This window comes from Billgrantia bachuensis (assembly GCF_011742165.1).
GTDB lineage: Bacteria > Pseudomonadota > Gammaproteobacteria > Pseudomonadales > Halomonadaceae > Halomonas > Halomonas bachuensis.
Window position 1 is genome coordinate 57,672 of sequence record NZ_JAAQTO010000054.1, and the last position, 48,543, is coordinate 106,214.

General features: G+C 63.7%; 44 protein-coding genes and 1 other RNA gene (1 of these 45 cut by a window edge). 31 read left to right on the forward strand and 14 right to left on the reverse strand.

Features of this window, described 5'->3' with window-relative positions:
* On the reverse strand, positions 1 to 551 hold the start of the coding sequence (locus tag HBJ55_RS19260; RefSeq protein ID WP_167118904.1) for an ATP-grasp domain-containing protein. It extends 673 nt beyond the left edge of the window; only the first 551 of its 1,224 coding nucleotides appear in the window; its start codon is at positions 549 to 551; its stop codon lies off the left edge, out of view.
* A gap of 213 nt (positions 552 to 764) precedes the next feature.
* On the opposite strand from HBJ55_RS19260, the gene ffs reads away from it, so the two are divergent.
* Together ffs and HBJ55_RS19270 are read left to right on the forward strand one after the other, a co-directional pair.
* Positions 765 to 861, forward strand: an RNA gene (gene ffs, locus HBJ55_RS19265) — signal recognition particle sRNA small type.
* A 247-nt stretch (positions 862 to 1,108) separates the two neighbouring features.
* Entirely contained in the window at positions 1,109 to 1,414 is a 306-nt protein-coding gene (locus HBJ55_RS19270; protein WP_167118907.1) for a hypothetical protein, read from the forward strand.
* Positions 1,415 to 1,532: 118 nt separating this feature from the next.
* Here HBJ55_RS19270 and HBJ55_RS19275 read toward each other — a convergent pair whose 3' ends face one another.
* From HBJ55_RS19275 to HBJ55_RS19315, 9 genes are all read right to left on the reverse strand, one after another.
* Positions 1,533 to 2,330 (reverse strand): amino acid ABC transporter ATP-binding protein, encoded by a 798-nt coding sequence (locus HBJ55_RS19275; RefSeq protein ID WP_479688615.1) that lies wholly within the window; start codon positions 2,328 to 2,330, stop codon positions 1,533 to 1,535.
* Positions 2,331 to 2,342: 12 nt separating this feature from the next.
* Positions 2,343 to 2,996 (reverse strand): amino acid ABC transporter permease, encoded by a 654-nt coding sequence (locus tag HBJ55_RS19280; RefSeq protein ID WP_167118910.1) that lies wholly within the window; start codon positions 2,994 to 2,996, stop codon positions 2,343 to 2,345.
* A gap of 44 nt (positions 2,997 to 3,040) precedes the next feature.
* A complete protein-coding gene (locus tag HBJ55_RS19285; RefSeq protein WP_167118913.1) occupies positions 3,041 to 3,697 on the reverse strand; it encodes an amino acid ABC transporter permease in 657 nt (218 codons plus the stop codon).
* A 72-nt stretch (positions 3,698 to 3,769) separates the two neighbouring features.
* Positions 3,770 to 4,573, reverse strand: coding sequence for a transporter substrate-binding domain-containing protein (locus tag HBJ55_RS19290; RefSeq protein WP_167118915.1), 804 nt, complete (start codon positions 4,571 to 4,573; stop codon positions 3,770 to 3,772).
* Between the two features lie 165 nt (positions 4,574 to 4,738).
* The gene (locus tag HBJ55_RS19295; RefSeq protein WP_167118918.1) at positions 4,739 to 5,929 is read right to left on the reverse strand and encodes an acetyl-CoA C-acyltransferase; all 1,191 of its coding nucleotides are present in this window, start codon (positions 5,927 to 5,929) and stop codon (positions 4,739 to 4,741) included.
* Positions 5,926 to 7,209 carry an ArgE/DapE family deacylase gene (locus HBJ55_RS19300; protein WP_167118921.1) on the reverse strand — a complete coding sequence of 428 codons (1,284 nt, stop codon included), beginning with the start codon at positions 7,207 to 7,209 and terminating at the stop codon, positions 5,926 to 5,928. The genes HBJ55_RS19295 and HBJ55_RS19300 overlap by 4 nt, the downstream gene beginning before the upstream one ends.
* Entirely contained in the window at positions 7,209 to 7,862 is a 654-nt protein-coding gene (locus tag HBJ55_RS19305; RefSeq protein WP_167118924.1) for a 3-oxoacid CoA-transferase subunit B, read from the reverse strand. Before HBJ55_RS19305 ends, HBJ55_RS19300 begins: the two co-directional genes overlap by 1 nt.
* Positions 7,852 to 8,553, reverse strand: coding sequence for a CoA transferase subunit A (locus HBJ55_RS19310; RefSeq protein WP_167118927.1), 702 nt, complete (start codon positions 8,551 to 8,553; stop codon positions 7,852 to 7,854). Before HBJ55_RS19310 ends, HBJ55_RS19305 begins: the two co-directional genes overlap by 11 nt.
* 67 nt (positions 8,554 to 8,620) lie before the next feature.
* Positions 8,621 to 9,949, reverse strand: a complete 1,329-nt coding sequence (locus HBJ55_RS19315; RefSeq protein ID WP_167118929.1) for an aminotransferase family protein — start codon at positions 9,947 to 9,949, stop codon at positions 8,621 to 8,623.
* A 111-nt stretch (positions 9,950 to 10,060) separates the two neighbouring features.
* Here HBJ55_RS19315 and HBJ55_RS19320 point away from each other — a divergent pair, with 111 nt between their 5' ends.
* A complete protein-coding gene (locus HBJ55_RS19320) occupies positions 10,061 to 10,996 on the forward strand; it encodes a LysR family transcriptional regulator (RefSeq protein WP_167118933.1) in 936 nt (311 codons plus the stop codon).
* Between the two features lie 46 nt (positions 10,997 to 11,042).
* Here the strand turns inward: HBJ55_RS19320 and HBJ55_RS19325 are convergent, their stop codons facing one another.
* Positions 11,043 to 12,329 carry an NAD(P)/FAD-dependent oxidoreductase gene (locus HBJ55_RS19325; protein WP_167118936.1) on the reverse strand — a complete coding sequence of 429 codons (1,287 nt, stop codon included), beginning with the start codon at positions 12,327 to 12,329 and terminating at the stop codon, positions 11,043 to 11,045.
* Between the two features lie 248 nt (positions 12,330 to 12,577).
* Here HBJ55_RS19325 and dnaX point away from each other — a divergent pair, with 248 nt between their 5' ends.
* The 6 genes from dnaX to HBJ55_RS19355 are packed head-to-tail and all read left to right on the forward strand — an operon-like array spanning position 12,578 to position 17,609.
* Complete coding sequence (dnaX, locus tag HBJ55_RS19330) at positions 12,578 to 14,653, forward strand: DNA polymerase III subunit gamma/tau (protein ID WP_167118940.1); 2,076 nt, start codon at positions 12,578 to 12,580, stop codon at positions 14,651 to 14,653.
* A 38-nt stretch (positions 14,654 to 14,691) separates the two neighbouring features.
* Positions 14,692 to 15,018 carry a YbaB/EbfC family nucleoid-associated protein gene (locus HBJ55_RS19335; protein ID WP_167118942.1) on the forward strand — a complete coding sequence of 109 codons (327 nt, stop codon included), beginning with the start codon at positions 14,692 to 14,694 and terminating at the stop codon, positions 15,016 to 15,018.
* A 59-nt stretch (positions 15,019 to 15,077) separates the two neighbouring features.
* Positions 15,078 to 15,683, forward strand: a complete 606-nt coding sequence (recR, locus tag HBJ55_RS19340) for a recombination mediator RecR (protein WP_167118945.1) — start codon at positions 15,078 to 15,080, stop codon at positions 15,681 to 15,683.
* 35 nt (positions 15,684 to 15,718) lie between these two features.
* On the forward strand, positions 15,719 to 16,849 hold the full coding sequence (rnd, locus tag HBJ55_RS19345) for a ribonuclease D (RefSeq protein WP_167118948.1): 1,131 nt from the start codon (positions 15,719 to 15,721) through the stop codon (positions 16,847 to 16,849).
* Positions 16,850 to 16,860: 11 nt separating this feature from the next.
* A complete protein-coding gene (locus tag HBJ55_RS19350; RefSeq protein ID WP_240936201.1) occupies positions 16,861 to 17,157 on the forward strand; it encodes a YcgL domain-containing protein in 297 nt (98 codons plus the stop codon).
* 2 nt (positions 17,158 to 17,159) lie between these two features.
* Complete coding sequence (locus tag HBJ55_RS19355) at positions 17,160 to 17,609, forward strand: YcgN family cysteine cluster protein (RefSeq protein WP_167118954.1); 450 nt, start codon at positions 17,160 to 17,162, stop codon at positions 17,607 to 17,609.
* A 69-nt stretch (positions 17,610 to 17,678) separates the two neighbouring features.
* On the opposite strand, the gene HBJ55_RS19360 is transcribed toward HBJ55_RS19355, so the two are convergent.
* On the reverse strand, positions 17,679 to 19,769 hold the full coding sequence (locus HBJ55_RS19360; RefSeq protein WP_167118957.1) for a S9 family peptidase: 2,091 nt from the start codon (positions 19,767 to 19,769) through the stop codon (positions 17,679 to 17,681).
* An 85-nt stretch (positions 19,770 to 19,854) separates the two neighbouring features.
* Here HBJ55_RS19360 and HBJ55_RS19365 point away from each other — a divergent pair, with 85 nt between their 5' ends.
* The 9 genes from HBJ55_RS19365 (at position 19,855) to HBJ55_RS19405 (ending at position 32,761) form a co-directional block, all read left to right on the forward strand.
* Positions 19,855 to 20,328, forward strand: a complete 474-nt coding sequence (locus tag HBJ55_RS19365; protein ID WP_167118960.1) for a hypothetical protein — start codon at positions 19,855 to 19,857, stop codon at positions 20,326 to 20,328.
* Between the two features lie 9 nt (positions 20,329 to 20,337).
* Complete coding sequence (locus HBJ55_RS19370; RefSeq protein WP_167118963.1) at positions 20,338 to 22,179, forward strand: vWA domain-containing protein; 1,842 nt, start codon at positions 20,338 to 20,340, stop codon at positions 22,177 to 22,179.
* Entirely contained in the window at positions 22,172 to 23,005 is an 834-nt protein-coding gene (locus tag HBJ55_RS19375; protein WP_167118966.1) for a class II glutamine amidotransferase, read from the forward strand. The genes HBJ55_RS19370 and HBJ55_RS19375 overlap by 8 nt, the downstream gene beginning before the upstream one ends.
* 216 nt (positions 23,006 to 23,221) lie before the next feature.
* Complete coding sequence (locus HBJ55_RS19380; protein ID WP_167118969.1) at positions 23,222 to 24,889, forward strand: AMP-binding protein; 1,668 nt, start codon at positions 23,222 to 23,224, stop codon at positions 24,887 to 24,889.
* Between the two features lie 127 nt (positions 24,890 to 25,016).
* A complete protein-coding gene (gene hrpA / locus HBJ55_RS19385) occupies positions 25,017 to 29,036 on the forward strand; it encodes an ATP-dependent RNA helicase HrpA (RefSeq protein ID WP_167118972.1) in 4,020 nt (1,339 codons plus the stop codon).
* Between the two features lie 85 nt (positions 29,037 to 29,121).
* Positions 29,122 to 30,243, forward strand: a complete 1,122-nt coding sequence (locus tag HBJ55_RS19390) for a beta-ketoacyl-ACP synthase III (RefSeq protein WP_167118974.1) — start codon at positions 29,122 to 29,124, stop codon at positions 30,241 to 30,243.
* A 37-nt stretch (positions 30,244 to 30,280) separates the two neighbouring features.
* On the forward strand, positions 30,281 to 31,045 hold the full coding sequence (locus HBJ55_RS19395; protein ID WP_167118977.1) for an MlaA family lipoprotein: 765 nt from the start codon (positions 30,281 to 30,283) through the stop codon (positions 31,043 to 31,045).
* An 11-nt stretch (positions 31,046 to 31,056) separates the two neighbouring features.
* Positions 31,057 to 32,262, forward strand: coding sequence for a PP2C family protein-serine/threonine phosphatase (locus HBJ55_RS19400; RefSeq protein ID WP_167118980.1), 1,206 nt, complete (start codon positions 31,057 to 31,059; stop codon positions 32,260 to 32,262).
* Positions 32,249 to 32,761 carry an STAS domain-containing protein gene (locus HBJ55_RS19405; protein ID WP_167118982.1) on the forward strand — a complete coding sequence of 171 codons (513 nt, stop codon included), beginning with the start codon at positions 32,249 to 32,251 and terminating at the stop codon, positions 32,759 to 32,761. Before HBJ55_RS19400 ends, HBJ55_RS19405 begins: the two co-directional genes overlap by 14 nt.
* A 69-nt stretch (positions 32,762 to 32,830) precedes the next feature.
* Here HBJ55_RS19405 and tal read toward each other — a convergent pair whose 3' ends face one another.
* Positions 32,831 to 33,766 carry a transaldolase gene (gene tal, locus HBJ55_RS19410; protein ID WP_167118985.1) on the reverse strand — a complete coding sequence of 312 codons (936 nt, stop codon included), beginning with the start codon at positions 33,764 to 33,766 and terminating at the stop codon, positions 32,831 to 32,833.
* A gap of 144 nt (positions 33,767 to 33,910) precedes the next feature.
* Here tal and HBJ55_RS19415 point away from each other — a divergent pair, with 144 nt between their 5' ends.
* The 8 genes from HBJ55_RS19415 to HBJ55_RS19450 all read left to right on the forward strand — a co-directional run bounded on the left by HBJ55_RS19415 (position 33,911) and on the right by HBJ55_RS19450 (position 42,592).
* On the forward strand, positions 33,911 to 35,095 hold the full coding sequence (locus tag HBJ55_RS19415) for a Bcr/CflA family multidrug efflux MFS transporter (RefSeq protein WP_167118988.1): 1,185 nt from the start codon (positions 33,911 to 33,913) through the stop codon (positions 35,093 to 35,095).
* Positions 35,088 to 35,822: a sulfite exporter TauE/SafE family protein gene (locus HBJ55_RS19420; RefSeq protein ID WP_167118990.1), complete on the forward strand. Its 735-nt coding sequence runs from the start codon at positions 35,088 to 35,090 to the stop codon at positions 35,820 to 35,822. The genes HBJ55_RS19415 and HBJ55_RS19420 overlap by 8 nt, the downstream gene beginning before the upstream one ends.
* 105 nt (positions 35,823 to 35,927) lie before the next feature.
* Complete coding sequence (locus tag HBJ55_RS19425) at positions 35,928 to 36,956, forward strand: substrate-binding domain-containing protein (RefSeq protein WP_167118993.1); 1,029 nt, start codon at positions 35,928 to 35,930, stop codon at positions 36,954 to 36,956.
* 106 nt (positions 36,957 to 37,062) lie between these two features.
* Positions 37,063 to 38,319: a phosphate ABC transporter permease subunit PstC gene (gene pstC, locus HBJ55_RS19430; RefSeq protein ID WP_167118996.1), complete on the forward strand. Its 1,257-nt coding sequence runs from the start codon at positions 37,063 to 37,065 to the stop codon at positions 38,317 to 38,319.
* A gap of 19 nt (positions 38,320 to 38,338) precedes the next feature.
* Positions 38,339 to 39,505 carry a phosphate ABC transporter permease PstA gene (gene pstA / locus HBJ55_RS19435; protein WP_167118998.1) on the forward strand — a complete coding sequence of 389 codons (1,167 nt, stop codon included), beginning with the start codon at positions 38,339 to 38,341 and terminating at the stop codon, positions 39,503 to 39,505.
* A 57-nt stretch (positions 39,506 to 39,562) separates the two neighbouring features.
* Positions 39,563 to 40,372, forward strand: a complete 810-nt coding sequence (gene pstB / locus HBJ55_RS19440) for a phosphate ABC transporter ATP-binding protein PstB (RefSeq protein ID WP_167119000.1) — start codon at positions 39,563 to 39,565, stop codon at positions 40,370 to 40,372.
* Positions 40,373 to 40,397: 25 nt separating this feature from the next.
* Complete coding sequence (locus tag HBJ55_RS19445; RefSeq protein ID WP_167119002.1) at positions 40,398 to 40,784, forward strand: metalloregulator ArsR/SmtB family transcription factor; 387 nt, start codon at positions 40,398 to 40,400, stop codon at positions 40,782 to 40,784.
* A 122-nt stretch (positions 40,785 to 40,906) separates the two neighbouring features.
* A complete protein-coding gene (locus HBJ55_RS19450) occupies positions 40,907 to 42,592 on the forward strand; it encodes a methyl-accepting chemotaxis protein (protein WP_167119005.1) in 1,686 nt (561 codons plus the stop codon).
* A gap of 4 nt (positions 42,593 to 42,596) precedes the next feature.
* Here the strand turns inward: HBJ55_RS19450 and HBJ55_RS19455 are convergent, their stop codons facing one another.
* Positions 42,597 to 43,805, reverse strand: coding sequence for an MFS transporter (locus tag HBJ55_RS19455; RefSeq protein WP_167119008.1), 1,209 nt, complete (start codon positions 43,803 to 43,805; stop codon positions 42,597 to 42,599).
* Between the two features lie 164 nt (positions 43,806 to 43,969).
* Here HBJ55_RS19455 and HBJ55_RS19460 point away from each other — a divergent pair, with 164 nt between their 5' ends.
* The 5 genes from HBJ55_RS19460 (at position 43,970) to chrA (ending at position 48,447) form a co-directional block, all read left to right on the forward strand.
* Positions 43,970 to 44,398, forward strand: a complete 429-nt coding sequence (locus tag HBJ55_RS19460; protein ID WP_167119011.1) for an arsenate reductase ArsC — start codon at positions 43,970 to 43,972, stop codon at positions 44,396 to 44,398.
* 47 nt (positions 44,399 to 44,445) lie between these two features.
* Positions 44,446 to 45,477: an ArsJ-associated glyceraldehyde-3-phosphate dehydrogenase gene (locus HBJ55_RS19465; protein ID WP_167119014.1), complete on the forward strand. Its 1,032-nt coding sequence runs from the start codon at positions 44,446 to 44,448 to the stop codon at positions 45,475 to 45,477.
* On the forward strand, positions 45,470 to 46,738 hold the full coding sequence (gene arsJ / locus HBJ55_RS19470) for an organoarsenical effux MFS transporter ArsJ (protein WP_167119017.1): 1,269 nt from the start codon (positions 45,470 to 45,472) through the stop codon (positions 46,736 to 46,738). The genes HBJ55_RS19465 and arsJ overlap by 8 nt, the downstream gene beginning before the upstream one ends.
* 13 nt (positions 46,739 to 46,751) lie before the next feature.
* Positions 46,752 to 47,096, forward strand: a complete 345-nt coding sequence (locus HBJ55_RS19475; protein ID WP_206022771.1) for a metalloregulator ArsR/SmtB family transcription factor — start codon at positions 46,752 to 46,754, stop codon at positions 47,094 to 47,096.
* A gap of 127 nt (positions 47,097 to 47,223) precedes the next feature.
* Positions 47,224 to 48,447, forward strand: a complete 1,224-nt coding sequence (gene chrA / locus HBJ55_RS19480; protein ID WP_167119020.1) for a chromate efflux transporter — start codon at positions 47,224 to 47,226, stop codon at positions 48,445 to 48,447.
* The last annotated feature ends 96 nt before the right edge of the window (positions 48,448 to 48,543 follow it).

Below are 48,543 nucleotides of genomic sequence, written 5' to 3' on the forward strand. Positions count from 1 at the left end.
GGGATGGTATCGACCTCGTCCGGGGTACGGATCACCCGGTGTCCCAGGCAGCCGGCCTTGTCGAAGGCCTTGAGGTGAATGGGGTCGTTGGGGTCGCCGTCGAGCTTGAGCAGGGTCTGGTTGACGCGCTTTAGAAAGCGGATCACGTCGCCCTTGTCATGCGCTTCCTCAAAGATGCCCACGCGGATCCCACCTAGCTGGGCACGCCGCTTCATCAGGGCCTTGTCGCGTAGCAACAGCGACTGGCCGTAGAGGCGAGGATTGTCGAGCAGCACCGAGTTGATGGCACCTGCCCACTCCACGGTTTCTTCGAACAGAGGAATCGCTACGTCCACGCCGCGCTCCTGCAGCGTTTCGGCGATCTCCATGGAGCGGTCGTTCAGTCTCTCGAAATTCCACGGTACGTAGGGAATGTCGTGCTTCTGGCAGTACTCTTCTGCCCATTCAGGGGCGACTACCAGGTAGCGACGATCAAAATTTTCGGCGGCCTCGATGGCGTTCAGGCTCCAGCCGAGCAGTGCGATATAGCCCTTGTCGGGATTCTTTTCCATGGGGCAGCTCCTCAGATGCAGTGTCTTTCTCCTCGTGTTCCCCTGCTCTTTCTACCCTAGCCGATTTGAGGTGACCCTCACAGGGCGGGAGCTATCCGAGTCACGCTCCTTGCCCGCCCCCGGCACCGCTGGTATAGTGCACGCGCACTCGGCAAGCCATTGATGCAAACCGAGTTCGAGGCCTGCCAGGCAGGCGTCGTATTGTGGTGGCCCCGTCGGTCCTCCCGCAACGCTAAACCGCAAACCCCGCCAGGCCCGGAAGGGAGCAACGGTAGTGGTGGCCGCGTGTGCCGGGATGTGGCTGTCGGGGCCGCCTCCATTTCGGCCCTTGCTTTTCGACTCCGTCTTTCCCTCCCCTTTGGTCGCACCCACGCTGCTTTCAGAATTCTCAAAACGTTTCGTTGCGTTTTGTCGCCCGGCCGTGCTTCCGAAGCGTCATTGCACATGTCTATACAAGCGGTGGGCTCGGGCTGGTGCGGCTGGTTTGTTAGACCTTGGTCGCGTTAGACTTTGGTGTTAATATGCAGCGCAGCAAAACCCTTGGAGGAGATGCACGCATGCCGCTCGACACCACGCCCAACGTCCCTGTTCAGCGCAGTTTGCGCCAGTGTCTGTCGAACGCTGCCTTCCTGCTCTATCAGCACGGTCATGTGCTGGAAACCATCACCATTCCCTTCCGCGGTCTCGATAGCCGTGCCCTTCGCCAGTTGCGTGAGGCCTCTCGGGAGTGGCCTGCTTGCCAGCGCGTGCTGGAGAGCAGCGAAGCCGCCATTTACAACGAGCAGGGCCGCTTCGTATTGAGCGCCATGGGCCGGGAACTGCTGTTCGACATGTTTGGCGAGGGGGCGGCGGACTGCGCCTGAGCCCAAGCGGCCAAGGGACAAGCAAGCTGGGAGGCCTTTGGGCCTCCCCGCTGCGTTTCTGTCTTCCCTCGCTAAAAGACTCTACGCGGTGGTCGGAGGCGACGCTCTGGTTTCCGGATCAAAGATATTCTTGCGTCTGTTCCTGGCGGCCCAGGTGCTTGCGCAGAAAATTGCGGGTGCGCTCCTGGTCGGGGTGGGAAAACAAGTGGTCAGGAGTATTTTCCTCGATCACCACGCCACCGTCCATGAACATGGCCCAGTCGGACACATCGCGCGCGAAAGCCATCTCGTGGGTAACGATGAGCATGGTCATGTGCTCCTCGGCGAGGCTCTTCATGACCCGGTTCACTTCCTCCACCAGCTCGGGGTCAAGTGCCGAGGTCGCTTCGTCGAAGAGCATGACCTTAGGCTGCATGGCCAGGGCACGAGCGATGGCGACGCGCTGTTTCTGACCCCCCGACAGGGAACTGGGATAGGTCGAGGCCTTGTCTGCAAGCCCGACTCGCTCCAGAAGTTCCATGCCTAGCTCCCTGGCGTCTTTCGCCGCCATGCCCTTGAGCTTTCTCGGCGCCAGCGTCACGTTCTCCAGCGTCGAAAGGTGAGGAAACAGATTGAAGTGCTGAAACACCATGCCCATGTTCTGGCGTATATGATTGATATGCCGCTCGAAGGCAAGACCCTTCAGGTCCGGTCGATTGACCTGGGTACCATCCAGCAGGATGCAGCCCTCGTCGATCACCTCCAGGTTGTTGATCGAACGTAGCAGGGTGCTCTTTCCCGAACCCGATGGGCCGATGATTGAAATGATCTTGCCGCGGTCGACCTTGAGATCGATCCCCTTGAGGACTTCAAGGTCGCCGAATCTTTTCTTGACTCCCTTCAGCTCTACCATTGGAGTTTCTGTCCCTTGTGTCATGTGAGGTCCTCTTTAGCGGCGTTGGGCGGCACGGCGCTCTACCCAGGATTGTCCGGATTCCATCGCAATGTTGATCAGGTAATAAATGACAGCGATCGTGATATAGAACTCGAAGGGGCGAAAGGTCACGCTGATCGCATACTGCGACATGTAGACCAGCTCGGCGATGCCGATGGCAGAGAGCACCGAAATGTCCTTGACCATGATGATCATGTTGTTGCCGAGTTGGGGGAGGGCGCGATAGAACGCCTGTGGAAGGATGATATGGAAGATGGTGGCGAGATGGCCGAAGCCCAGCGATCTCGAAGCTTCATATTGTCCGCTCGAGACCGACTTGATAGTGGCAATGAAGATATCGGCGTTGTAGGCCATGTAGTGAAAGCCGAGACCGAGAACGCCGACCACGATGGCAGGAATCAATATCCACTGTCCCATGCCGAAGTACAGAAAGTAGAGCTGGAGTAGCAGCGGTGTGGTCATGAATAGCCAGATGAAGAAGCGCAGCGGCCAGTTCACGGCTTTCCTGGTGTAGAGAGTTATCACGGCGACGACCTGGCCGCCGATGATCGACATGATGGCAACCACCAAGCCAATCAGCAGTGTGGCTCCCACCCCTTTCAGAAGAGTCGGAAAGTAGGTGATGACGGGGCTGAAGTCGAATTCCATGAAGCTTACCCTGTTGTTCTATTGTCTGTTGGGTTCTATCGGTTCTATAAAAAGGTGTATCGCGTGGCGCGCCGATAGAGAAACTCAACGATGCCCATGACCGCATAGATGATGACGATGTACATCAGGGCACTCAGCGTAAAGACTTCCAAGGGCTTGTAAGTGGAGCCGATCAGGCGCTGAGCCTGGTAGGTCAGCTCGACCACCGAGATGATGGAAACCAGCGATGAGTTCTTGACCAGGATGATGGCCAGTACACCGATGGAGCGAATCATCAAGCCGGACGCCTGCGGCAGAACGATATGCTGGAGCGTCGCGAAACGTCCGAATCCCAGCGAGCGCGACGCCTCGTTCTGCCCGCTGTCGACCGATTCGATGGCGCCTCGAATCGCCTCGCTCATGTAGGCGCCGATATTGAAAGCGCCGACCACCACGCCGCAGGTGAAAGGATCCAGGCGCAAACCGATGGCGGGCCCGCCGTAGAAGACCAGCAGCAGCTGTACGAAATAGGGGGTACCGCGAACGACGCTGATGTAGGCGCGAGCCAGCCAACGAACGGGGGGAGTTCGTGAGGTTCGCAGCGTTACCAGCGCGGAAGCGATGAAGAAGCCGAAGAACAGGGCACGAGCCGATATATCGATGGTCACCCAGGCCGCTTTTACCAGCAACGGCGTTAATTCGATCATCAGGTTGATGTCCATGAGCTCCTTTGCCCTGCTGTTGTGTTGTGATGATGATTGGTTCAGCAGGGCTCGCGCCCTGCTGCTTCAGGATCACGAGTCGAATTCGACCCCTTCGCCGATCCACTTGTCGACGATCTCCTGGTAGGTGCCATCCGCCTTTATCTCGGCCAGTGCCGAGTTGAGGGCCTCACGAAGCTGTGGCTTGTTCTTCTGGATGGCAACGGCGGCAGGCCAGCTTGGCAGTTCGCCGACATCGACCTGCTTGATGGCGAGTTCCTGCTCGTTGAGCGCCACGTAGACGGGAATGTCATCGGCAATCATGACGTCGATTCGTCCCGTGGTGAGCGCATTGAGCATGTCGGGCAAGCCCTGGAAGGTCTGGTTGCGCCATTTCCCTTCGCCGTTCTCGGTGGCCCATTGATTGCCTGTTTCGCCGAGGGTGGAGCCGACAGCCTTGCCTTCGAAATCATCGATGCGGGCGACGTCGTCAGTGCCCTCCTGAACCCATATCGAGAGTCCCGAACTGTAATAGCTGTCGGTGAAATCGACCGCCCGTTCACGCTCTTCAGTCACGCTCATGCTGCAGATGCAGGCATCGAAGCGTCCCCCGGCCAGGGCGGCGACGATGCCATTCCATGGGGAGGTCTGGACATTGACCTCGACGCCCATCCTGTCTGCCAGGGCATTGGCGATGTCCACATCGAAGCCGACCAGATTGCCGGACGTATCGACGTAGCTGAAAGGAGGATATGCGCCCGAATTGGCGACCTGAAAGACGTCGTTCTGAATTTCGGGTAAGTCTCGTGCCTGGGCCGAAAAGCTCGCCAGGGTAATGGCGCCGAGCGTCATGACGGCGACAAGAGGGTATTGGAAAAGCTTTTTATGATTTGTCATGTCGATTCCTGTTCATTGTGAGGATTACTGTTAATTTGCGACCAGCGTCGCGACTTGCCTCATTGCTATTCTCGCTATCGAAGCGGAGCCGGGCCTTGCTGTCTTATCACCTCCAGTTATATTTATAAAAATTCATATTGACACTACCAAGCATTTCTTGCGGCGTCACATGAGTTCGATGATCATGGCAATCCCTTGGCCACCGCCCACACAGGCCGTGGCGCAGCCATAGCGGCCGCCGCGATGGGCCAGGATGCGTGCCAGGGTGCCGGCCAGACGCACTCCGGTGGCACCCAGAGGGTGGCCCAGCGCCAGAGCACCGCCCCACACATTGACCCGGGACGAATCGAGCCCGAGCTTGCCGATCGCATGCAGCGGCACGGCGGCGAAGGCCTCGTTGATCTCCCAGGCATCGATCTGATCTGCATGCAATCCGGCGCGAGCCAGCGCCTGCTCGGCCGCCGCCGCGGCACCGGCGCCCATGTGCTCGGGCGCCACGCCCACGTCGGCGAAGGCGACGATGCGTGCCAGTGGCGTGGCTGCATGATGCTCGACGGCCGCGGACGACATGAGCAGTGCCGCGGCAGCCCCCGACGTCAGCGGCGAGCTGTTGCCGGCCGTGACATTGCCTCCATCGAGGAATACCGGGTCGAGCCCAGCCAGGCGTTCAAGGCTGGTATCCGGGCGAATATTGGCGTCGCGCGCGATGACTTTCCCGGCGGGGTTGGCGAGTGAGAGTCTTTCGCCATCGAAGTGATTGTCGGCGTCGGCTCGGGCGGCACGGCGGTGAGACTCCAGCGCGAACGCGTCCATTTCATCGCGCTCGATGCCGGTCGCCTGGGCCAGGCGCTCGGCGGTGAGCCCCATGTTCAGCGCCACGTCGAGTTCGAGCCAGGGAGCTTGCTGTAAGGTGCCGGGGGTGGTCAGTACGCCCTCCTTGAACAGCGCAGGGCCTATCGGCACCCGGGTCATGTTTTCATAGCCGCCGGCCAGGGCCACATCGACGGCGCCAGCCTGGATCTCGCGCGCGGCGCTGCGCAGGGCGGCAAGCCCCGAGCCGCACTGCTGGTCGATCTGGCGGGTGGCGCAATCGCGACCCTGCGGCCCCAGGTGCTGCGACAGCCACAGCGGATAGCGTCCCCCGAAGCTCCACTGCTCCTTGACCGGCAGCGCACAGCCGATACTGAGGTCCTCTACGGCTTGCGGGTCGAGGTCGGCGCGCGCTAGAAGCTCGTCGATAACTCGTGCCAGCAGGGCGTCGCCGCGGATGTCGGCCCAGGCGTCCACCTCGGGCTTGCGCGGGTGGGCTCGGGTGAAGGCGCTGCGTGCGTAGTCGACGAGATAGGCGTCCCTCATGCCGCTCCTCCGTTGGCGTTGGCCAGTTCTGCCCAGCGATGGATGAACAGCGCATAGGTGGTCAGCACGTGGCGTATCGAGTCGATTTCGACGCACTCGTCGACACCGTGAATGCGCTGGGCCACCGGGCCGTAGCAGGTGCCGTTGATCTCGCCGCTGACATGGAAGGCGCGCAAATCAGTGGTGCAGGTCGAGAGATAGGCCTTCGGCGGCTCGCCGAGCAGGTCCTCATGGCAGCGCGAGAGCAGCGCGATGCCCGGCGCCTCGAGATCGACCAGATGACCTTCGGAGCGAAAGCCATGGAACTCCACGCGTGGCGCAGGACTGCCGTTGCCGAGCTTGGCATGGCGCGTTTCGATGCATTGACGCACGCGATCCATGACCTCGTCGGTTGTCATGCCCGGCGGGAAGCCGACGCGACCCTCGAGAATGGCATGGGCCGGTACGCTGGAAGCCCAGTTGCCACCTTCGATCCTGCCGATGCTCAGGTTGAAGGGGTGGTCGATATCGTCGTAGGGAGCCTGGCGCGTGAGACCGTTGATCTCGGCTTCCAGCGCCTTGAAGGCCGGCAGGTAGGCGAGGATCGCCTCGATGGCATTGCTGCCGGCGCGGGTATCGAGCACGTGGGCGGGTACCCCGTCGAGGCGCATGCGGAACCACAGCACGCCCACCTGGCCGGCGTAGATCTGCGCGCCGAAGGGTTCTGGAATCAGCACGAAATCGCCGCGATAGCCTTGGTGCAGGCAGGCCAGGGCGCCGTTGCCGGTGCACTCTTCCTCGATGACCGTCTGCAGGGTCAGCGGGAAGTCGATCGCCACGCCGGCCTCGCGCACGGCGTGCACGGCCAGGGTCATGGCGGCAATGCCGGCCTTCATGTCACCGGCGCCGCGGCCGTAGAGCCAGCCGTCCTTTTCCCACGGCTCCCAGGGCGGGCGAGTCCACATGTCTATGGGCTCGGCGGGTACCACGTCGAGGTGGCCGTTGAAGACTAGATGCGGGCCTGACGCCCCGGGATTGAGCTGGGCTACCAGGTTGTAGCGGCCCGTGTTGTCCCATTCGGTCGGGGCGCGGTGGGGGTGGTCGGCGAAGCCGGGGGCATCCAGCGGCACCCGGGTGCTGGGCAGGTCGAGGCGCTCGAACCAGCGCTCCATGGCTTCCAGCGCAGCGTGCTCCCGGCCCAGCACGCTGTAGCCGCGCACCAGGTCGCGGGTCAGCGCCAGGGTCTCGTCCAGCAGGGCATTACATCTTTCGACGATTCGCTTCTCGGTGCTGGTAAGCATCAGAACCTCCCCAGTCGAGCTTCGTCGACGATCAGTTCGGCTTCGGTGGCCTCGCGCAGTTCGGCAACGCTCAGCCCCTCGGCGATATCCACCACGACCAGTCCTTGCGGTGTCACGTCCATGACCGCCTTGTCGGTGATGATGCGCGACACGCAGCGCTCGGCGGTCAGCGGCAGGCGGCAGCGGTGCAGAATCTTGGAGTTGCCGTGCTTGTCGTTGTGCGAGCACAGGATCACCAGGCGCTTGACCTTCTGCGCCAGCTCCATGGCCCCGCCGATACCCGGCGAGAACTTGCCGGGAATCTTCCAGTTGGCGAGGTTGCCCAGCGCGTCGACCTCGAAGGCGCCCATGAAGGTGAGGTCCACGCGGCTGCGCCGGATCATGGCGAACGACATGGCGCTGTCGAACACGCTGGCGCCGGGTCGAGTGGCAATGTAGGCGCCGCCGGAGTCGATCATGTCCCAGTCCGGTTCTTCGCCTTCGGTGCGTGGACGACAACCCAGTACGCCATTCTCGGAATGCACCAGTACCTCCATGTCCTCCGGCAGGTAATGGAACAGCTTCGTAGGCAGGCCGATCCCCAGGTTGACGATCTGTCCTGGAATCACCTCGCGGGCGGCACGGGCGAGGATTCGCTGCTGGTCAGCCGACATGGGCGCACCTCCCCTGTTCGCCGGTGACGGGGGCGACCGCGACCACCAGGCTGACGAAGGCGCAGGGGGTGTGGATCGCCTCGATTGCCAGGCTGCCGGGCTCGTCGACCCGGTAGGCCTGGGCGATGACGGTGTCGGCGGCCATCGCCATCAAGGGATTGAAGTTGCTGGCGGTGGCGCGGTAGATCAGGTTGCCGTAGCGGTCGGCGCGCTCGGCATGGACCAGGGCGAAGTCGGCGTAGAGCGCCGGCTCGATCCCCCAGGTACGCCCATCCATCTCGATCTCGCGGCGGCCGGCGGCGATCTCGGTACCCTGGCCGATGTCAGTGATAAAGCCCCGGTGTCCTGCGCCGGCGCTGCGGATCTTCTCGGCCAGTATCCCCTGCGGAAAAAGGGTGACCTCGAGCTGGCCACGGTTCATTGCTGCGATAGCGTCGCGGTTGAGGCCGATGTGCGATGTGATCAGGCGGCGCACGCGACCGGCCTCGATCAGCTTGCCGACACCGATACCCGGCTCGTTGGCATCGTTCTTGATCAGGGTGAGCTCGCTTTGTCCTTGGGCCAGCAGTTCGTCGATCAGCGCGAAAGGCGTGCCCGGTGAACCGAAGCCGCCGACCATGATCGAGGCGCCGTCGGGAATCGCGGCGATGGCCTCGCCGATGGCGCGATATTTGCGATTGAGTAGCGTCATGCAGGGAGCCTTTTGTCGTGGGTCGGGAGCACGTTCAAGGAGCGTCACTCATGGCATCCGTACGCGCCTATTCTCGTTTGAGCTCGAGGTCGAAGCGGTACATGGCACGTTCGAGCCGGGCCAACAGCTCGGCGATATCGTCAGCGCGGATAGTCAGCGGAGGAGTGACCAGGAAGTGATCGCCGGCCACGCCGTTGAGGGTGCGTCGCGGGTAGATCAACAGTCCCTCTTCCTTGGCCAGCGCCGTGATGCGAGCGAAGCGGTTCTGTTCGGCGGGGAAGGGGATCTTGGTCGTTGCATCGGTGACCAGTTCCACACCCCACAGCAGCCCCAGGCCGCGCACGTCGCCCACCCAGGGGAAACGGGCCTTGAGTGCCTGCAAGCCATCCTTCAACTCATGGCCGCGTGCGGCTACGTTGTCGAGTACGTTCTCGCGCTGCATGACTTCGATCACGGCCAGCCCCGTGGCGCAGGCCAGGGGGTTCCCGGCGTAAGTATGGCCATGCTGGAAACCGCCGGAGGCCATCACCGTGTCGACGATATCGGCCCGGGAAAGCACCGCTCCCACGGGGTAGTAGCCAGCGCCAAGCCCCTTGGCGGTGGCGAGCAGGTCCGGCATCACGCCGTAGTGTTGGTAGGCGAACCAGGCGCCGGTGCGGCCGATGCCTGTCAGCACCTCGTCCAAGATCAGCAGGCAGCCGAACTCGTCGCACAATGCCCTTATGCCATCCAGGTAGTGGCGGTCGAGCATGCGCGCGCCGGTACTGGCGCCACCCACCGGTTCGAGCACGAAGGCGATGATCGTCTCGGGGCCGGCGGTCTCGATGGCGGCGCGAGTGTCGCTCAGCACGTGCTCGACGTGATGGGCATCGCCGGCGCCGGCATGTCGGTAGAAGTCGGGGCCAGGCACCTTGAGCGACGCGTTGACGATGTCGGCAAAAGGCGCTTCGAGCGGTTCGTAGCCGGTCACACCCAGCGCACCCAGGGTGCTGCCGTGGTAGGAGGGACGCAGCGAGACGAAGTGCCGACGCTGGGGCTCGCCTTTGGCGACGAAGTACTGGCGCGCCAGCTTGAGCGCCGACTCCACTGCCTCCGAGCCGCTGGAGACGAAGAACACCTTCTCCAGTTCACCCTCGGTGAGGTCGACCAGTGCCTGGCCCAGGGCCACCGCGGGGGCATTCTCGAACTGGGTGCGGTAGGTGAAGGCGACGCGGTCGAGCTGGGCGAGCATGGCCTCGCGAATATCGTCGCGGCCGTGGCCGAGGTTGCAGGCAATGGCCCCGGAACAGCCATCGAGGTACTGCTTGCCGGTCTCGTCCCACAGATAGACGCCCTTGGCGTGGCTGACTTCGGGCAGGGCGGGGCCGGCCTGGTAGAAGAGCGGAGATGGGCTCATGTCAACGTCCGGTTGTCGTTATGTATTAGTGAACGGTTGTCAGCAGTCTAAGTAGCGAACGGTGGCTATTTCAATATATGATCTTTTTAACGATTTCGATGAGTTATGCTCATGGCTGATGTCAATATCCACTCGCTCAAGGCCCTGGCGATCTTCAAGACACTGTTTGAGGCCGGTAGCGCTTCCCAGGCAGCACGTATCCTGGGCATCACCCAGTCCGGAGTGAGCCGCTCGCTGGCACAGCTCGAGGAGAATCTGGGTATTCAACTGTTCCTGCGCGAGAAGAACCGCCTGGTAGCCATGCCCGAGGCGCGCGAACTCTACGAAGAGATCCTGCGCCTGATGGGTAACATCGAGGAGTTGCGCCACAGCGTGCTGGCGCTCAAGGAGTTCGGCACCTCGCGGCTGCGTATCGCCGCGGTGCCGGGGCTATCGTTCGGCTTCGTGCCACGGCTGGTGGCGGCATTGCTGGAGGAGAATCGGCGGTTCAGCGTCAGCCTCGACATGATGTCGAGCCATGAGGTGCAGCTGGCGGTGGAGTCGAGCCATGCCGACATCGGTTTCGTCACCCTACCCATCACTTCGCGGGTTCTGCGTGTCGAGCCCTGGTTCACCAGCAAGGCGCTGTGCCTGATGCCGCAGTCGCATCCACTCGCCACGCAGGAGCGCATCGACGTGCAGGATCTGGGTGACCAGCATCTGGTGATCAGCAACCAGCCCAGTATCAGCACCAATCCGCTGCTCGAGCTGGTGGCCCGTCACCGCGTCCAGATCGCCGGCAAGACTGAGGCCAACATCGGTACCATCACCGCACTGGTGGCCAACAATGTCGGAATCACAGTGATGAACCCGATCACCGCCCAGGATCAGCTTGCCCCGCGCGATGGCGTGGAGATGCGGCCCTTCTCGCCGGCCATGGAGTTCAGCTTCGGCCTGACTTATCGCGACGATTGGAAACAGGCCAGGGTGCTCGATTTCCTGCGTGAGCGGGGCAGGTCGCTGCTCGCGACCTATCCGGGAACGATGCTGGATGAGTCCTTGGGCTAGAGGAAGCTTGCAGCCGGCCTGGGAGCGGCTTCCGGCTCGAAGCCGTCTAGCGCCAGCGTTCGAGCATCTGGTAGTACCACATGCCGGCGGCCAGCAGTGGGTTGCCCAGCGCATCGCCAAACGGCACCCTGACGTGGCGGCAGGCGGCGAAGGTGTCGAACTCCTCCATATGGCCGGCAATCGCCTTGGCCATGATCTCTGCGACAATGTGCGAGGTGGCCACCCCATGCCCCGAATAGCCTTGGGCATAGTAGACGTTGTCGGATAGCCGCCCCAACATCGGGATGCGGTTGACCACGATGCCGGCCATGCCCTGCCAGGCGTAATCGATCGATGTCCCTCTGAGCTGGGGGAAAGTGGCCTCCAGGCGCGGTTGCAGCTCGGCGGCGATGTCCGGGGAGGCCTTGCCTGAATAGTTGGCCCCGCCGCCGAACAGCAGCCGGCCATCGGCGGTGAGGCGGTAGTAGTCGAGTACGAAGCGGCAGTCGTAGACGGCAAGATCATGGGGGTTGATGGCCTCGGCCAGCCCGCCCAGCGGCGCGGTGGTGACGATGCCCAGCGAAGCCGGGAACAGCCTGCCGCCGAGCCGACGCCGCTCCAGCCGGTGGTAGGCATTGCCTGCCAGGAGTACCCGTTCGGCGCGGACCGTGCCGTGCTCGGTGATCACGGCCGGGGAGGCCCCATGCTCGATGCGAACGACAGGCGAATGCTCGAAGAGCATCGCGCCCAGCGACTCGGCGACGCGAGCCTCTCCCAGGCACAGGTTGAGCGGGTGCAGGTGCAGGTTGCAGCGGTTGAGCAGCCCGCCGTGATAAAGCTCGGTGCGCACCACCTCGCGAACCTGGCGGGCATCGAGCAGTTCGACATGCTCGCCCATGCCGTGGGCCTGGCAGGCCTCGAAGTCGGCCCTGAGAGCCAGCATGTGCGAGGGCTGCCAGGCCGCCTGCAGGTGGCCGTGCTTGAGATCGCAGGAAATGCCGTATTTTTCCACTCGCTCGCGGATGATGCGCTGGCCGCGCCAGCGCAGGTTCCAGAGGAAATCGTCGGCGGCCTCGCCCAAGGTGCGGCGCATCTGCTTGCGCATGGCCGCCTCGCCGGAGAGGCTGCCGGTCACCTGGCCGCCGTTACGCCCGCTGGCGCCCCAGCCGATCTTGTTGGCCTCGACGATGGCCACCCGGTAGCCGCGCTCGGCCAGCTCTACCGCCGTGGCCACTCCGGTGAAGCCGCCGCCGACGATGACGACATCGACCTTCATTTCGCCCTGCAGCCGGGAGTAGTCCGACTCCTGATGGATCGATGCGGTGTAGTAGGAGGCGCAGCGAGGCTCGGCCATGTTGACTCCGCAAATCGTCGAAAATACTCAACGCATGCTAGCACAGCATGAGGATAGGACACGTTCGGCATGGTGGTCGCCCCGTGCTGCCGGCGCTCTGCGTGAGGGGCGAGCTTTGCGCCTTCGGCCTCAGCCGGTAGAATGGGGATTTTCACGTTCGGCTCGTCGACCGGACTTCTCGCCGGGGCGAAGCAGGCCCTGCTCCGACCGGCTGCCCGCCAGCCCCGCTGCAAGGAATACGTGCTGCAATGAGCTATCAGGTTCTGGCCCGCAAGTGGCGGCCGCGTACGTTCCACGAACTGGTCGGCCAGGAGCACGTCCAGCGTGCGCTGGTCAACGCCCTCGACCAGGGGCGTCTGCACCATGCCTACCTGTTCACCGGCACGCGAGGCGTCGGCAAGACGACCCTGGCAAGAATACTTGCCAAATGCCTCAACTGTACCGCCAAGGGGTATGGCGATGACGGCGTTACCTCCACGCCCTGCGGCGAGTGCGACAGCTGTCGTGCCATCGACGAGGGGCGCTTCGTCGACCTGATCGAGGTCGATGCCGCCTCGCGCACCAAGGTCGAAGACACGCGTGAACTGCTCGACAACGTGCAGTACGCCCCCACCCAGGGTCGTTACAAGGTGTACCTCATCGACGAGGTGCACATGCTCTCCACCAGCAGCTTCAATGCGCTGCTCAAGACGCTGGAAGAGCCGCCGCCCCACGTCAAGTTCCTGCTCGCCACTACCGATCCGCAGAAGCTGCCCGCCACGGTGCTGTCGCGCTGCCTGCAGTTCACGCTCAAGAACATGCCGCCGGAGCGCATCGTCACCCACCTGGCGAAGGTGCTCGAAGCCGAGGGTATCGGCTGCGAAGAGAGCGCCCTGTGGCTGCTGGGACGGGCCGCCGACGGCTCCATGCGCGATGCCATGAGCCTGACCGATCAGGCCATTGCCTTCGGCCAGGGCCAAGTGCGTCATGCCGACGTCGCCGCCATGCTCGGCACCCTGGATCATCGTCACGTGCTGGCGCTGGTCGAGGCCCTGGCCGACACGGACGCGCCCCGGCTATTGAGCGAGATTGCCCAGTTGGCCGAGCAGGGGCCGGATTTCGCCGCGGTTCTCGACGACATGACGGCGGTGCTGCACCGCCTGGCCGTAGCGCAGATGGTGCCGGATGCGGTGGACAACGGTCATGGCGATCGCGAAACCGTGCTGGCCCTGGCCTCGCGCTTCACCGCCGAGGACGTGCAGCTCTATTACCAGATCGGCATCCAGGGGCGCGGCGACATGGTTCATGCTCCCGACCTGCGCACGGCGCTTGAAATGACACTGCTGCGCATGCTGGCCTTCCGCCCGCAGGGCGTGCCGCAGCCGGCGAAGACACCGCTACCGCTGCGTGGGTCGGACGCCGGCAGCACGCCCACCGCGCCCGCGGGTGGGACGGGTGAGCCACCGCCTCCCGCCCAGAGTGCCGACGGTGCGGCCCCCATGCCATCGAGCCGGCCGGCCTCGGAGCCCGGGCCGCCGGCCGAGCCGGCTCCAGCACAGAGCGCACCAGAGCCTGGCGTCGAGGACGAAAGAGCCGAGCCACCCCCGCCCTGGGAGAAGGAGGCGGCCGATGAGGCGATGGCGCCGCCGCTGGGCGAGGTGGTTTCCCATGCCCCGGCCGAGTCCACGCAAAGGACGCCCGTCGCCTCACGAGAGGACCACGCCACACCGATGGCAGCGATCGAACGGCCGTCGGCGCAGTCATCCGCGCCCCGACAGGAGATGGCGGTAAAGGCGGAAGAGGACGACACTGTCGTTCTGGAGGCGCCCGAGCCGGCTCCTGAAGCACCTGAGCCAGAGGGCGAAGCGCTATCCGTAGAGCAGCCGGCCGCCGAGGCGCCCGAGCCCCGGGCCGTTGCAGCCAATGCTGCCAGCGATGAGTTGCTCGACCATGGTCGTTGGCTGGAAAGTTTCGACAGCCTGGGCCTGGGAGGGCTGACGCGCAACCTTGCGGCCCATTGCGTGGTCGAAGCCGATGACGGCAACCGGCTGACGCTGCGCCTGGACCCGTCACAGGAGGCCATGAACGCCGAAATTCACGTGCGCCGCGTGCAGGAGGCACTAGCCACCATTGGCGTATCGCGCCAGTTGGCGATCGAGCCGGGGCCATTGCCGACGGAGGTGGAAACGCCCCGGCAGCGTGCTGACCGGATCGCCGCCGAGCGCCATGCCGAGGCCGTGGCAGCCCTGCAGCGCGACCCGCATGTCAGGCAGTTGCAGGATACCTTCGGCGCGCGCTTGATCGAATCGAGCGTCAAGCCGGCGGAAATGGCGCCAAGGGCCTGATACCGACAGTTTCACTTTGCCAAGCGAGAGGAACGATCATGATGAAAGGCGGAATGGGCAACCTGATGAAACAGGCCCAGGAAATGCAGCAGAAGATGCAGCGCGTTCAGGAAGAAGTCGCCAAGGCCGAGGTGACCGGCGAAGCCGGCGCCGGCATGGTCAAGGTGACCATGAACGGCCGTCACGACGTGAGCAAGGTCGACATCGATCCCAGCGTGATGGAGGAGGACAAGGAGCTGCTCGAGGATCTGCTGGCTGCGGCGGTCAACGATGCCGTGCGCAAGGTCGAGGCCAGTTCGCGCGAGAAGATGGAGGAGGCCACGGCGGGGCTCAACCTGCCGCCGGGTTTCAAGATGCCTTTCTGATCCGATTGCAACCGGCTGCGCTCCGTCATGCGGCGTTAACCATCCGTTAGAGGTATCGAATGAGTTTTTCCCCCCTCGTCGAGAGGCTGATGGAGTCGCTGCGGGTACTGCCGGGCGTGGGTCCCAAGACAGCGCAGCGCATGGCGATGCACCTGCTCGAGCGCGACCGCGACGGCGGGCGACGCCTCGCCGCCGTACTCGAGCAGGCTATCGAGCAGGTGGGCTATTGCCAGCGTTGTCGCACTCTCACCGAGGAGGAGGTCTGCGGTCTGTGCACCAGTAGCCGGCGCGACGACGCCCTGCTGTGCGTGGTAGAGTCGCCGGCCGATCAACTGGCCATCGAGGAGGCCGGCGGATTTCGAGGCCGCTATTTCGTCCTCCACGGCCATCTCTCGCCGTTGGATGGCATCGGCCCCGAGGACATCGGGCTCGAACAGCTCGAGATGCGTGTTGCCGAAGGCGGTGTCAGTGAGGTGATCCTGGCCACCAATCCAACGGTGGAGGGCGAGGCCACGGCGCACTACATCGCCGCTCAACTCACGCCCCACGGCGTCACGCTCTCGCGTCTGGCCTATGGCGTGCCCATGGGCGGTGAACTCGAGTATGTCGACGGCGGCACCCTCAGTCGAGCCTTCAATGGACGCCTGCCGTTTCGTGGCGATTGACGCCGCTTCACTGTTTTTCCCTGCTGGACGAACGCATGACCCTGACCCCCGAGATACGCTGGATCGATACGCCCGAGGCACTGGATGCCGCCTGCGCCGAGGTGGCCCAGGCCGAGGTCATCGCACTGGATACCGAGTTCTTTCGCGAAAAGACCTTTCACCCGGTCCCGGCGCTGATCCAGTTCTCCGCCGGTGGTCCGGTCTGGCTGGTCGACCCGCTGGCGGTCGACTGTACCGAGTCCTTTCGTCAATTGCTGGGTGAGGGGCCGCTGAAATTGCTGCATGCCAGCAGCGAAGACCTCGAAGTGCTGGCGCACTGGGCCGGTGTCACGGTGGCCCCACTGGTAGATACCCAGGTGGCCCAAGCCCTGCTGGGGGAGGATCCCGCCATGGGCTACCAGCGTCTGGTGCAGCACTGGACCGGCGAGACGCTGCCCAAGGACGAGACCCGCTCCGATTGGTTGCAGCGGCCATTGAGCGATTCCCAACAGCTCTATGCGGCGCTCGACGTGGTTTTCCTGCTCGAGGTCTGGGAGCGTCAGCGCGAAGCCCTGGAACGACAGGGGCGGCGCGAATGGCTCGAGGCCGACTGTCGTGAACTGATGGCCCAGGCGCTGCGCAGCGACGCGGCTGATGAACAGTGGTTCCGCCGTCATCGTCAATTGTGGCGGCTTTCGCCGCGCCAGATCGAGGCGTACCGGCTGCTGACCACCTGGCGAGAGGGCGAGGCGCGGCGACGCAATCTACCGCGGGGCTGGCTGTTCAGCGATCGGGTGCTCTATGGCATCGCCGAACGCATGCCCGAAAATCGCTATCAGCTCGCCGAAGTCGAGGACATCAAGCCGAGCCAGATCAAGCGGGACGGCGACACGCTGCTGGCGCAGGTGAAACAGGCGCGACAATGCGAGGCGGCGGCGCTGCCGGCCGCGCAACCCTCGCCGCTTGGGGCGGATTACAAGCGACGCATGAAAGCCCTCAAGCGGGTCGTGAACGAGTGTGCCGAGACTCTGGGGCTGGCGCCGGAAGTGCTGATGCGCCGGCGCGACCTCGAGGCCATGATCGCAGCCGACCTGGCCGCCGAGCCGTTGCCCCTTCCCCAGGGTTGGCGTGGCGAGTGCCTCTCGGCCCCCCTGGCACAGGCACTGGACGAGGTGAAAGCCGAATGACGGATGACCGCATGCAAGGCGATAAGTTGCTGTGCGAGATATTCAAGAGCTCGCGCAAGGAGGAGATGTATCTCTACGTGGACAAGAGGCAAGGTCTTGCCGAGGTGCCCGAGGCATTGCTCGAACGCTTCGGCAAGCCGGTCTCGACCATGACCGTTATCCTGACGCCGGAGAAGACACTGGCACGCGCCAAGGCGAGCGATGTCATGGCAGCGATTCGTGATAAGGGGTTCTATCTGCAGATGCCGCCGGCCAAGGACGAGTATTTGTTGGACCTTTATCGGACGCCTACGGAAGCTCGCTATTGACCATGCGTGAACGGTTCTGGGAACGCTTCGACCTCGAGGAGCTCAGCGCCGAGGAGTGGGAAGCGCTGTGCGACGGCTGTGGCCAGTGTTGCCTGCTCAAGTTCCAGGACGATGAGAGCGGCGATCTCGCCGTGCTCGGCGTGGCCTGTGAGCTGCTGGACATTCACAGTTGTCGCTGCAGTGACTACCCCAATCGTCAGGCCCGTGTGCCCGACTGTTCCCGGCTCACCCCGCAACGTGTCGACGAGTTCCGTTGGTTGCCGAAGTCCTGTGCCTATCGCCGCATTGCGGAGGGGCGTCGGCTGGCCGGTTGGCATCCGCTGATCTCCGGTGACCCGGAACGTGTTCATCGCAAGGGCATCAGCGTGCGCAGCTTCGCCGTTTCCCAGCAGGACGTGCCCGAGGAAGAGCTGGAAGATTATATTATTGCCATACTGCCGATCGACGGTTGAAGCCTCCATGGGCTGAGCTCCCTAGCCAAGCACGAGACCCGGCCTCTGGCCGGGTCTATTATGCGGCACTCAGGGCTCCTTGTGGGCTAACCCCAAGGCCCAGAGAATGAAGGCGTCCTGGCGTGCATTGTCGTGCCACGCCTTGAACCGGCCCGAGGCGCCACCATGCCCGGCGGCCATGTCGGTACGCAGCAGTACGGGGCCGCGTGCGGTACCCATCTCGGTCAGTCGGGCATAGAGCTTGGCAGGTTCCCAATAAGGGACCCGGGAGTCGTGCCAGCTGCCTTGGAGGAAAAGGGTGGGGTAGGGTTGGGGTGAGAGATTGTCCAGCGGTGAATAGGCGCGGATACGATTGCGCGCGCCCGGCTCGTCGGGGTTACCCCACTCGGTATACTCGGCGGTGGTCAGCGGCAGGTCGGGATTCTCCATGGTGCGTAACACGTCGACGAAGGGGACGTCGAGCACGGCCGCACAGAACGCCTCGGGAGCCAGGTTGAGGCTGGCTCCAACCAGTAGCCCGCCGGCACTGGCGCCGTAGGCGGCGATGCGCTCGCCGTCGCTGAGTCCTTTTTCCACCAAAGCGTTGCGCGCCGCCAGGAAGTCGCGAAAGCTGTTCTCCTTGTGCTCGAGCTTGCCGGCCAAGTACCAGGGCTCACCCCGGTCGCCGCCACCGCGTACATGGGCGACGGCAAAGGCGACGCCGCGGGCAAGCAATTCGAGCCTGGCGACCGAGAACCAGGGGTCGAGGACTTCGCCATAGGCGCCATAACCGTAGAGCAGGGTGGGCAAGGGGTGGCCGGTCAGATCGGCACGCATCACCACCGATACCGGTATGCGTTCGCCATCGTGGGCGCGCGCCCAGATCCGCTCGCAGCAGAGGTCCGCCGGCTGCAGGTTGCCGTGGATCGGCTGGGACTTGAGGACGACGCGCTCCCCGCTGTCGAGGTCGTGCTCGAGCCAGCGTACCGGCATGACGAAGGACTCTTCGCGCAGGCGCAGACGGCGACTGTCGAAGTGTGGCACGTCGCCGAGCATTACGCTGCAGGGCGATTCCGGCAACGTCAGGTGTTCGTCGCACCGTGCGCGGTGGCATGCATCGAGCTCGATGATGCGGATGCGAACCTGGGCCTCATGATGGTCGCGCTCGCTAATGGCCAGGCCCCAGTCAAAGGCCTCGACGTCCTCGAGCGTGGTGTCATCGCGATGACCGATCAGCGATTGCCATTGGGCCTCGACGTCGTGCTCGTCGGCCACGTCCAGGCGAAAGTGTGGTGCGTCGCGGTTGTGCAGAACGTAGAAATGCCCGGGACGGTGTTCCAGCCCATACTCCACACCCTTCTCTCGCGGTCGAAAACAGCGTGGCGTCTGCTCTGGCGACAGCGCCGGCAGCAGATGGCACTCGCTGGTGTCCTTGGAGGCGATTTCCAGTACCAGCCACTGGCGGGAGCGGGTCTTGCCCAGTCCGAGCCAGAACTCGGGATCGTCCTCGCGCAGTATCAGTGAAGGCTCGCCGGCCTGGCCTTCACTGAGTGGCAGGCGCCAGATACTGTCCGGGCGCTGTGTGGCATCGTAACGAGTGAACAGCAGGGTGACATTGTCTTCGGCCCAGGTCAGTTCCGCGCCGACCTCCTCCAGCAAGAGGTGTGGCTCGCCGTCGGGCAGTTCCTTGAGATAGAGTGAAAAGCGCTCGTCGCCACTGGTGTCTTCGGTCCAGGCCAGCCAGCGTTCGTTGGGCGACAGTGCCATGTCGCCCAGTTCGAGGTAGTGTTCAGGCATTGCGCGAGCTTGCAGGTCGAGAAAGACGCTCGCCTGCTCCGCGCGACCGTTGGGATGGCGCCACCACACCGGATAATCCGCATCGACAGCCGTCTCACTCCAATAGGTATAGTGGTCGAGTGCAGTGCGCAGCCCATGAACCGCCAGCTCGCGGCGTGCCAGGTGGCCGTGATAGAGCCGCTCGACCAGACTCTCGAGGGGCGCCATCCAGGCCTGGGATTCCTCGTTGGCGGCCTCGAGGAAGGCCTGAACGCGTGCATCGTCGCGTTCTTCCAACCAATGCCACTCGGGATCATCGGTGCGTCTAAACCGTTCGACTGGTGAAGGAGAGGGCTCGCTGTTGGTTGCAATGGTGGACGAATGATGTGGCGGCTGTGCTTTCATTGGGTCGCGTGTACCATACTCAAGGTGACTTTCCATCCTGTACGATCCGTCAAGGGCGGGCCGTGACGCGTAAAACGAGGTATCGATGCTGACATCCGATTCGATGTCCCTACTATGGCTGACCTATCTGGGTTTGTCGCTGGTCGTGCTGGTGACCGGCTATCTGGGATTGGCCTTCCTGCCACGCCTGCTGCGCCTTCCGCTTACCTGGATGGTGGCCGGCATTCTGTTGATGCCGACCCGCTTCCGGCTGCCGCTGGTGGAAGGGGAGTTCCATACCGGCATGGCGCCGGCGGTGGTGGTGGCGGCCGTTGCCTTCCTCGAACGCAATGGCTCGGTACTGATGACTTCCGGCTTGCTGGTAGCTGCCGGAGCGTTATTGGGCATTGCCGTTGGCATTCTGCAGGCCTGGTGGTTCCGCACGGATGCCATGCCCAGCGAAAACGCGCAGGAGAAGAAGCAGGACGATAACAAGCAGCGCAATAATAGCAGGCGCAATGGCCACCGCGGCGAGCAGCCGCGTCAGCCAATCAAGCGCCGGGAGCCGAAAATCGGCTAGGGAGCCCCGATGGGGAGGGAGTGGAACAAGGTATGGCACTGGCTGGTCGGTCTGGCCGGGTGCTTGGTCGTGTCGAGCTGCCTGTCTGCCGCAACGCTCGAAGAGCAGCCGGAGATTCGGGTCATCATCGATGTCTCCGGCAGCATGCGTCACAACGACCCCGACCAGCTCGCCGCAGAGGCGTTGGAATTGCTGGTCACGCTAGTGCCCAGCGGAGCCCGGGCCGGGATCTGGACCTTCGGCGAGCGAGTGGCCAATCCATTGCAGCCCGGTCCGGCCAACCTCGAATGGCGTGATCGCGCCAGGGCGCTATCCGGCCTGTTGGTCGACTACCAGCAGTACACCGACATCGAGTCTGCCATCTACCAGGCGGCAGCAGCCGAGGCTGTCTCTGGCCCGCGTCATCTGGTGCTGCTCACTGATGGCAGAATCGATCTGCCCGAGTGGCGCGGCAGCAAGCCGGCCATCGACCAGGCTTCGCGGGAGGCGCTGCTGGAGGATCTCGGTCCCAGGCTGGCCGAGGAGGGCATCGTGGTGCATGCGATCGCCTTTTCCGATGACGCCGACCTCGACCTGGTGGAGCGCCTTGCGCAAATGACCGGGGGGCTTTCAGCGCCAGTCGCGGCCCCAGACGCCTTGCTCGGTGCTTTTCTTACCATTGTCGATCGCATCTTCCCCAGCGATCGGGTGCCGGTCACCGACCAGCGTTTTCTCATCGAGCCAGGGGTGCGCGGCTTCACTGCGCTGCTGTTCCGCGGCGAGGACGAGACGGAGCTGGTGGGGCCGGATGGCCGGCGCTACTCCGCCGACTCTCCCCCAGAGGGCGCCGAGTGGCGAAGCGAATCCCGCTATGATCTCGTTCGGGTACCCGATCCCCAGCCTGGGCAGTGGCGCCTGGAGGGCTCGCCGGGTCAGGATAGCCGCATCACCGTCGAATCGCCGCTCAGCCTGCAGACGGCCGGCGTGCCGAGTACCCTCTATCTGGGGTTCGACGTGCCGGTGGAAGCCTGGCTCGCGCGCGAGGGAGAGACAGTGGGTATCGAAGCGCTGCCTGCACACTTGCGTCTGACGGCGGAACTGCACGATTCGTCGGGCACGGTGCAGTCGGCCGTAGCCCTCAAGCAGCAGGAGGAGCGCTTCGTCGGCCGGTTGCCTGCACCGGCCCTGGCCGGGAACGCACAGTTCGTCGTGCGCGCCGAAGGCCAGGGCTTCCGCCGCCAGCGTGTGCAGCCCATCAACGTACTGCCGGCCATTGCCGCACAGCATGACGAGGCCGGTCAGCGGGTCCTGCTGGCGGCCGAGCATCCCCAGCTCGATCGTGACAATACCCGCCTGTACGGCCAGCTCCAGGGCGCTCGGCTCGAGGCGGAGCCGGTGGCCGAGCGGCGCTGGAGCATTGACCTGCCCGAACTCGACATGGCGCTCAGCGTACCGCTGATCCTGCGCGGCGAAGTCACTCTCGAGGGCGAAACGCGCGAGCTGTATCTCCCGCGCCTGATGCTGTTCCCCACGGTGGACACGGCGATCGACCAGGTCGATGCCAGCCCGGCCCTGGAAGTGGCGCGCTTCCACGAGGAATTGTCGCCGGTGCGAGAGTCTCGCTCGACGGAGTCGACGCTGCCGGAGCCGGTTGAGCGTGTCGTCAGGCATATTCAGGAGCTGCCGCGGATCGCTCAGGAGCGCTGGAATGAGTGGCGCCCCGTGCTGGCCGGACCGCTCGATAAGACCTTGAGTGAGCCGCATCGGCGCTGGCTGCTTGGCGGTCTGTTGCTTGCTAGCGTGCTCTTGCTGCTGCTATGGAGAATGACGCGGCGGCGTCGCGTGGCGCCACGGGAGGAGCCGCATGTGTGAACTGCTGGGCATGAGCGCCAACGTGCCCACCGATATCTGTTTCAGCTTCACCGGTTTCCTGCATCGCGGCGGCGGTACCGGGCCACACCGCGACGGCTGGGGAATCGCCTTCTACGAGGCGGGCGGCTATCGCGACTTTCGCGACCCACACCCCTCGGTACGTTCCCCCATTGCACGGCTGATCACCGACTATCCGATCAAGTCGCATATCGTCATCAGCCATATCCGCCAGGCCAACGTCGGTGAAGTGCGCTTGGCCAATACCCATCCGTTCACCCGTGAAATGTGGGGCCGAACCTGGTGCTATGCGCATAACGGCCAGCTCGGAGAGTGGCAGGAGTTGCCGCTGAGTTTCTATCGACCGGTAGGCGACACCGACAGCGAACACGCCTTCTGCTGGCTGCTCGCTACCCTGCGCGAGCGCTTTCCCGAGGCGCCCGGGCTGACGACGTGCGACGCCACGTTGAGCGAGCGTCACGCGGCGCTCTGGCAGCTGCTCCATCACTTGTGCGAGACGCTGCGGGCCAAGGGTGTGTTCAACCTGCTGCTGGCCGATGGCGAGTTCCTCTATACCTACTGTTCGACCAAGCTGGCCCATATCACACGCCGAGCGCCGTTCGGCAGCGCCGAACTCTCCGATGCCGAACTGACGGTCAACTTCGCCGAGCACACCACTCGCCACGACATCGTATCGGTGATCGCGACCGAGCCGCTGACCTGCAATGAGGCCTGGGTTCGCATGGAGCCGGGTGAGCTGTTGGTATGGCGCCATGGCCGTATCGTTGCTCGCCTCGTTGCCGAGCCGTCTTCTTCCGCGGGCTCATAGTTATCCTCCTGGATAGCTTGCCTTTCTACTACCTTTTGCCCAGTTTGGTAGTCACTGAGGTGCGTCATCTCGGGCGATTCTGGTTGAACGGACGTTTGAATCGTTCGTTTTACAGCCGAGTGGTGCCTGGTATATCGTTATGGTTTGGACAAAATAACAACGGACTAGGTCGAGAGGTGAGCGACCACCGTCGACGATGCTGTGGAGATAGCGCCAATGAGTGAGCAAGCCAACGCCGGTATCCTCAACGGTCCCGAGCTGAAGGGCATGGAGAAGTATCGATCGCTGATGGACGTTTTCCATGCAGCGGTGAAACGTTTTGCCGACAACCCGGCCTTTACCTGTATGGGGCAGACCCTCACCTTCGCCGAGCTCGATCGCCTCTCTGCCGATTTTGCCGCCTGGCTGCAGCACGAGACCGGCCTGCAGCCGGGCGATCGCATCGCCATTCAGTTGCCCAACGTACTGCAGTTCCCGGTAGCCGTTTTCGGCGCCCTGCGTGCCGGGTTGGTGGTGGTCAACACCAACCCGCTCTACACCGAGCGCGAGATGGCCCACCAGTTCAAGGACTCCGGCACTCGGGCAATCCTGATCCTGGCCAACATGGCGAGCAAGCTCGAAAAGGTGCTCGACCGTACCGATATCGAGCACGTGCTGGTCACCGAACTCGGTGACCTGCACGGCTTCCCCAAGCGTTTCCTGATCAATGCCGTGGTCAAGCACGTCAAGAAGATGGTGCCGTCCTATTCGTTACCGATGGCGGTGCCTTTCCGCAAGGCGCTGAAGGAGGGGGCTTCGCGCCAGCATAGCGAGGTCGAGCGAGAGCTCGACGACATCGCCGCGCTGCAGTACACCGGGGGCACCACCGGCATGCCCAAGGGCACCATGCTCACCCACTGCAATCTGGTAGCCAACATGCTCCAGGCGGAAGGGGCCATTGGGCCGGGCCTGGCCCAGGGCAAGGAAGTGGTGATCGCACCGCTACCGGTCTATCACATCTATACCTTCACGGTGAACTGCCTGTTCTTGATGGAAACCGGCAACCACTCGATCCTGATCACCAACCCGCGCGACCTGGACAACTTCGTCAAGGAGCTGCAGAAGATCAAGTTCACGGGCTTCATCGGCCTCAATACCCTGTTCAATGCGCTGTGCAATCGCGAGGACTTTCGCAAGCTCGACTTCTCGCGCCTGCACCTGACGATTTCCGGTGGCATGGCGCTGACCAAGGCAGCGGCGAATCGCTGGGAGGAGATCACCGGATGTCCCATCGCCGAGGGCTATGGGCTCACCGAGACGTCGCCGATCGTCAGCTTCAATCCCGTCGATTCCATCCAGCTCGGTACCATCGGCAAGCCGGTGGCGGGCACCTCGGTCAAGGTGGTCGATGCCGATGGCAACACCCTGCCGCTGGGTGAACCGGGTGAGCTTTGCGTCCAGGGGCCCCAGGTGATGAAGGGTTATTGGAACCTGGACGAAGAGACCGCCAAGGTGCTGACCGATGACGGCTGGTTTCACACCGGTGATATCGCCGTGCTCCAGGACGATGGCTACATCAAGATTGTCGATCGCAAGAAGGATATGATCCTGGTGTCGGGTTTCAACGTCTATCCCAATGAGATCGAGGACGTGGTCGCCAAGCACCCGGGCGTGGTCGAATCGGCGGCGGTCGGGGTGCCCGACGAGAACAGCGGCGAGGCAGTCAAGCTGTTCGTGGTCGCCCGGGACGAGAGTCTCGACGAGAAAGGCCTGCGTGAATGGTGCAAGAAGGAGCTGGCCGGCTACAAGGTACCCAGGTTCGTCGAGTTCCGCGATGAGCTGCCCAAGACCAACGTCGGCAAGGTGCTGCGGCGCCAGCTACGCGACGAACAGGCGGAACGGTAGGGCAGCACGGCTTGGCCCCGACCGAGTTCACCTGAAATTGGCCGACCTTCGGCCAGCAGCGCTACAATGACCTGCCCGCTCCGGCACATCGGGGCGGGCAGGTTTTTTCCTTGGCAAGAGGCATTTCGTGAGTACCGCAATCACCACTGGTTCCACCGTCACCGATGGCAAGAGCGAGCTTTCCCGCCTCGAACAGGCGCTGGGCGAGGTCATGCTGCGCGATCGCGGGGCGCTATCGCGCAGGCTGAACGGCTTGAAGCGACGCCTGCGCGAGGGCAAGCCGGTGGATCGTGGCCTGGACGAGGTGGCGCGCAGCGTCGAGCGTTCAGCGGCGCTGGCGGCGAGGCGTGGCGCCCAGGCGGTGACTCTGAACTATCCCCCCGAGCTGCCGGTGGCCGAGCGCCGCGAAGACATCCTCGCTGCGCTGCGCGAACACCAGGTGGTGGTGGTAGCCGGCGAGACCGGCTCGGGCAAGACCACCCAGCTGCCCAAGCTGTGCCTGGAGCTGGGCCTGGGTCGCCGCGGACTGATCGGGCATACCCAGCCACGCCGCCTGGCGGCGCGCTCGGTAGCCACGCGGCTGGCCGAGGAGTTGGAGGTGCCGCTGGGCGAGCAGGTGGGCTACCAGGTGCGCTTCACCGACCAGACCGGCGACGATACGCTGGTCAAGCTGATGACCGACGGCATCCTGCTGGCCGAGACCCGCCACGACCCGGATCTCAGTCGCTACGAGGCGATCATCATCGACGAAGCCCACGAGCGCAGCCTCAACATCGACTTCCTGCTCGGCTATCTCAAGCAGCTGCTATCGCGACGCTCCGACCTCAAGCTGATCATTACCTCGGCAACCATCGACGTGGAGCGTTTCGCGCACCATTTCTCCCTGCCCGGGGCGGACGGCGAGCCGGAACCCGCCCCGGTGGTAGAGGTGTCCGGGCGCGCCTATCCGGTGGAGGTACGCTACCGCCCGCTGGTACGCGAAACCGACGACGAGGCCGACCGTACCCTGCAAGAAGGCATACTTCACGCGGTGGAGGAGGTCCAACAGATCGAGCGCGACAAGCGCTGGTTCCACGGGCCGCGCGACATCCTGGTATTCCTGCCCGGCGAGCGCGAGATCCGTGAGACCGCCGATACCCTGCGGCGTGCCGACCTCAAGGCTACCGAGATCCTGCCGCTCTACGCGCGACTCTCCAATGCCGAGCAGAACCGCGTCTTCGCCCCCCACGCAGGGCGGCGCATCGTGCTGGCCACCAACGTTGCCGAGACCTCGCTCACGGTGCCGGGCATCCGCTACGTGATCGACCCGGGGCTAGTGCGCATCAGCCGCTACAGCTATCGCTCCAAGATCCAGCGGCTGCCGGTGGAGGCAGTCAGCCAGGCCAGCGCCAACCAGCGCAAGGGGCGCTGTGGGCGCGTGGCCGAGGGTGTCTGTATTCGTCTGTATGACGAGGAGGATTTCCTTTCCCGTCCCGAATTCACCGATCCCGAGATCCGGCGCACCAACCTGGCGTCGGTGATCCTGTCGATGCTGTCCCTCAAGCTTGGCGATATCGAGCGATTTCCCTTCGTCGACCCGCCCGATTCGCGCTTCGTCAAGGACGGCTTTCGCCTGCTGTTCGAGCTGGGTGCGGTGGACGAGGGCAATCGCCTGACGCCGATGGGGCGCAAACTCGCCCGGCTGCCGATTGATCCACGCCTGGCACGCATGGTGCTGGCTGGTGCCGAGCAGGGCGGCCTGCGCGATGTTCTGGTGGTGGTGTCGGCGTTGGCGGTGCAGGACCCACGCGACCGTCCGGCCGATAAGCGCGAGGCCGCCGATCAGGCCCACCGCCGCTGGCACGATCCAGACTCCGATTTCGTCGCCCTGCTCAACCTGTGGCAGGGCTTCGAGGCGGCGCGCGAGGAGCTTTCGGGCAATCGATTGCGGCGCTGGTGCAAGGAGCATTACCTCAACTATCTGCGCTTGCGTGAATGGCACGATACCTTCCGCCAGCTGCGCCAGCTGCTGCGCGAGATGGAGATCGAGGTGCCTCCGCCTGCGCCACTGCCCGAGCAGGCGGCAGGAGGAGAAGCGCACCAGCAGGCGCGCCGGCAGCATGCCGTGCAATTGCACAGGGCGCTGCTACCGGGGCTGCTCTCGCACTTGGGCATGCTCATCGAGAACCGCGAATACCTGGGTGCCCGGAACCGCAAGTTCGTCATCCATCCCGGCTCCGGGCTGGCCAAGAAATCGCCCAAGTGGCTGATGGCCTTCGAGCTGGTCGAGACCACCCGACTGTTCGCCCGCACCGTGGCCAGGATCGAGCCGCAGTGGATCGAGCCGGTGGCGGGGCATCTGGTCAAGCGCAGCTACAGCGAGCCGCACTGGGAGATGAAGCGTGCCCAGGTGGTGGCCAAGGAGCAGGTCAGCCTATTCGGCCTGCCCATCGTCACCGGGCGTAGCGTTCATTATGGGCCGATCGCCCCGCGCGAGGCGCGTGAGCTGTTCATTCGTCGCGCTCTGGTGGAGGGGGAATTTCGCACCAAGGGCGAATTCTTCGACTACAATCGCGCTCTGGTGGAAGAGGTCGAGGATCTCGAAGACCGGGCACGCAGGCGCGACATACTGGTCGACGAAGAGACCCTGTTTACCTTCTATGACGAGCGGGTCCCGGAGGAGATCGTCAACGGCAAGGGCTTCGAGGCGTGGCGCAGGAAAGCCGAGGCCAAGAGTCCTGACGTTCTCAAGTTCGATCGTGCCGCGCTGCTGGCGCGGGAGGCCGGGGAGGTTACCGAGACCCAGTATCCCGACGAACTGGTGCTCGGTGGCGTGCGCTATCCGCTCGAATATCGCTTCGAGCCCGGCGCGCAGGACGATGGCGTGACCCTGACGGTACCGGCGGCCATGTTGCCGCAACTGCCTCGGGCACGGCTCGAGTGGCTGGTGCCGGGGCTGCTACGCGAGAAATGCATCGCCCTGCTCAAGTCATTGCCCAAGTCTATCCGCCGTCAGGTGGTGCCGATCCCCGACTGGGTCGATGCCGCACTGGAGACGCTCACGCCCGACGACGTGCCGCTCAGCGAGGCACTGGGTGAGTTCCTGCGCCGCCGCACCGGCGTTCGGGTGCATCCTGACGACTGGCGCTACGACCAGCTCGAGCCTCACCTGATCATGAACGTCCGCGTGGTCGACCATGAAGGCAGGGTACTGGGCCAGGGGCGCGACGTGCGCGAGCTCGAACGACGCTTCGAAGCCGCAGCGGGCGAAGGCGCCCGGGCGCTGGCCGCCGAGGTGAGCGAGGCGCCCGATGTCGCCGGCCTGCCGGAGACACCGCTGCCCGAATCGCGAGTGACCACTCAGGCAGGCATCCGGGTCGAGGCGTTCCCGGCGCTGGTGCCGGCGGAAGGCGAGGCCTTCCGCATCGAGCTGTTCGATCACCCCGGCAAGGCCGAGCAGGCCCATCGCCGCGGTGTGGTCAGGCTGGCCATGGCCCGCCTGCCGGATCAGGTGAAAGCGATTCAGCGGCTCAGGGAGGGCGAGGCGTGCGCTCTGCTGTTTACCAAGGTGGGTAGCAAGCGTGAGTTGCTCGACGACGTGGTCGAGGCGGTTTTCGCCCGCAGCGTGGCAATGGCGCCGTTGCCGCGCTCGTCAGCTGAGCTCGAAGTGCGGCTCGAGGCGACGCGCGCCGAGCTGTTGCCGACCGCCGAGGCACTGGTTGCCACGCTCAAGCGCTCGCTCGAAGGCCACCTGGCCGTGACCAAGGCGCTGAAGGGCAATCTGAACCTGGCGCTGGTATACAGTGATATCAAGGCGCAGATGCAGCGGCTGGTGCATCCCGGCTTCGTGAGTGAAGCGGGTGATTGGCTCGAAGAGTACCCGCGCTACATGGAAGCGGCGCTGATCCGCCTGGAGAAGGCGCCGCGCGAGCGCATGCGCGACCAGATGCACATGCAGGAGGTCCAGGAGTTCGAGACGCGCCTGGCGGCGCGACGCGAGAGCCAGCGCCGTGGCGGCCACGAGGATCCCGAGCTGTTGGAGTTCGGCTGGTGGATCGAGGAACTGCGGGTCTCGTTGTTCGCCCAGCAGCTCGGCACTCGCATGCCGGTTTCCGTCAAGCGCCTCGAGCGGCGCTGGGCGGAGCTGGTGGGGCATGGTCAAGGCTGACCTTGGCGTGCCGATAACAGAGACATGAGACATCGGTTAGCCGATGTTCAGCCAGCGGCGAGACGGCCGCACGAGGGAGAAGATAATGACAGACGTCGTGATTACCGGTACGGGTCTCTTCACACCGGAACACGCCATCGATAACGATGCCCTGGTAGCCTCGTTCAATGCCTGGGTGGACGCCGAGAATGCGCGTCACGCCACAGCCATTGAGGCCGGCGAACGTGAGCCGCTGCTGCACTCGAGCAGCGAGTTCATTGTCAAGGCATCCGGTATTCATAGCCGTTACGTGCTGGACGCTGCCGGTATCCTCGACCCCCAGCGGATGCGTCCACGCCTGCCTTCGCGCGGCAACGACGAGCCCTCGATCCAGTGCGAAATGGGTATGGCCGCGGCGCGCCAGGCATTGGAGACGGCTGGCGTCGAGCCCGGCGAGATCGACATGGTGATCGTGGCCTGCTCCAACCTGGAGCGGGCTTATCCGGCGATTGCGGTCGAGTTGCAGGCACAGCTGGGAACCCAGGGACATGCCTTCGACATGAATGTGGCATGCAGTTCGGCAACCTTCGCCATTGACTTGGCGGCCAGCGCCATACGCGGGGGCAATATCAGGCGCGCCCTGGTAGTGAATCCGGAGATCTGCTCGGCGCATCTCAACTTCCGCGACCGTGACAGTCACTTCATTTTCGGTGACGCCTGCACCGCCGTCGTGCTGGAAGACGCCGCGCTGGCCACGTCGGAAACACGTTTCGAGATCCTCGGCACGCGTCTGGCCACACGCTTCTCCAACGCCATTCGCAACAATGCCGGCTTCCTCAACAGGGTAACGGACAGCGATCCCCTGGCCAGCGACAAGCTGTTCGTGCAAGAGGGCAGGCGCGTCTTCAAGGAAGTCTGTCCCATGGTGGCGGCGTTGATCAACGATCACCTGCAGAGCCTTGGGCTTGACGGCAATGACCTCTCACGCCTGTGGCTGCACCAGGCCAATCACCACATGAACGACCTGATTGCGCGGCGCGTGCTGGGCCATGATCCCGAGCCCGGCCAGGCGCCGATCATCCTCGACCGGTATGCCAATACCAGCTCGGCGGGATCGATCATCGCCTTTCATCTGCACCATGCCGATCTGGTATCGGGCAACGTGGGGGTGGTCTGCTCGTTCGGTGCCGGGTACAGTGCCGGCTGCGTTGTGGTGCGCCGGTTGTGAAGGCGCTGCTTACGGTAACCTGCAGGAGACTCAGTCGATGGTCGTGAAGCAGACCGGCTTTCTTTCTCGAGCCTTGGTCGCCCTGGCGGCTGTGGCCATGCTGGCCGGCTGTGCCGGACAGGTGGCGGTGGAGGATCGCCACCCCGATGACCCCTGGGAGGGATTCAATCGCCGGGTGTTTTCCTTCAATGAGGCAATCGACAGGGCGGTGCTCAAGCCGGTTGCGCGTGGCTACCGCACCATTACCCCCGATCCGGTGCAGACCGGTGTTGGCAACTTTTTCTCCAACCTGGGCGAGATCCGCACCGCGCTCAACAGTCTGCTGCAGGGTAAGCCCGCCAACGCCGGACTCTCCACGTCGCGCTTTTTGATCAATTCGACGGTGGGCATCGCTGGCCTGTGGGATTTCGCTACCCACATGGGCATTACCGCCGAGGAGGAGGATTTCGGCCAGACCCTGGGCGTCTGGGGGGTAGGCGAAGGGCCCTATCTCATGCTGCCGTTGCTGGGGCCCAGCACGGTAAGGGACACGTCTGGCCTGCCGCTGGACGCCTATACCTATCCGCTGACCTACGTCGAGGATGACAAGGTGCGTTATGGCCTGACCGCGCTGCGTATCGTCGACGTGAGGGCAGGTTTTCTCGATCAGGAAGAGTTGATCCGCGGAGACCGCTATGTCTTCATTCGCGATGCGTATTTGCAGCGCCGACGCTTCGAAGTCAGTGACGGCGAGGTGGGAGACGATCCTTTCGCCAGCGATGAATTCGACTTCGACTTCGACGATGCCGACTTCGCCGATTGAGGCCTGAGCCGATGGATGCACCCAAGCCGCTGATCGGCTTACTCGACGAACCCGGTGCCTATCGCGATGCCCTGGCCGATACCATCGCTCGCGATGGTCTGGCCGTGTATGCCGCGGAACGCCTCGAGGACCTGCCAGCGGAAACGATGCTGGTCGTCGCCCATGCCCAGGCCATTCCCAGCCTGGCGTGGTCGAGCCTGACGGAGCGCCTGCCCACCGTGGTGGTCAGCGACTCACGCCTCGACGCCGACCTGCTGACTGCGGTTGACGTAGGGCTGGTGGATTATGTCGTCGAGCCAATGCGTCATGGCCAACTGCTGCGGCGAATGATCCGCAAGGCGATCGAATTGCGGCAACTGGAGGACGAGCGCAAGCAGGATCGCGAACACCTCGCTCAGCTCAATGCCCATCTGGAAGAGCTCAACGAGAGCCTCGAGACTCACCTGGCACTACTGCGACTCGACCAGCAGGCGGGAGGCCAGATCCAGCGCAAGCTGCTGCCGCCTCACCCTCAGACCATCGGTGGCGTGACCTGCGATTACTGGCTGATCCCGTCGCTCTATTTATCGGGTGATTTTCTCGATTTTCAGCGCTTTGACGAGCGTTATACGCTGTTCTACTTTGCCGATGTGTCTGGCCATGGGGCCTCGTCCGCGTTCGTCACCGTCCTGCTCAAGTATTTGTTCAACCGCTGGCTGGGCGACTGGGATGCCAGCCAGCCGGAGGAACTGCCGGCGCGTTGGCTGGCGGCGCTCAATCGGGAACTGCTGGATGCCGGGATAGGCAAGCACGCCACGCTGTTCGTCGGTGTCATTGACCAGCAGACCCATGAGCTTCACTATTCGCTTGGCGCGCAATTGCCGACGCCGCTGCTGGTGGCCGATGGAGAAGTACTGGAGCTGCCCGGCGAAGGCATGCCGGTGGGCCTGTTTCCCGGCGTGGAGTATCCACGTTTGAGGTATAGGTTACCGTCGAACTTCCGGTTATGGTTGTGTTCGGATGGAATATTGGAGTGCCTGCCGGGCGAAACGCTCGACGCACGGCTCAGGGAACTCGAGCAACGTGTGCTGACCTGTACGACGTTGGAGCGGCTTCGCGACAGCCTGATGCTGGACACTCCCCGTGACATCGATGCCGAAGGGGATGACGGCGGACAGGAACTGCCCGATGACCTGACGATCATGATGTTGAGCGGATTTGGCAATGATCACGAATGAAGGCCGCGTCCAGGCGGCGTTCGACTCCGGTGTCTTCGTGCTCAAGCTGTGCGGCGACGTACGCTTGACGCTCTGCGCGACGCTGGATACCCAGGCCCAGCAGCTTGCCCGTACACCGGGCCTGCAGTCCCTGATCATCGATCTGCGCGAGGCCACCAACGTGGACTCCACCGCCCTTGGGTTTCTGGCCAAGGTGGCCATGGCGGTCAAGGACAGGATTCTCTACAAGCCGACCATTGTGGTGAATAACCCCGACGTGCAGCGCATGCTCGAGGTCATGGGCTTTGCCCAGTACTTCGCCATGGTCGAAGCACCGCTCACGGAAACCAGTGAGCTTAGCGACTTGCCCGAGATCCCGGCCGACATGGAGGAGATGCGCAAGCGTATCCTCGAGGCGCATCGCATCCTGATGCGCATGAGCGAGCACAATCGGGAAGAGTTTCAGCCGCTGGTCGAAATGCTTGAAGGGCAGGAGACCTCCCACACCGACAAGCACTAGCTCGCCCGGCTTGGCTGTTTCGGCAGGCGTGTTGCCACACCTGCCTGCTCGAGTGACTGTCGCTTCCCGTTACTGGCGCAATTCGCTCAGCAGCTTTTCCAGCTTGCGTTGATCGGCGGCGAACTTGCGTATGCCTTCGGCCAGCTTCTCCGTGGCCATGGCATCTTCGTTCATTTCCCAGCGGAACTCCGCCTCGTCCTGGGGCTCCGGCGGCGAGGTTTCGGCGTCGGCCGGGGTCAGCCTGCGTTCGAGCCGGTCATGGCTTTCGGCCAGCTCGCCAAGCAGGGCCGGGGAGATGGTCAAGCGATCGCAACCTGCCAGCGCAAGGATCTCGCCGACATTACGGAAGCTGGCACCCATCACGATGGTGCCGTAGCCGTGCCCCTTGTAGTGCTCGTAGATGCGTCTGACCGACTTGACGCCGGGATCGTTGTCGCCGCTGAACTCGGCATCCGGCCACTCCGCCCGGTACCAGTCGAGGATGCGACCGACGAAGGGCGACACCAGCGTCACGCCGGCGTCGGCACAGGCTTGTGCCTGGGCGAAGCTGAACAGCAGGGTCAGGTTGCAGTGGATACCCTCGCGCTCCAGCTGTCGGGCAGCACGAATACCCTCCCAGGTCGAGGCGACCTTGATCAGGATGCGATCGGGACCGATGCCGTGGCGATCGTAGCGCTCGATCAGCGAGCGGGCGCGGGCCAGGGTCGCCTCGGTATCGAAGGAGAGCCGGGCGCTGACTTCGGTGGAAACGAAGCCGGGCACCAGACTGCTGATCTCGCTGCCTATATCCACGGCGACGGCATCCAGGGCGTCATCGATGTCAGTGGCTTGTCGGGCGATCTCCGCCAGTCGCTCGCGGCGCCCTTCGTGCTGGGCGGCCTGAAGAATCAGCGAGGGGTTGGTGGTGGCATCGGTCGGTTGAAAACGGCGGATGGCATCGATGTCACCGGTGTCGGCTACCACGGTGCTCATCGTCTTGAGTTGGCTAAGCAGATCCTCTGCCATTGCGGTCTCTCCTGAGTGTCGGTATCGAGCCACTTTAACAACTGGACGGTAAGGCGAACAGACGCCTTGGCGGAGCAGCGACACATCAGTTGCGCTATGATTAGCCTCCTAGCTTTCTCTTTTCGAGTTCGCAACGGAGTTATCTTGGCACTCTCTCCCCGACGCGTGGCCCTGCTGGTGGCCACCAATACGGCACTGGCACCTTTCGCCATCGATGCCTACCTGCCCGCCATGTCGGCACTGGCCGACAGCATTGGCGCCAGTATCCACCATACCGAACTCTCCTTGAGCGCTTTCCTGGCCGGCTTTGCGCTGGGCCAGTTGCTGTTCGGACCGCTTTCCGACCGAGTGGGACGCAAACCGGTGCTGCTGGGCGGCCTGGTGGCCTTCTTCCTGGCCAGCCTGGTGATCGCCACGGTCGACTCGTTGTCGGAGCTGTTGGCCTGGCGCTTCGTGCAGGCATTGGGTGGAGGTGCCACGGTGGTCAACTCGGCGGCCATCGTGCGGGACTGCTTCAGCGGCCGAGAGGCCGCCAAGGTGATGTCGACCATGGCGATCATCATGCTGCTGGCGCCGCTGGTGGCACCGGTGGTGGGCAGCGGCCTGCTCTATCTTGGCGACTGGTGGCTGATCTTCATTTTCCTGGCCGGCTATGCCGCCTTCCTGATGTGGCTGATGGGCACGCGATTGCCGGAGACCCGGGCTCCCGGGGCGCCCAGCGCCTCGCCACGTCAAATGCTGGGCAACTACCTCAGCGTGCTGTGCCACCGCGAGGCCATGGGCTACGTGTGCGCGGCCTCCATGTCTTTCGCCGGATTGTTCGCCTTCATCACTGCCTCGCCTTTCCTCTATCTGGAGCACTACGGGCTGAGTCCGGGGTTCTATCCGCTGGTATTCGGGGTCAACGTAGTGACCATGGCGGCCTCCAATCGACTCAACATCCGCCTGCTGCGCCGGCGCAGTCCGCAGCAGAACCTGCGTCTGGGGTTGGCCATTCAACTGGTAGCGGCGACTGGTCTCGCCCTGCTGGTCGCCACTGGCCTGGAGTCTCTGTGGGTGGTGGTGCCGCTGATCATGCTGTTTGCCGGCACCATTGGCCTGATCGCACCCAATGCCATCTCCTCGCTGCTGGACCACTTTCATCACATGAGCGCCACGGCGGCTGCCTTGCAGGGCAGCATCCAGTTCTCCTGTGGGGCGCTGGCCGGGGTGCTGGTGGGCGCCTTCCAAATCGACAGCGCCTGGCCCATGGTGGCCACCATGCTGGGGGCATCGCTGGTCGGCAACCTGGGGTTGCGCCTGCTGTCGGACCGGGCCGAGCATGCCTGAAGCTTGGCTGGCGTGGGTCGACATGCCGCTCAGTGCCTGGCTGGGATGTGCTTTGGTGCTTGCGCTGGGCGCTTTCGTGCAGCGCGCCACCGGGTTCGGCCTGGCGGTGGTGGGGGCGCCCTTGCTGCTGCTGATCGAGCCTCGACTGGTGCCGGTGATCCTGGTGCTGTTCGGCTTTACCGTATCGTTGATGATGATGCGGCATTATCGCCATGAGGTACGCATCGCCGAGCTCGGCATGGCGCTGGCCGGGCGACTGCCCGGCAACGGCCTGGGACTGTGGCTGCTGCTTGCGGCACCCTTGGCGATGCTGGAGAAGCTGATCGCCGTAAGCGTGCTGTTCGCCGTGGCGGTCACGCTGTTCCGCCTGCGCCTGCCGGTCAACCGCGTCACTCTGTTCGGCGCCGGTGTGCTGTCGGGCATCTTCGGGACCGTGGCCGCCATTGGTGGTCCGCCCATGGTCCTGCTGATGCACGGCCTGTCACCGGAGCGCCTGCGCGGCAATTTGGCGGCATTCTTCCTGGTCACCTCGAGCCTGACCCTTGCCACCTTGGCGCTGGCCGGGCAGGTGCGCCTGTGGCACCTGGGACTGGCGTTGACCCTGCTGCCCGCCGTACTGCTCGGCAGCGCCCTTGCCGGTCGCGTGGCGCATCGGCTCGACCGCCGGCGGCTGCAGGGCGCGTCACTGGCGCTGTGTACGTTGGCGGCACTGGGACTGTTGATCTGACGCAGCGATAAAGAACGGTCACATTGTCATGAAGTTGTCATCGAGTCGCGGCATCTTATGCCATGCAAAGGCTAGATACCTTTCTCATCGACAGGAGTGACTCGCATGAACCGCACCATGAAGAGCCGTGCCTTCAAGACAACCATCGTCGCCGCTGCCGTGATGGGCGTGGTAGGCGTCGCACAGGCTCGCGATCAGATCCGCATCGTCGGCTCCAGCACCGTCTACCCGTTTGCCAGCTACGTGACTGAAGAGTTCGGTGCCGTCACCGACTACCCGACGCCTGTCATCGAGTCGACCGGTTCCGGCGGCGGTATTCGTCTGTTCTGCAATGGAGTGGGCGAGGGAACTCCGGACATTTCCAACGCCTCGCGCCGCATCAAGACTTCCGAAGTGGAGCGCTGTGAAGAGAATGGCGTGACCGACGTCACCGAGGTGAAGATCGGCTCCGACGGCATCGTCTTCGCTCAGTCCAGCAGCAACGATGCGCTCGATCTTTCCCTCGAGCAGCTGTTCCTCGCCGTGGCAGCCAAGGTGCCGGTGGATGGTGAGCTGGTCGACAATCCCTACGAGAAGTGGAGCGACATCGATTCCTCCCTGCCGGATCGCGAGATCTCCATCTACGGTCCGCCCAGCACCTCTGGCACTCGCGACGCCTTCGAGGAACTGGTCATGGAAGCTGCCTCCGAGGAGTTCGAGGAATACGGTGAAGAGGCCTATACCGAGATTCGCGCTGACGGTGCCTACATCGATGCCGGCGAGAACGACAACCTGATCGTCCAGCGTCTCTCCGAGGACACCAAGGCTTTCGGCATCTTCGGCTACTCCTTCCTGGTCGAAAACCCGGACGCCTTGATCGCCGCCAGTATCGATGGCGTCGAAGCGGAGCCCGAGGCGATCAGCGCAGGCGACTATCCGATCGCCCGCTCGCTGTACTTCTACGTCAAGAACCAGCATGCCGAGGAAGTGCCGCCGCTGTACGACTATGTCGAGATGTTCGTTTCCGAAGAGATGATCGGCGAGGGTGGCTATCTGACAGACATCGGCCTGATTCCGCTGCCCGAGGAAGAGCGCGAAGCCACTCGGCAGAAGGTGGAGGAGCGTACCGGCCTGCAGGTTTCCGACCTGAATTAAAGGACGGAAGCGGGCAGGGAGGCCTGGTCGGCCGGCAGCTTATGGCTGTCGGCCGTCGCACGTTCCGGCAGCCGACCTGCCGTCGTCAGTTACCCGAGAGAGAGACATGCAGACCAACCATCTTCTGACCCTCTTCATTGGCGGCCTGCTGTTGCTTGGCTTGATCGCCTTCGTGCTGGGCCGGACCAAGGCCACACGGGTTCGGGCCTCGGGTCAGGCCATGTATGCCCAGCCCGACCAGTACGCCTGGTTCACGGTGGTCGCTACCGCCGGTCCGGCCCTGCTGGTCAGCGCCGTCGGTGCCTTCGTCATGCTGCTGCTGGGGGCCGAGATTCCCACCTTGCTGTTGCTGGCCGGTAGCCTGGCGGTGGCCGCCGTTGGCGCCATTGTAGGCATGGCCTGCATCAGACCCGATTTCCATGCCCGCCAGGCAATCGAGAAAGTGATCCGCTGGCTGCTGGTGGGGGCCGCGCTGATTTCGATTTTCACTACTTTCGGCATTCTGTTCTCCATCGTCTTCGAGGCGCTGCGATTCTTCCAGATGCACAGCTTCTGGGAATTCATCACCGGCACGGTGTGGAACCCAGGGGCAAGTTTCCTGGCCGCGGCCGGCCGCGCGGACGATGCCGCCGGTGCCGCTCAATTCGGCTCGGTACCGCTATTTGCCGGTACCTTCATGATCACCGCCATCGCCATGCTGGTGGCCATTCCTGTCGGCCTGCTGTCGGCGATCTACATGTCGGAATTCGCCCCGCAGCGGGTCCGTACTCTGGCCAAGCCGACGCTCGAGGTGCTGGCGGGCATTCCCACCGTGGTCTATGGCTTCTTTGCCGCCATCACCGTGGCCCCCATCATCGTCAATGTGGCGGGCTTCCTCGGTCTGGACGCCTCCTACAACAACGCCGTGGCGCCGGGTGTGGTGATGGGCATCATGATCATCCCCTTCATCTCGTCACTGTCCGACGACGTGATCAATTCGGTGCCTGACAGCATGCGTCAGGGTTCGCTGGCGCTGGGCATGACCAAGGGTGAAACGATTCGCGACGTGGTCATACCTGCGGCGCTGCCCGGGATCATCTCCGCTTCGCTGCTGGCGGTGTCGCGAGCGCTGGGCGAGACCATGATCGTGGTGATGGCGGCGGGCATGCGGCCCAATCTCACGGCCAACCCGCTCGAGGACATGACCACCGTGACGGTACGCATCGTGGCGGCCCTGACCGGTGACCTGGAGTTCGAGAGTGCCGAGACGCTTTCCGCGTTCGCCCTGGGCCTGGTGCTGTTCGCCGTGACATTGAGCTTGAATCTGGTGTCGGTGCTGATGATTCGCCGCTTCCGTGCCAAGTATCGCGTCAACAACCTGTAAACGCCGAGGAAACGACCCGATGAGCCAATCCTTCGACGTCATCAGCGCCCAGCTGAAGAAGCGTCACCGCCGGTCGGCGCGGCTGAAGTGGATCTCCATGAGTGCGCTGGGGCTGGCAGGCCTGTTCCTGGTGCTGTTTTTCGCCGACATGCTGAGCAAGGGGCTGCCGGCCTTTCAGCAGGCCTACGTCCAGGTCGAGCTGGAGTACAACGAGGATGCGACCCGAATGGGCCGTGCCGCCATGGATCCCGAAGTGGCCAGGCTGGTCAGCCGTACCTTCGAGCGCCTCATTCCGGGCATGATTCGCAACGACCCCGACCTGCTGGGCACCAGCGAGACCCGCTGGGTGCTGGCCAACAGCCAGGTCGACCAGTACCTCAAGGGACATGCCAACAAGCTTCGCGACAACGAGCGCGAGGCAGTCGACGAGCTGGTCGAAGCCGGCCGAATGGAGCTGCGCTTCAATACCACCTTTTTCTCTCGTGGCGACTCCAAGATGGCCGAGAGCGCTGGCATCCTGTCCGCCGCGGTGGGTACGGTGCTGACCCTGCTGGTGACGCTCGCCATCTCCTTCCCCATCGGGGTGATGACGGCGGTCTATCTCGAGGAGTTTGCTCCCGACAATCGCCTGACCCAGCTCATCGAGATCAACATCAACAACCTGGCGGCGATTCCCTCGATCCTGTTCGGCCTGCTGGGCCTGGCGATCTTCATCAACTTCTTCGGCGTGCCCCGTTCGTCGCCGCTGGTGGGCGGCATGACGCTGGCGCTGATGACGTTGCCGGTGATCATCATCGCCACCCGCACGGCGCTGCGCAGCGTTCCCGACTCCATCCGCCATGCCGCCTTCGGCGTCGGCTGTTCGCGCTGGCAGGTCGTGCGCGACCATGTGCTGCCGCTGGCCATGCCCGGCATCATGACTGGTTCCATCATCGGACTGGCGCAGGCCATGGGCGAGACGGCGCCATTGATCATCGTCGGCATGGTAGCCTTCATTCCCGACGTATCGGCTTCGTTCACCCAGGCGGCCACCGTGCTGCCGGCGCAGATCTTTACCTGGGCCGGGGAGCCGGAGCGCGCCTTCGTCGAAAAGACCGCGGGCGGCATCCTGGTACTGTTGTCCATCCTCATTTTCCTCAACGCCAGTGCCGTCATCCTGCGCAAGAAATTCGAGCGTCGCTGGTAGGCCAACCGAGGTCACGAATCGATGAATATTCAAGTTTCCGAGCGGAGTATCTCCCCCATGTCTCGATCCCAGACCGGCCAGCCGGTGACTCGCAACCCGGATGCCAACCACGAGTTGAGCATCCGCGTGCGCGACCTCAGCCTTTGGTATGGCGAATCCCAGGCATTGAAGAGCCTCAACATCGACCTGTACCAGAAGAACGTCACCGCGCTGATCGGCCCGTCGGGCTGCGGCAAATCGACCTTTCTGCGTTGCCTCAATCGCATGAACGACCTGATCCCCGGCGTGCGCATCGAGGGGCTGGTGGAAATGGACGGTCGTGACGTCAACGCCCCGAAGATGGATGAAGTGGCGCTCAGGCGTCGCGTGGGCATGGTATTCCAAAAGCCCAACCCGTTTCCCAAGTCGATCTACGAGAACATCGCCTACGCCCCGCGCATGCACGATCTGGTCGGGCGCAAGGCCGAGCAGGACGAACTGGTAGAGCGGGCACTGCGCGATGCCGGCCTGTGGGAAGAGGTCAAGGACAAGCTGCATCAGCCGGGGACGTCGCTCTCCGGAGGGCAGCAGCAGCGCCTGTGTATCGCGCGTGCCATTGCCGTGCAGCCCGATGTGATCCTGATGGACGAGCCGACCTCGGCGCTGGACCCCATTTCCACCGCGACCATCGAAGACCTGATGGACAAGCTGAAGAAGCAGTACACCATCGTCACGGTGACGCACAACATGCAGCAGGCGGCGCGGGTGGCGGACTACACCGCCTTCTTCCACCTGGGTGAAATCATCGAGTACAACGATACCAAGACGATGTTCTCCAATCCGGCTACCAAGAAGGCCGAGGACTACATCACCGGGCGCTACGGCTAAGCCAGGCCGATCGTACTGCGGTAAGATGGGGGCAAGTACATTCACTGCGAGAGATGGCTTGCCCTCCCTGACTCCGACCCGCCTGTTCAAGTACCTCGGCGATGAGACTCGCCTACTGGTTACGCTGCTGATCCAGCGTGAAGACGAACTGTGCGTTTGCGAAATGACGCACGCCCTCGAAGTGTCCCAGCCCAAGGTGTCGCGGCACCTGGCCCAACTGCGTGAATGCGGCCTGTTGCAGGATCGCCGTGATGGCCAGTGGGTCTACTATCGACTGGCCGATGGCCTGGCTCCCTGGGTAATGGCCGCGCTCGAGGCCGCCGAGCGCGGCGAGGCCTCTCGTCTGGATACGCTACAGGCGCGCTTGCAGGACATGGGCAATCGCCCCGAACGACGTGCGGCGTTCTGCTGATTCCTCCTTGGCTTCCCGTGTCGCCTCCCTTCGCTGAACTGTCATCTTGACCTGTTACTAATATTCCCGCAGGGCGGCCAGCGATGGCCGTGCCGGACGATAACCAAATGCGCGGGGAGCGTATGAAACGATTCCAGGACATGACGGTTCGGCTCAGCTGGTCGCTGGTGCTGATGGCTTTCAGCGTGCTGATTCTCGGCACCGGTGCGCTGGGGCTAGTCTCCAATCACTTGAGCCGTGATGCGTTTGGCACTCTTGAACGGCTCAACGTCGAGCAGGCTGGCGCGCTGAACCGCACCTATACCCGCGTGCTGCAGGCGCGGCTCGACATGGATCGTGCCGCCGAACTGATGCGTGCGCCAGCCTTCGAGCTGCCGGGGCCGGTACTTGAGCGGGCGCAGGAGAAGCTGGACGAAGCCGAGCTCGCCTTCCAGGCGTTTCTCGCCATTCCCATGGCCGAGCAGCGCGAGGCGAATATCGAGGCGCTTGCGGATCGCTACCAGTCATTGGTGAACAACAATCTGAAGCTACAGATGTTGTTGCTCGAGGAGGGTGACCATGCGGGGTATCGCTCCGGTCAGTCTCGCGTCAACGACAGTGCCCAGGCCTTCATCGAGGCGGCCGATACCTTTCTCGCCGCTTCGGCTGCCCAGGGAGAAGCCTTGACGCTACGTTTCGAGCGTCTGGCCGACTGGATGACCTGGGCCATCCTGGCGGCCCTGCTCGTTGCCGCCGTGATGATGGCGGGCGTCATTTGGGGCGTCACGCTCAACGTCATTCGACCGCTGCGTCGCATCGTCGCGCACTTCCAGCGTATTGCGAGGGGCGATTTGGCCGCTCCGATCGAGACGCGCGGACGCAACGAGATCGGCCAGCTTTATGCCGAGCTCGCCACCATGCAGCGCTCTCTTATCGAGACCGTGGGTTTTCTGCGTAGCGGCAGCGACTGTGTCCATTCGGGCAGCCGCGAGATGACCGGTCACAACCAGGCGCTGGCGGCACAGACCCGCCAGCAGGCGGTGGCGCTCGAGCAGACCGCCGCCAGCCTGGATCAGCTCACGGTAGCGGTGGCGAGTAATGCCGACAATGCGCGGCGTGTGGGGGAAACCGCCTATGCCGCCACGCAGCGAGCCCGTGAAGGCGAGGAGGTGATCACCCGCTTCGTTGCCACCATGGAGGAGATTCACAGCCACTCCGAGGAAATCGTGGCCATCATCGGGCTGATCGAAAGCATCGCCTTCCAGACCAACATCCTGGCCCTCAATGCTTCCGTGGAAGCGGCGCGTGCCGGCGAGCAGGGCAAGGGCTTTGCCGTGGTGGCCAGCGAAGTCCGCACCCTGGCATCGCGCAGCGCCGATGCGGCGAGGGACATTCGCCACCGCATCCAGGCCTCCCAGTCGAGCGTGGCCGAGGGCAATTCCCTGTCGGTTCGAGCTGCCGAACATACCCATGGCATCATCGAGGCCATCGAACGGGTGGATAGGCTCATGGAACAGGTCGTGCAGGCCTCCGGCGAGCAGCGCCTCGGTATCGAGGAGGTAAACCGCGCCATGAGCCAGATGGAGGTGGCAACTCGTGAGAGCAGCCTGCTGGTTGATCAGGCCGCCGACGGTGCCAGGGAGCTCGAAGCCCAATCGTTGCACATGCAGGAGCAAGCCAAGCGCTTCGCGCTACCCGCAACGCTGGCCACTCAGGCTGAAGCACAACGATCGAGTGCGCCCTGGGTCGGTGTCGAGGAGTGGGGCACGGCTGAAGCGACTGACGCCACCAGGCAGCGTCATGACGAACGGGCGCTCGAGCCGGCCTAGCGGTTCATTCCTGGTGCACCGCTGCGGGCGGATGCGTGGCCGGATCGGCAAGCCCGCGCAGCGCCCACAGGCCGAGGATCGGCCCCGGTAGTAACCACCACAGGACCCAGGTGCCCTGCAGCGACCACAGCGAGGTGGTCAGCGAAATGGCAGGAATGGTCAGGGCGAAGCCCACGGCATTCATCACGGCAAGTGTCGAACCGACACGCTCGCGCGGTGCCGTGGCCGCTGCCAGGGCCGAAAACTGCGGCGAATCGGCGATTACCGTGAGGCCCCACAGGAACAGCAGCGCCAGCAACAGACCCGGCGGCGCCCAGGCCAGCAGCGGATAGGTCAGGCAGATCGCACCGGAGGCCGTCAGCGCCCAACGAGCCACCCACAGGCTGCCCAGGCGTCGGCTCAACAGGCCGCCGCCGACGCAGCCCACCAGCCCCAGCGCGATGATGCCGAACGACAGCCAGGCCACCAGGTCGGAAGACGCCATGAGTCGCTGGACTTCGCGATGAACCAGGAAGGGCGTCAGCATCCACAGGGCGTAGAGTTCCCAGCAGTGGCCGAAATAGCCACCCGCCACGGCGCGAAAACGCCCCTCGTTCAGGGCTGTCAGGCCTTCGCTAAGGCGTACCCTGCCAGCTGGCGGCGGCAGGTGTGGGCCATCGCCCAGGGCGTGGACCATGGCGCCTCCCAGCAGCGCCAGCAGCGAGGCGCCCAACAGCGGCCACTCCCAGGGCATACCCAAAGTGCTCCCTCGCAGCAAGTGCGGCAGGGCGGTGCCCAGGGTCAGCATGCCTACCAGCCAGGCGAGCGCCGCCCCGGTATGCTTCGGCGTCCAGCCGATTACCAATTTCATGCCCAGTGGATAAATGCCTGCCAGGCACAGCCCGGTGGCGAAGCGCAGCAGCACCGCCAGGGGAAACTGTGCCGCCGTCAGGATGAAACCGGCATTGACCATAGCACCCAGCAGGCAAGAGGCGGCAAAGATACGGTTGGCGCGGAAGCGATCGGCTAGGCCCGTTGTGGCGATGAATAGCGTGCCGCAGATGAAGCCTGCCTGCACGGCGAGTGTCAGGCGTCCCAGGTCGACCTCGGAGAAAGCGAGATCGTGCGCGAGCGACAGGCCAACGCCATTGACGCTGAACCAGAGAGAGGTGCCGCAGAGCTGGGCCAGGACGATGACGGCCAGGGGGTGGCGTTGCCACAAGTGCGTCTTCATACCTCTATCGTTACCGCGCCGATGGGGTAAGACAAGGCGCCATTCGTCGCGTTTCATACCCATGGCCTCAAGAGGTCCCATGACGCAGTGGCGGTAGCGGCTGTCAAAAATTTGACATGTCGGTTCTGTATATATGTAATTCCATATATTTGTGGGGTTCGATCATGGTCAAGCAGCGAGTGCTCTTTCTGTGTAATGCCAATTCCGCCCGCTCCCTGATGGGAGAGGCGCTGCTCCGGCATATGGCCAACGACCGCTTCGATGCCTTCAGTGCAGGTACCGAACCTGACAGGCCGCAGGAGCTGGCCCTGGCGGCCTTGAAGAAGCAAGGCATCGCCACCGAGGGGCTCTCCAGCAAGCCGCTGGAGAGTTTCGAAGGCCAACAATTCGATACGGTGATAGTTCTCTGCGACAAGGCGCAGCAGGCGTGCCGGAACTGGCGCGGTAGCAGCGACGAGCATCTCTACTGGGACATTCGCGATCCGCGCCTGATCGACCGCGCCGACGCCTACGAGCAGGCGCTGGGTGAAATCCGCCGGCGCCTGTCGCTCTGGCTGGCGATCAAGGCGCGCGACGATCATACAAATTCCTGACGCTCATTCCGCGCCCTGGCATTCTTGTTCAAGCCACCGAGGACAACATGACAATTCGTATCGGTATCAACGGCCTTGGCCGCATGGGGCGGCTTTCCCTGCGCTGCCTGTGGCCCCATGTGGCGCGCGGTGATGTCGAGATCGCCCATCTCAACGATCCGGGTGGCGACGCGGCAACCTTCGCCCACCTGCTCGAGTTCGACTCCGTGCATGGCCGCTGGACACCATGGCAGGGGTTCCAGGCCGAAGAGGAGGCGCTGGTGATCGATGGCCGGCGCATTCCGTTCAGCGGCAACCGTGAGCTGGGTGACAGCGACTGGTCGAGCTGCGACGTGATCATCGAGGCTTCCGGCAAGATGAAAAGCCGGGACAAGCTGCAGGCCTACCTGGACCAGGGCGTCTCCCGTGTCGTGGTGACCGCGCCCATGAAGGAGGAGGGCGTTCTCAACGTGGTAATGGGCGTCAACGACGATCTTTACGACCCTTCCGCGCATCGCATCGTCACCGCGGCGAGCTGCACCACCAACTGCCTGGCGCCAGTGGTCAAGGTGATACTCGATAGCTTCGGCATTCGTCATGGCTCGATGACCACCGTGCACGACATTACCAACACCCAGTCGATCCTCGACACGCCGCACAAGGACCTGCGTCGGGCGCGTGCCAATAGCCAGAGCCTGATTCCCACGACGACCGGCTCGGCCAAGGCGATCACCGCCATCTTTCCCGAGCTCGAAGGCAAGCTCAACGGCCATGCCATCCGCGTGCCGCTGCTCAATGCCTCCTTGACCGACATGGTCTTCGAGCTCGAGCGCAGTGTCACCGAAGAGGAGGTCAACGCAGCGCTAAAGGCCGCCGCCGAGGGGGAACTGGCCGGCATCCTGGGCTATGAGGAACGCCCGCTGGTTTCGGTCGACTACCGTACCGACCCGCGCAGCTCGATCATCGATGCGCTGTCGACCATGGTCGTCAACGGCACGCAGCTGAAGCTGTATGCCTGGTACGACAACGAGTGGGGTTATGCCAACCGCACCGCCGAGCTGGCCCTGAAGGTGGGGAGCGAGCAGGTGAGCCGTGGCTGAGTCGCTGGCCGCGCGACTGCGCGGGCTGCCCTTCGAGGTCCGCCAGTACCTGTTGATCACCGGCAACTACTGGGCCTTCACGCTCACTGACGGCGCCCTGCGCATGTTGGTAGTGCTGCACTTCCACCAGCTCGGCTACTCGCCGCTGGAGGTGGCGCTGCTGTTCCTTTTCTACGAAGCCTTCGGCGTGGTCACTAATCTGGTCGGCGGCTGGCTCGGGGCACGGCTTGGCCTCAACCGCACCATGAACATGGGCCTTGGCCTGCAGATCGTTGCCCTGGCCATGTTGATGGTGCCCGCCGCGGCGCTCACCGTGCCCTGGGTGATGGCCGCCCAGGCCCTCTCGGGCATCGCCAAGGACCTCAACAAAATGAGCGCCAAGAGCGCGGTCAAGGTGCTGGTGCCCAAGGAGAGTGCCAGCGCCCAGAGCGCCCTCTATCGCTGGGTGGCGATCCTCACCGGCTCGAAGAACTCCCTCAAAGGGGCCGGTTTCTTCCTTGGTGGGTTGCTGCTGACGCTGATTGGCTTCCGCGGCGCGGTGATCGCCATGGCGCTGATGCTCGTCGCGGTGCTGGTCATGTCGTTACTGCGTCTGAAGGCCGATCTGGGCCGTCAGAAGCGCAAGCCCAAATTCAGCGAGGTGTTCTCCAAGTCGCGGGCGATCAACGTGCTCTCGGCGGCCCGGCTCTGCCTGTTCGCCTCACGCGATGTCTGGTTCGTGGTGGCCCTGCCGGTGTTCCTCTACGACCAGCACGGCTGGAGCCACTGGACGGTGGGAGGACTGCTGGCGATCTGGGTAATCGGCTACGGCGGTGTTCAGACCCAGGCACCACGCCTCACCAGCCTGATCCGGGGCGGTGCGCGCATGACCACCGCGTCCTGGGCCCTGGCGCTGGCCGGGTTGCCGGCGCTGCTGGCCTTGCTGCCGTTGGCCGAGGTCGGCTGGCTGGTGACGGGGCTGCTCGCCTTCGGCGTGCTCTTTGCCATCAACTCGAGCTGGCATAGCTACCTGATCGTTCACTACGCGCGCGCCGACGGGGTCTCCATGGACGTGGGCTTCTACTACATGGCCAACGCCATGGGCAGGCTGCTGGGGACGTTGCTGTCCGGGTGGGGTTATCAGGTTTATGGGCTGACCGCCTGCTTGTGGATCTCGGCGGCGCTGGTGGCGGCAAGTGCGCTGATGGCACTGGCGCTGCCGCGGGATCCAGTCTCACACGCCGCTGCGAATGACGAAAGCAGCAAGTTAGATAATAGGTAATGACGTGATTTCCTTGGCACCAACTCGATTCTTTAAATGCCTGGGCGACGATACCCGGCTGCTGCTGACCTTGCTGATTCACAGCGAAGGCGAACTCTGTGTATGCGAATTGACGCATGCGCTCAAGGAGTCGCAGCCCAAGATCTCTCGTCATCTGGCCCAATTGCGTGCTTGTGGATTGCTCAAGGATCGACGCGAAGGGCAGTGGGTCTACTATGATCTGGTGCCTTCACTGCCCGGTTGGGCAAGGTGCGCTCTGAAGGCGGCGGCGGCAGGTGACGCCGACCGCCTGCTTGCACGACAGCGGCGCCTGGCCGAGATGGGCAATCGCCCGGAAAGGCGGGTGGCGATGTGCTGAAAGAGAGCGGCTTGTCACTGCTCACTACGCCGTATCGCGACATATGAGATGGCTAACAGCTACCAAGAAGCAGCGACGTGATAATGAGCGAAGCCATGCCCAAGGACGCAGCCAGGGAGCCAAAGTCATGACACAGCAGGCGATGACCGAGACGGCTGGGCGTGTCGGTGAAGTCTTCAAGGCCTTTCTGCTGCTGGGGCTGACCTCCTTCGGCGGGCCTATTGCTCATCTCGGCTACTTTCGCACCGAGTTCGTGGCGCGGCGCAAATGGCTGGACGAGCAAGCGTATGCCGATCTGGTGGCGCTGTGCCAATTCCTGCCCGGCCCGGCCAGTAGCCAGGTGGGCTTTGCCCTAGGACTGATGCGTGCCGGCCCCTGGGGTGCTGCCGCCGCGTGGCTGGCCTTCACCTTGCCCTCGGCCCTGGTGCTGGTGCTGTTCGCCTATGGCGCTGCGGTCATGGAGGGGCCGGTGGGGCGAGGCATCATCCATGGGCTCAAGATTGTCGCCGTTGCCATCGTGGCGCATGCCGTATGGGGCATGGCGAAAAACCTATGCCCCGATCGTCAGCGGGCTACCATTGCCTTGGTGGCAGTCCTTATCGTGGTGTTGGTAAACGGCCCACTGGGCCAGGTGGGGGGCATCCTGGCCGGGGGGCTGGCCGGCATCTGGTTGTGTCGCGGTCATGCCACGGTCACTGCGAGCCACCTGTATCTGCCAGTTTCCCGCACTGCCGGCGGGGCTGCCCTCGTGCTTTTCGTTGTCCTATTGGCTGGACTGCCACTCCTTACATGGGGTATCACGAGCCAGACGCTGGAGGTAATGGATGCGTTCTATCGCGCCGGGGCGCTGGTGTTCGGCGGCGGCCATGTCGTTTTACCATTACTCGAAGCTGAAGTGGTGCAATCCGGCTGGGTGAGCTCGGATGCCTTCTTGACGGGCTATGGTGCAGCGCAGGCGGTTCCTGGGCCGCTTTTCACCTTTGCCGCTTATCTTGGCAGCGTGTTGGAACCTGCCCCCAATGGTTTGGTTGGTGCGATCATTGCGCTATTGGCCATTTTCCTACCCGGAATGCTGCTTCTGGTTGCGATACTGCCGTTCTGGAACACCTTTCGCCAATTGGTGGCCGCCCAGGCCTTGATGCGTGGTGCCAACGCTGCCGTCGTCGGTATCCTGGGCGCCGCGCTGTATCACCCGGTGTGGACGAGCGCTATTCTCGATCCCTACGATTTCGCGCTGGCACTGACGGGCTTCGTGCTATTGAGCATATGGAAAATGCCGGCTTGGGCCGTGGTCCTGATCGTGGGTACGGGAGGGCTGGCGATCAGCTTGCTATCGGTGGCTGCACTTTAAAGGCTAGTCCCAGTCGATGCAGATGATATGGACTCCCCCCTCCGACGGCATCGCGATGTGCCAGATTAGAGGGTGCATCAACCCATACGGAAGAGG

Coding starts and splice junctions, on each gene's coding strand:
- HBJ55_RS19270 (WP_167118907.1), top strand. CDS start 1,109: ATGCCGCTCGACACCACGCCCAACGTCCCTGTTCAGCGCAGTTTGCGC.
- HBJ55_RS19275 (WP_479688615.1), bottom strand. CDS start 2,330: ATGACACAAGGGACAGAAACTCCAATGGTAGAGCTGAAGGGAGTCAAG.
- HBJ55_RS19280 (WP_167118910.1), bottom strand. CDS start 2,996: ATGGAATTCGACTTCAGCCCCGTCATCACCTACTTTCCGACTCTTCTG.
- HBJ55_RS19285 (WP_167118913.1), bottom strand. CDS start 3,697: ATGGACATCAACCTGATGATCGAATTAACGCCGTTGCTGGTAAAAGCG.
- HBJ55_RS19290 (WP_167118915.1), bottom strand. CDS start 4,573: ATGACAAATCATAAAAAGCTTTTCCAATACCCTCTTGTCGCCGTCATG.
- HBJ55_RS19295 (WP_167118918.1), bottom strand. CDS start 5,929: ATGAGGGACGCCTATCTCGTCGACTACGCACGCAGCGCCTTCACCCGA.
- HBJ55_RS19300 (WP_167118921.1), bottom strand. CDS start 7,209: ATGCTTACCAGCACCGAGAAGCGAATCGTCGAAAGATGTAATGCCCTG.
- HBJ55_RS19305 (WP_167118924.1), bottom strand. CDS start 7,862: ATGTCGGCTGACCAGCAGCGAATCCTCGCCCGTGCCGCCCGCGAGGTG.
- HBJ55_RS19310 (WP_167118927.1), bottom strand. CDS start 8,553: ATGACGCTACTCAATCGCAAATATCGCGCCATCGGCGAGGCCATCGCC.
- HBJ55_RS19315 (WP_167118929.1), bottom strand. CDS start 9,949: ATGAGCCCATCTCCGCTCTTCTACCAGGCCGGCCCCGCCCTGCCCGAA.
- HBJ55_RS19320 (WP_167118933.1), top strand. CDS start 10,061: ATGGCTGATGTCAATATCCACTCGCTCAAGGCCCTGGCGATCTTCAAG.
- HBJ55_RS19325 (WP_167118936.1), bottom strand. CDS start 12,329: ATGGCCGAGCCTCGCTGCGCCTCCTACTACACCGCATCGATCCATCAG.
- dnaX (WP_167118940.1), top strand. CDS start 12,578: ATGAGCTATCAGGTTCTGGCCCGCAAGTGGCGGCCGCGTACGTTCCAC.
- HBJ55_RS19335 (WP_167118942.1), top strand. CDS start 14,692: ATGATGAAAGGCGGAATGGGCAACCTGATGAAACAGGCCCAGGAAATG.
- recR (WP_167118945.1), top strand. CDS start 15,078: ATGAGTTTTTCCCCCCTCGTCGAGAGGCTGATGGAGTCGCTGCGGGTA.
- rnd (WP_167118948.1), top strand. CDS start 15,719: ATGACCCTGACCCCCGAGATACGCTGGATCGATACGCCCGAGGCACTG.
- HBJ55_RS19350 (WP_240936201.1), top strand. CDS start 16,861: ATGCAAGGCGATAAGTTGCTGTGCGAGATATTCAAGAGCTCGCGCAAG.
- HBJ55_RS19355 (WP_167118954.1), top strand. CDS start 17,160: ATGCGTGAACGGTTCTGGGAACGCTTCGACCTCGAGGAGCTCAGCGCC.
- HBJ55_RS19360 (WP_167118957.1), bottom strand. CDS start 19,769: ATGAAAGCACAGCCGCCACATCATTCGTCCACCATTGCAACCAACAGC.
- HBJ55_RS19365 (WP_167118960.1), top strand. CDS start 19,855: ATGCTGACATCCGATTCGATGTCCCTACTATGGCTGACCTATCTGGGT.
- HBJ55_RS19370 (WP_167118963.1), top strand. CDS start 20,338: ATGGGGAGGGAGTGGAACAAGGTATGGCACTGGCTGGTCGGTCTGGCC.
- HBJ55_RS19375 (WP_167118966.1), top strand. CDS start 22,172: ATGTGTGAACTGCTGGGCATGAGCGCCAACGTGCCCACCGATATCTGT.
- HBJ55_RS19380 (WP_167118969.1), top strand. CDS start 23,222: ATGAGTGAGCAAGCCAACGCCGGTATCCTCAACGGTCCCGAGCTGAAG.
- HBJ55_RS19390 (WP_167118974.1), top strand. CDS start 29,122: ATGACAGACGTCGTGATTACCGGTACGGGTCTCTTCACACCGGAACAC.
- HBJ55_RS19395 (WP_167118977.1), top strand. CDS start 30,281: ATGGTCGTGAAGCAGACCGGCTTTCTTTCTCGAGCCTTGGTCGCCCTG.
- HBJ55_RS19400 (WP_167118980.1), top strand. CDS start 31,057: ATGGATGCACCCAAGCCGCTGATCGGCTTACTCGACGAACCCGGTGCC.
- HBJ55_RS19405 (WP_167118982.1), top strand. CDS start 32,249: ATGATCACGAATGAAGGCCGCGTCCAGGCGGCGTTCGACTCCGGTGTC.
- tal (WP_167118985.1), bottom strand. CDS start 33,766: ATGGCAGAGGATCTGCTTAGCCAACTCAAGACGATGAGCACCGTGGTA.
- HBJ55_RS19420 (WP_167118990.1), top strand. CDS start 35,088: ATGCCTGAAGCTTGGCTGGCGTGGGTCGACATGCCGCTCAGTGCCTGG.
- HBJ55_RS19425 (WP_167118993.1), top strand. CDS start 35,928: ATGAACCGCACCATGAAGAGCCGTGCCTTCAAGACAACCATCGTCGCC.
- pstC (WP_167118996.1), top strand. CDS start 37,063: ATGCAGACCAACCATCTTCTGACCCTCTTCATTGGCGGCCTGCTGTTG.
- pstA (WP_167118998.1), top strand. CDS start 38,339: ATGAGCCAATCCTTCGACGTCATCAGCGCCCAGCTGAAGAAGCGTCAC.
- pstB (WP_167119000.1), top strand. CDS start 39,563: ATGTCTCGATCCCAGACCGGCCAGCCGGTGACTCGCAACCCGGATGCC.
- HBJ55_RS19445 (WP_167119002.1), top strand. CDS start 40,398: ATGGGGGCAAGTACATTCACTGCGAGAGATGGCTTGCCCTCCCTGACT.
- HBJ55_RS19450 (WP_167119005.1), top strand. CDS start 40,907: ATGAAACGATTCCAGGACATGACGGTTCGGCTCAGCTGGTCGCTGGTG.
- HBJ55_RS19455 (WP_167119008.1), bottom strand. CDS start 43,805: ATGAAGACGCACTTGTGGCAACGCCACCCCCTGGCCGTCATCGTCCTG.
- HBJ55_RS19460 (WP_167119011.1), top strand. CDS start 43,970: ATGGTCAAGCAGCGAGTGCTCTTTCTGTGTAATGCCAATTCCGCCCGC.
- HBJ55_RS19465 (WP_167119014.1), top strand. CDS start 44,446: ATGACAATTCGTATCGGTATCAACGGCCTTGGCCGCATGGGGCGGCTT.
- chrA (WP_167119020.1), top strand. CDS start 47,224: ATGACACAGCAGGCGATGACCGAGACGGCTGGGCGTGTCGGTGAAGTC.